Genomic DNA, 57,671 nt, shown 5'->3' with positions numbered 1-57,671 from the left:
AAAAGATAGAGGTTCATCAATTAACAATGAACAATTAGCAATAATCAATAATCAATAATCAATACACAATAACTAACACCAAACAACGAACAGAGAGACATGAAACGAAAACAGTATGAGACTATAATAGAAGCTCCCTGCGAAAGGGTTTGGGAAGTTCTGTGGAATGAGAAAAGCTACAGAGAATGGGCCTCTGCTTTTGCTGAAGGTTCCAAAGTTGAAAGCAACTGGGAAGAAGGTGGAAAAATCCTCTTTCTGAATGCTGAAAACGAAGGAATGATTGCCCGGATACAGGAGAAAAAGAAACCTGAAAAAATGGCTTTTACCCACCTGGGAATGGTGGACAAAACCGGGAATGAAGATTTTGACGGTCCACTGGTCAAGGCCTGGAGTGGGGCAGAAGAGATTTATATCCTGGAGGAGAGCGGGGAGAAGACCCGCCTTCGCGTAACAATGGACATGGATGAAGGGCATGAGGAGTATTTCGATAATGCATGGCCTAAAGCTTTTGAAAAGCTGAAGGACCTGGCATTTTCTCAAAAGCAGGAAAGCACTATCATCACTGTAAGTACAGCAGTGAATGCACCTGTAGAGAAGGTTTGGAAATACTGGACAGAACCCCAGCATATTACACAATGGAATTTTGCAAGTCCCGACTGGCATTCGCCTTCAGCCGAGAACGATCTAAAGGAGCAGGGAAAATTCTCCTATAGAATGGAAGCCAAAGATGGAACTCACGGTTTCGATTTTAAAGGAACATATGACAGAGTGGAACCTCAAAAGCAAATCTTTTATACCATGGATGACGGCAGAAAAGCGCAGGTGCATTTTAAGAAGCAAGGGAATGCCACATTGTTAGAAGAAACTTTTGAAATTGAGAGCTCCCATTCGGCTGAAATGCAAAAGGAGGGTTGGCAGGCAATCCTGAATAACTTTAAAGCTCATGTGGAAAAAAATTAGTAGTACTGGTTTTTCTTTGAAAGACTTGTACGAAAAAGGCTCATTTTTCACCTAAAAAATAAAATTCAAATTGTGAATATCTCTTGCGAGATTTCTTCCTGAAGGCCTGCTTAAAATGATATTTTTGGCAGTCTAAAAAATGAATTATGAGCGTTATTTGGTATGAATGTAAGGTGAAATACAGAAAAACACATGAAACAGGAGAGCAGAAGGTAACCACCGATACCTATTTGCTAGATGCGGTGTCATACACAGAAGCCGAATCTAGGATCACCGAAGAGATGAAAGCTTTCACCAATGAAGATTTCAGGATCATGAATATTAAGGTGGCTAATTTCTCAGAGGTTCATCCATTCGAAAATTCCGATCGCTGGTTCAAATCCAAAGTATCCCTGGTGGCACTGGATGAAGAAAGCGGGAAGGAAAGAAAAACGAATATTTATCTGCTGGTACAGGCCAATGATATTAAAGAGGCTTTTGAAAATACCACTACCGCAATGGCCGATACTATGGGAGATTACACCATTCCTGCCATTACCGAATCTCCAATTCTTGATGTTTTCCCGTATTTTACAGGCGAGGAGGAGCAACTGGAGAAATTTGGAGTGGTTGAGACTTTAAATACTTCGGAAGAAGAAAAAGTAGAGGAAGAAGTTTCAGAAGAGACAGAAACAGCCTGATTTCAGGATTGATTCTTTTCAAAAATGGCAAAAAACACTTCCGCTTTCGGAGGTGTTTTTTGTTTCCGAAGTGATCTGGTCGCCAGATTGACTTCAGAAAGTGCTGTTTTAAATGGATTTTTTCCATTCAAATGGATTTTTTCCTACAATTTTAAAATTAATTGCTACTTTTACTTTTTTGAAATTCATGAAAGAGCAGTTATTTGCAGTTATTGATGTAGAAACAACCGGAGGCGGAATTAATGGCAACCGCCTTACTGAAATTTGTGTCGTCCTGCTTCGCGGAGATAAGGTAATAGACAGGTTTACCAGCCTTATCAATCCCGAAAAAGACATTCCGCGGCACATTACAGGCTTAACCGGAATAGACAATTCAATGGTGGCCGGTGCACCAAAGTTTCATGAGGTAGCAAAAAAAATAGAAGAAATTACGCGCGATGCCATTTTTGTGGCTCACAATGTCAACTTTGATTACAACGTGATCAGGAATGAATTCAGGGAGCTGGGATTCGACTATTCACGCCGCAAATTATGTACGGTTCGCCTCTCCCGGAAGCTCATTCCGGGAATGTTTTCTTACAGCCTTGGCAGATTATGTGATTCCATAAATATTCCCATTTCTAACCGGCACCGTGCCGAAGGGGATACCGATGCCACAGTAATCTTATTTCAACGCCTGCTGTCGCTGGATGAGGATTTTAAGGTAATCAATTCTTTTTTGCACCCGCGTTCGCGGCAGGCCACATTGCCGCCCCACCTCGACGCCGAAGAAATTCACAGCCTGCCCGAAAGCCCTGGGATCTATTTGTTCAGGGACCGGCAGCAAAAGGTGATCTATGCCGGGAAAGCCATCGATATTAAGAAAAGGGTGATCTCGCATTTTTATGACCGCATGAGCAAGGAATATGAACTGGGGCAGGAGACTTACTCTATAGATTACGAGACTACCGGCAATGAACTCATGGCTTTACTTTTGGAAGCAGAATGCATAAGGAAATACTATCCAAAATTCAACCGGGCGCAAAAAAGGCCCGGGCCGGTATTTCAAATTGTAAGCTACACCAACCAGCGGGGCATTTTGCAGCTGGCACTGGAAAAGACAAGTAAACAGAGGGAATCTATAGGTACCTTTTACAGCAGGGCCCTGGCGCAGGAGAAACTCGAATATTTGTGCAGGGAATTTAAGCTGTGCCCAAAATATTGCAGCCTGCAGGCCAATGTTGAGCAATGTGGCCATTACGAGATAGAGCGCTGTGAAGGTATTTGCACCGGGCAGGAGGAGGTTGAAATTTACAATGATAAGGTAACGGCAGCTATTGCTTCGCTTACCGAAGAATCATCAACTTTTGTGATACGGGAAAAAGGAAGGCATTTTGACGAGGAGGCTTTTATCCTGGTAAGAGCCGGGAAATATCAGGGCTACGGATTTATAGATGCCGAAACTTCCATTAGCGGCCCCGATGATCTCGAACTTTTTTTAAAACGGCAGCCGGCGACCTATCACACCAATAAAATTTTAAGTAATTATCTTCGGAAGCAGGGAAAACCCAATGTGATCTTCTTTAAAACTTCTGAAGAAGCTTCAGAAGTAAAGAACATGGCACGCGTGAGGAAAAATTCAATGCTAATGGCCACTCATGGTACGCTTTCTCTGTTTGAATAACCGAAAAAAAGATCAGGTGCAAATTTGCCATTTTTGGCACTTTAGTAAAAGCAGGTACTTTTTGAAGAGATCATAAAAAACTAAAAGTTACCGAATTGCTTCAGTAACTTTTAGAATTTGGGAGGCTAAGTGTTAACCTCAGTGCTTAAGCGGCTTGTTTTTTAACCGGTAACTCGCGGGTGAGCCAGCCTCTCCTGTTGGCAGTAGCCATGGCGTAAGGAGTGATCCAAAACAACCCGAAAGTATAGAAAATACTGTATGAATACGCCCAAAAAGCTTCAGCAATATTGTATTTTTTAGCGTAAAAGAAAGCTGGCAGGCTTGAGAAAATCAAGATACTCAACAGCGTGGAGCTAATGAACAGTACAGGGTGCATTACCAACAATACGACCATGAGAAGGAAAAGCGGGTAGGCGGTTAACATGTGCATCCATTGATTGATGAGCAAAAGTCGGGTGCCCAGTCTTGAACCATTCCGGAAAGGTTTAAAAGCAAACCTTGTCATCATAAGGTTTTCACGCACATTACTTCTTTCCCACCTGGTGAACATTTTATGCAGGCTGCTGAATTTTTCAGGAATATTGGTGAGCACATAAGCATTACGCTGAAAAAGGACGTGGTATCCCTGTTTTAAGATCATGTTGGTCATGGCCCTGTCTTCACCAATATCTGTAGGCTGGCCCATGAATTTTTGGTTGATCCACTCGGGCAGGCAGTTCATTACTGCTTTGCTGCGATAGGCCGCAAGAGCCCCCGGGGTACATAAAACCGAACCCAGCACACTCTGTGCCGACCTGATGAACTCAAAACTGAACACAAAGCTCACATTCAGCATACGCGGAATAATGGCTTTTTTATTGTTGAGAACCCGTACATTTCCTGCTACTGCCCCGCAATCTTTGTTGGTGACAAAAGGCGATACCAGGTTGCGAAGCGTATCTTTCTCGACTATAGAATCACTGTCTACGGTAATAAATACCTCGCCGGTAGCCAGGTTGAATCCGCGGTAGAGGGCATGTCTTTTTCCCTGGTTATTTGGTTGTTGGTAAATATCAACCCTATCTCCCAGCAGCTCTTTAGCTTTCTGCATCCAGTGCCAGGTGTCGTCTTTACTTCCATCGTCAATGGCGATAAGCTGAAGTTTTTCTTCAGGATACTGGCTGTTGGTCAGGCTAACCAGGGTGTCATAAACCTGCCTTCCTTCATTATAAGCCGGAACAATTACCGTACAGGTGGGGAGTTCTTCATCGGTGACTGAGTTTACAGGTTTATACCGAAAAAATAAGCTGCTCACATAGGCCAGGAATCCAAGCCTGAAAAGCAATAGGAAACCAGATACGAAAACAATGATCATCCCGCCAATGGTGTTCATCCTTCCCAGATTCATTTCCTCAAACTGTGGCTGAAGGAGATATACCGAAAGGGCCCCACCCAGCAGCAGTAAAAAAGTACCAGCCAGCGTGAACAGGTGCCTTTTGGTGAAGGTAGCTTTGAGGTAATTGTCGGGTACCTGTTCTTTTTCAGGTTGTGCCCGGTTTTCTTCTTGTTTAGTATCCTTAACCACTTCAAGTTTTCTTACGGAAGTGGCTGGTGATAAATTTAGGTCTTTAGAAATCATATTATATGTTGTGCTTTATTTCTTTTTAAAATTCTCTTTTGACTTTTGAAAAGTGGGATTTTCACCCGGAAAAGAAAGTACCAATACATATACCAATCCTAAACAGGTGGGAATCAGGCGGCGTTAAAGTGGAAATTGTGGAATTTGTGGGGTGGCAGGGGAGAAAAGCTGTGGATTTGCTCCACAGTTATTCAGGAAAAAGGATAAAGCAGTGATGTCCATAAGAGAAACGGACTGCTGAATTCTTAAAATTAATGGTTGAAATCATCCTTTTTGGAGGAGGAACGAAAGAAAAAAACCCCGGCTCAAATGCCGGGGTTCTTTGTGTCAAACTTTTTAAGCTGAGTAGTGGTGTCATAGGTATCATTAAATGTCCTTTCCCCCCAGAACAACATTTAATAAACCGAAATCAATCAGCTTTTTTACACCATTTCCACGAACTCAGTAAATTATTTGATAAAGCTAATATATAGAAGATTAAGCATCCGTGAAATACCTACTTGTAGGTATTTTGGTAATTATTTACCGAGTAACATGTTAAATATCTGAATGTTAACATTTCGTGATGTCATTAGAAGTGAAAGGTGCCCATTAGCTGGAGGTATTACCCGTCTTCAGGATTAACTTCCAAAAATGGCATTTTTGAGGGGTGATTTTCTGAAGGTATTTGCGCATGATGAAATGTTAGCCTTAAGTTATCATGTAATATGGCCTTCAGATAAATTCTGCATTAAAAGTCACTGTTCAAAAAAGCTATTTTCAGATCACAACTTTCCAAGCGCTTCAAATTCAGTTAAATAAACTATGAAACTTTTTTTGTTTTTTAGTTTATTTTGGCCTTATCTTTGCTTCGCTTTACACGGTTAAAGAAATTAAAAACAAGAGTGAAATGAAGAAATTACTATTAGGCTTGCTGTTTACTACCGGCTTCGCCTTTGCTCAAGATCCTGTGGAACTGGATCTAAATGAGGCTGTTAGCTACGCCCTTGAGCATAAAGCTGAAGCTGAAAAAGCACGGTTAGATATAAAAAGTGCCGATGCAAAGATTGCCGAGGTAAGAGCCAGTGCATTGCCAAACATTTCGGCAAGTGCAAACACCACTTATAATCCCCTTTTACAGGAGAACGTTTTGCCGGGAGAGATCTTTGGAATGCCGGGCGAAGACATTGCGGTTGCTTTTGGAAAAGAATGGACCTCAAATGCCACTGCCCAGTTAACGCAAACCCTTTTTAACCAGCAGGTATTTACTGGTCTAAAAGCGGCAAAATCTACCAAAGAGTTTTATCAGCTTAATGCTCAACTCACAAATGAAGAGATCATAGAGCGGGTAGCAAATGCTTACTATCAGGTATACCAGGCACAGCAAATGCTGGAAAACTTACAAAGCAACCTGGAGCTTACAGAACAAACTGTAAAAATTGTTCAGGGGTTGTTTGAAAATGGCCTTGCCAAGAAAATTGATTATGACCGCAGCAAAGTAGCACTAAATAACCTGCTTGCCAGCAGGCAACAGGTTTTGAATTCGGTAGCCCTTAGTGAAAACGCTTTAAAATTCATGATAGGAATGCCCATTGGGCAGGAAATAAGCCTGCCGGAGCGAACTTTTGATCCTGTTATCTTGCCTCAAACTAACGTTCAGACCACCGAACGCACCGAAGTGCAGCTTTTAAATAAACAACTTGAACTGCTTAACTGGCAGAAAAAAGCCAGTATTGCTGAGTATTATCCTTCGCTTGCATTAGTGGCCAACTACGGATGGCTGGGACAGGGTGATGTTTTTCCTGTTGGAAATGGAGAAGATAAAGGTGTCTACTGGTCCGATCTTTCGGCTGTAGGGGTTAATCTTAGTATTCCCATCTTTAATGGGGGGGCAACCAGGTCAAGGGTAAAACAGAACCAGATTGAGATTGAGAAAGCCCGTGAAGACCTTGAAGACACCAAACTGGCCATGGAACTGGCCCATGCCAATGCATTGGCACAATTAGAGAATAACCTGCTTACCATTCAAACCCAGGAGGAGAACGTTGAGCTGGCCCGTGAGGTATTTGAAGATACGCAAAACAACTATGGGCTTGGTCTTGCCAGTCTTAATGACATGCTTGACGCCGAAAGAGATTTAGCTGAAGCAAAGAATAACCTAACCAATGCACGCCTTGACTACAAACTTGCCGAAGTGCAGTTATTGAGATCACAGGGACAACTTGATACACTTACCAATAATACCTTATAAAATGAAAAAGAAAACCATTATAACAATAATAGCACTTGCAGGAGTTGCTGTAGCTTTCTTTCTGATCCTTCAGAACAACAAAAGCAAAAACGAAGCAGAATTAGAGATTGTAGCACAAAAGAACACCGAGGTTTCAGTAAGAACCGCAACTGTTAAAAAGGAAAGCCTTAGCGGGCAATTCACTGTAAACGGTACTTTTGAGCCTGAAACCCGCGCGAATATTTCCGCAGAAATGGGCGGTCAAATTGTTGAGATCTACGTGGAAGAAGGAAGCGAAGTGAAGCAAGGACAGGTAGTAGCTAAACTTTCGGGAGATAAGATAAACGTGAACGTCAATAATGCCAAGGCAAATCTTGATAACGCCCAATCTACCCTTAGCCGGTATGAGGCGGCTTTTCAAACCGGGGGTGTAACTGCCGTTCAGCTTGACCAGGCACGCCTGCAGGTAGAAAATGCCAAAGCCCAATATAAATCGGCTCAACTCAGCTCGGGCGATACCAATGTGCGTTCAAAAGTGAGCGGAATTGTAAACAAGAAGATGGTAGAAGAAGGAATGGTTGTGGGCGCCGGTACTCCAATCATCGAGGTGGTAAATATCTCTTCGCTTGAACTTAGGGTAGAAGTTGATGAAGCTCTGGTGAGCCGTATCAAAATGGGTGACACGGTGAATGTAGTGCCTAGCGTAACCAAAGACACCATCAAAGGCAAAATTAGTTTTATAGCTCCTGCTTCAAACGGAGCCCTTAAATTTCCTGTAGAAATCACCGTTGACAATGAGAAGGGGCAAAGAAAAGCAGGCATGTATGCTACTGCGGTTTTTAACGAAGCAGGAAATGACAATGTACTTACTATTCCAAGAGAAGCCTTTGTGGGTAGTGTAAGCGATAACAAGGTTTTTGTGGTAGAGAACGGAACTGCAAAACTCAAGGAGATCCAGACAGGTCTCAACTACGGAGATAAAGTTCAGGTTACTGCCGGACTCAATGAAGGAGACGTAGTGGTGACCAGCGGACAAATCAACCTTACCGACAATACTGCGGTAAACATTATAAAATAAGAGAACATGAAATTAGCAGAAGTTTCTATTAAAAGGCCCAGCCTGGTGATTGTAATGCTTGCATTACTTATCATAGGAGGACTTTTTAGCTATAGTCAGCTCAATTATGAATTGATCCCAAAATTTGAAGTGAAGGTGGTGACCGTGATGACCGTCTACCCTGGGGCATCGCCGGCCGAGGTGGAGAACACGGTTTCACGAAAGATAGAAGACGCGGTGTCTTCCCTTGAGAACATCAAGAAGATCCAGACCAAATCTTTTGAAAGCTTGTCGGTAGTTACCATTCAGTTTAACAACGATGCCGATGTAGACTTTCTACTCAATGAAGCCCAGCGTAAAATTAACTCCATTAGGTCTGACCTGCCAGAGGATATAGACGAGCCATCGCTCTCCCAGTTCTCACTTTCAGACTTACCCGTGGTAAGCCTGGGGGTTACAGGTAACCTTTCAGAAAATGAGCTTTATGAGTTGATAGATCAAAAGATCGAACCCGCTTTTTCAAGACTTTCGGGGGTAGCACAGGTGAACGTTGTTGGGGGCCAGGAAAGAGAGATTAGGGTGAATATTGACCCGAACAAACTTGAAGGTTACGGTCTTACCGTACCACAGGTACAGCAAATCATTACAGCTTCAAACCTCGACTTTCCTACAGGAAACCTTACTACACGGGAGAATACCACGCTTATCAGGCTTTCAGGAAAAATCCAGTCGGTTGATGAGCTTAGAAACCTAGTGATTGCTTCACAAAATGGCCAGAACATTCGCTTAACAGATGTTGCTGAAGTTCAGGACACTCAAAAAGAAACAGAGAAAATTGCCAGGATTAACCGTCAAAGTACCATTTTACTGCAGGTTCAGAAGCAAACAGATGCCAACGCGGTAACTGTAAGTGAACTTGTTCAGGAAAAAATGGCCGAATTAGAGCAACAGTATGCAGATCAGGGCATAGAGCTTACCATGGCCAATGACACCTCTACCTTTACCCTTGCAGCGGCCAATTCGGTAATCAAAGACCTTTTGATAGCGGTAGGCCTTGTGGCATTTGTAATGCTTTTCTTCCTGCACAGTTACAGGAATGCACTTATCGTAATGGTTGCCATTCCCACTTCGCTTATCGCTACCTTTATTGGGATGTTCCTATTAGGGTACAGTTTGAACCTTATGAGTTTGCTTGCACTTTCTTTGGTGGTAGGTATCCTGGTAGATGATGCGATTGTGGTAATTGAGAACATTCACCGCCACATGGAGATGGGCAAGAACAAAGTACGTGCGGCTTATGATGGGGCCAAAGAGATAGGGTTTACAGTAACTGCAATCACCCTGGTAATTGTGGTGGTATTCCTTCCCATTGCGCTTAGTACTGGGCTTGTGGCCAACATTATTGCACAGTTTTGTGTAACGGTTATTATTGCCACCTTGCTGTCGTTACTGGTATCATTTACCGTAGTGCCGTGGCTTTTCTCCAGATATGGAAAACTGGAGCTCATTAGCGGCGATTCTTTCTTCGGAAAGATCATCCACCAGTTTGAGAAGGGGCTTACCTGGTTTACCGAAGAAGTCACCAAGATCCTTAACTGGTCACTGGATAACAAAGTCAAAACTTTTGTTATAGTGTTTGTACTGTTTGTGAGCTCTATTGCTTTAGTGGGAATGGGATATATCGGGTCAGATTTCTTCCCGAGGACCGATAGAGGTGAGTTCCTTGTTCAGCTTGAAATAAACAAGGATGCTTCTATAGAGGAGACCAATTTCATTACCCAAAAAGCAGAAAACTATCTTTCACAGTTGCCTGAAGTAGAGCGTATGATCACTACTGTTGGGCAGTCAAGCAGTGGAGGTATGGGTGGGGCCCAGGCCACTAACTACAAATCTGAGATCAACGTTACCCTGGTAGATAAATCTGAAAGAGATGAGAAAACAAACGTCTACGCGGCTAAACTGACCCGTGCTTTAGAGCAGGAGCTGGTTGGGGCCAAGGTAACTACCGTACCTGTAGGTATAGTTGGGGCTGAAGAGGCTCCATTGCAAATGACAGTTACCGGAAACTCTTTTGAAGATGCCATCACCTATGCTGAAGCTGCTGAAGAAATTCTTCGGAATATAGACGGGGCTACAGAAGTTGAACTAAGTGTTGAAGAAGGTAACCCTGAAATTTCAGTAAATGTAGACCGTGATAAAATGGCATCTCTCGGGCTTAACGTGGCTATGGTGGGACAAACCCTGCGTACTGCCTTCAGCGGAAATACCGATAATAAGTTCCGTACCGGAAGCACCGAGTATGACATTAACATCATTTTTGATGAAGCTTCAAGAAACAATATTGAAGATGTAAAAAATATTCAGTTTATAAATAACCAGGGGCAAAGGATCAACCTTTCCCAGTTTGCAGATATTACTTATGAATCTGGCCCTTCTTTGCTGGAGCGTTATGACCGTTCACCTTCTGTGACCGTTAAGGCCCAAACCGTGGGTAGAACTACAGGTGCCGTAGCCCAGGAATGGGAAGAGAAACTGGCCAGCATAGAACAGCCTAAAGGGGTAGACTGGACCTGGGGAGGAAACATGGAAAACCAGAGTGAAGGTTTTGGAACCCTGGGTATTGCACTTTTAGCCGCAATTATGCTGGTGTACATGATCATGGTGGTGTTGTATGATGACTTTGTGAAACCGTTTATCGTGTTGTTCTCCATTCCGCTTTCGTTTATCGGGGCTTTATGGGCACTTGCACTCACCAATAACAGTTTGAACATCTTTACCATTCTGGGGATCATCATGCTTATTGGACTGGTTGCCAAAAATGCCATTCTGTTAGTAGATTTTGCCAACCACAGGCTGGCGCACGGTGAGAAGATCCGCGATGCACTCATCCAGGCGAACCATGCCCGTTTACGGCCAATCCTAATGACAACCATTGCCATGGTGTTCGGGATGTTGCCAATTGCCCTGGCATCGGGTGCAGCGGCCGAAATGAGTAACGGTCTGGCCATCGTGATCATTGGAGGACTTTTATCTTCCCTGTTCCTTACGCTGGTAATTGTACCGGTGGTGTTCATGATCTTTGTAAGGTTAGAAGAGAAGTTTACCAGCAACGAGAATAAGAATTATGAAGAATTGATGGTAGCCGATTATGAGCACATCGATCCTAAACATGAACTGGAGTTCTAAAAATGGCAAAAACCGACCGCATTTTTTGCGGTCAGTTTTTGCTTTGTCCTTCGGCTTTTAATTTAGAATTTTAGAAGGAAAAACTCATAAATAATGAAAAGCAGGAAATAATGGAAAAGGATATTGAATTTTTAGAGAAGGTTTCAGAGCTTTTTCTTGAAAATGGTGCAAAATCTGTCACCATGGACGATATAGCCAGCGAACTTAAGATCTCCAAGAAGACACTGTATCAAATGTACAGGAACAAAGAAGCCCTTCTTGAAGAAGTACTGGTCTATAAACTGGAAATAGTGATCTCCAAAATGCGCAACCTGGATGAGACTGTTGAAAATGCCGTAGAAAGGATGTTTGCCAGAGATGAGGGTATGATTAAGGCATCAAGAACAAACAATTCCCTTATGTTGCGGCAGCTTATCAAGTATTACCCGCAGATCTTTAACAAGCACATGCTCTATTTTTCTGAAAAGCTTTCAGAAATCCTTATTCACAACATTGAAAGGGGCAGGAAGCAGGGGCTCTACAGAGAAGACTTTGATGCCGATTTATATTCAAAGCTCTTCTTCCAGTTAATTATGACTTATGACAATTCTCCCTTTTTAGATACTACCCATATCTCAAGGGAAAGGTATCACCAGGAAACTTTAAGCCTTTACATGAATGCCATTACAACTGAAAAAGGAAAAGAGGTACTGAAGAAAATGAAAGGCAGCTTCTGTTAAGTGGCAAAAAACCAGAGTATGCAAAAAAATATATTTAACCGGCTTCAAATTTGTTTTGCTGTCTTCTTCTTTTTGACATTTTACAATACTTCTCAGGCACAGCGGGTAACCAGGGAGCAGTTAAAAGATACGGTGTTACCTTCTTTTTCGGCTTATCGCGATAATTATTTTATTACGGGAATACCCCTGCAGAATGAGATTTCAAAGACCACGGCAGATGCAAAGTACCAGATAAGTTTTAAGCAGTTAATTACCCGGCACACGCTTCCGTTTCAAACCCAGTTGTTTTTGACCTATACACAAAAATCTTTCTGGAATATCTATGAATTCTCCAGTCCTTTTCAGGATGTGAATTTTAATCCGGGGATTGGGCTGGCTTCAGGTATTTATAACAGGAACGATGAGTTGACGGGAATTGCCGAATTAAAACTGGAACACGAATCTAACGGCCGGGAAGGTGAAGCTTCAAGAAGTTGGAATAGTGTCATCCTGGCTTACAACGCCCGTGTCAATAATAAAACCATTTTGAGCCTTAGGGGGTGGCTCCCTTTTAGCTACAGTGATAACCGTGACCTCATTGATTATATAGGATATGGGGAACTCAATTTATCTTATGATTTGGCTCCAAAATGGAACCTGGAAATTTCTGCCCGTAAAGGTGCCCAATGGGACTGGAAAGGGAATTTGCGATCGAGGGTCTTCTACAGGATCTCCAAAAGCACCAACCAGCACATCATGTTAGAGTGGTATGTAGGTAATGCCGAAAGTTTGATTGATTACCAGGAATATGAAAATATGATTAGAGTTGGATATGCCATAAAATCACCCGACTTAAACCTGCTTAGAGGCAAGAAGACCAAACCTATTTCTGAGTAATACTGAAGCCGGACGATATAATAACTTTTTAGCGCTTTTTTCTTCAGAAAGAAGCAGCATCAACCCCGAATATAAATAATATGAATTCATTCCCTAAACTGATCCAATACCAGGAAGTTTTTTCAACCTGGGCTGGATCTAAAGTTAAAATAAACGAAGATTTTGAAACTTACTGTGACTGTGATTTTGATTTTATTGAAATCCTTCTTCTTTTTGAAAGCAGGTTTTCATTAAATCTTTTGGAAAGCACGGTTGTACGTCACGACTTTCAAACAGTCAGCAGTTTTTTGGTATGGCTATCACGGCAGCCGGGGGCTGCCGGATCATACATTCCTTTTCAAACATATGAGCCTGAAATATGGCATGTCTCCAAAATTTTGGAGTAGGAGGATATGAAAAATTCACCTCATGCTCATTAATAGAAGATTATTATAGCGAGAAATAGTAATAAGCCCGGGAAATGATCCCGGGCTTTCTATATTAGTAGTATTTTTAAAAACATTTAAGACGAGTTGAGGGTAAATTGTTACTAAGATAAAAAAGCCTAGAAATTTGTTTTTGAAAGCAATTATGGCAACCTGTGGGAAATACAAACATCATTAGAGTGAACAGATATTGCTTATCTGGCAACAGGTGCAGGCTTTATAGATTTACATTTTAAAACTCTTTTAAGTTAGGCTAATGAAGCAATTTTTTTTAATCCTGATTCTCTTTCTTAGTGTAACGGCTTCTTCACAGGAAGTAACTGATCGTTACGGCGCGCTAATTCGTTCGGATGTTAATGAAGCCAATGTTTATCTAATCTTTACAGGACATGAGCATTTTGAAGGCTTTGAACATGTACTGGGGGTACTTAAAAAGCAGGAAATACAGGCTTCCTTTTTTCTCACCGGGGATTTTATAAGACAGCACCGTGATCTGGTAAAAGAGATTGCCGCAGCAGGCCATTTTGTGGGGGCGCATTCCAACAGGCATCTTCTGTATAACGATTGGACAAAGAGGGACAGTTTACTTTATCCACCTGCTGCTGTAAAAAAAGACATCATCGATAACCTGAAAGAGCTCGAAAAAATTGACATTTATCCTGAATTTTTTATGCCACCTTACGAGTGGTACAACCAGGAAGTGGTGAAAATAGCTGCGGAAGCAGGCCAGCGCACTATAAATTTCAGCCCCGGAATACGAACCAATGCCGATTATACAAGTCCCAATATGGCCAACTATATCTCCAGCGAAGAAATTTTGAAGAACCTGTACCATTACGAACAGGAACATGGCTTAAACGGATTTCATATCCTCATTCACCCCGGAACCAGTCCGCTTAGAAAAGATAAACTCTTCCTAAGCCTCGATTCAATTATCAGTGAATTAAAAGAAAGAGGCTATCATTTCTTCAGGTTTATGTAAAGCTGCAAATGAGGTTTAAAAAGCATTATCCTTTTGTATCCCAACCGAAAAGCAGTTCTTGGTGACTTCTTTTTTCCTTAAATAACACATTTTTTTCTACTGGGTAGAGTAACAGTATCCTTCCGAAGAAACAGCTGGAAAAAATGTAGTTCCAAAATGCCATTTTTGAAAGGAAAATCCCTCTGTACTTTCTAAAATCAGATTTTGATAGACTGAATGGTGTACACACTTCCAACCTTCATTTTTTAGGGTATATTTTATGAATCTGCTCCCTTTCTTTTAACAGTCTTTTTATCAAATTGTAGATAGCTTATTTTAATTTCAGAATTAAACCTAATCAATTTAATTTATGGAAGATAGTAAGAAAGAGGCTTCAAAGAAAATTGAAGACTTAAAGAAGAACACCTCTAATCTGAAGGGGAAAACAATGACCACCAATCAGGGGTTAAAGGTAAATGACACCAACAATTCTTTAAAAGCAGGAGCACGTGGTGCATCATTATTAGAAGACTTTATTCTAAGGGAGAAAATTACCCATTTTGATCATGAGCGCATTCCCGAGAGAATTGTGCATGCCCGCGGAAGTGGCGCCCACGGTTATTTTGAGCTTTATGAGAGTCAGGAAAAATACACCAAAGCAGGCATATTTACTGACACTTCGAGAAAAACCCCTGTATTTGTAAGGTTTTCTACGGTGGCCGGTTCTAAAGGATCGGCCGATCTGGCCCGTGACGTAAGGGGTTTTGCTACTAAGTTTTACACCGATGAAGGGGTCTTTGACCTGGTAGGGAACAACATGCCCATCTTTTTTATTCAGGATGCCATGAAGTTTCCCGATTTAATCCATTCGGTAAAACCTGAACCTGACAGGGAAATTCCGCAGGCAGCTTCGGCGCATGACACTTTTTATGATTTCGTTTCCCATACTCCCGAAACCCTGCACAATCAAATCTGGTTGATGAGCGACAGGGCGATCCCGAGAAGTTTCAGGATGATGGAAGGTTTTGGGATTCACACCTTCAGGTTAATAAATGCTGAAGGAAAATCCCATTTTGTGAAGTTTCACTGGAAGCCACTACTCGGAGTTAAATCGGTGACCTGGGATGAAGCGGTGAAAATTCACGGTGCCGATTCAGATTTTCACAGGAGAGACCTTTGGGATGCCATAGAAGCTGGCCAGTACCCCGAGTGGGAATTAGGCTTTCAAATAGTTCCCGAAGAAGACGAACATAAATTTGATTTTGACCTTTTAGATCCTACAAAACTGATTCCGGAGGAAATGGTGCCGGTACAGCGCATTGGGAAAATGACACTTAACCGCAATCCAGATAACTTCTTTGCAGAAACTGAACAGGTGGCATTCCACCCGGGGCATGTAGTGCAGGGAATTGATTTTACAAACGATCCGTTGCTGCAGGGAAGGTTATTTTCTTACACCGATACCCAACTTTCAAGGCTGGGCAGCCCAAATTTTAATGAGATACCAATCAATCGTCCTGTCAACGAAATTCATAACAATCAGCGGGATGCCCACATGCGTATGACGGTGAATAAGGGTAAGACAGCTTATTTCCCCAATTCAATTGGCGGCGGTTGCCCTCACCTGGCAAAAATAGCCGAAGGTGGGTTTAGCCATTATGAGGAGCGAATTGATGCCAAAAAAGTAAGGGAACGCAGTGAGAGCTTTAATGACCATTTTTCGCAGCCTGCGTTGTTTTACCGCAGTTTAACCCAGCATGAGCAGGAGCATGTGGTACAGGCTTATTCTTTTGAACTGGGTAAATGTACATATGACCATATTAAGGAGCGAATGCTGTACATCCTGGCCCAAATTGATGAAACCCTGGCATCAAAGGTGGCCTCAAATCTGGGAATGGAGATTCCTTCGGAAATTGACCGGCCGCTAAACCAGGCTATTGGAGCCGATGCAGATGTTGAAAAACAACAGCCGGGGCCTAAGAAGGACTATCTCGATAAATCTGAAGCTTTGAGTCAGGAGTTTCTGCCTTCCGAAGGAATCGCTACGCGAAAAATAGCCGTTTTGGCAGGCGATGGCTTTAGTGAAAGCGATTACAACAAGATGAAGAAACCATTGGAAGAAGCTGGAGCCATGGTGCAGATTGTGGGCACCCACGGAGGCAGCATTACATGTGACAAGGGGGATTTCCATAAAGTTGCTCATGCGCTAATGACTACAGAAAGCGTGGTGTTTGATGCGCTTTACATTCCAGGGGGCAAAAAGAATATTGATGCCCTTATGAAACAGGCAAAAGCCAAAAAGTTCATCAATGAAACCTTGAAGCACTGCAAGGCCATCGCTTTAGATTCTGAAGCTGAAGAGCTGTTTGATGCGACTTATGGTAAAGATTTCAAAGATGATGAAGCGGTGATTATAAATGGAAAACCGCAGGAATTCATCGATGCCATTAGCAAGCATCGTAACTGGAAAAGGGAAAAAGCAGCCATGGAAATTCCTGCTTAAAGTCCTAAACATTTAAATGAAAAAGAGGCTGTCTTTTCAGACAGCCTCTTTTTAGTCGGGGTGGCAGGGTTAATTTGCCTCTCCCGTAATACCAGTAAATTCAGTACTTCTTCCTTTTTTCCTTCCTTCAGGTAACCGATTAGGTGACCTTTAGAATGATATGATTTATTAGTCTAATGTACTAAAAAAATAATTTTCTTTCCTTCAGATACGTTGAAAAGTTTGTTTTTATGTCATAACCGTAAAAAAATTACGGTTTACCGTTGTGATAAAAACATTTCCATTTATAATTTAGAGAACCTGAAAAATGCTTTTTCTTCAAAATTAATAGTTTAAGCCACAATACTCATTAGACAAAGTTCAACAAAAGCAGAATGAATAAATTTTTTATCAAAACTTTGAAAAAACAAAAAAAAAAAAAACATATACTTGCTAAAGAAGAAGATTGCATTTTTTCCAGGAAATAGAAACCCATACCCTACGCTGGTCTCTTATTCTAAACTGTACATTATTATATCAACAAAATAATCCCCTGGATGGGAGTCAATAGTTTATGCTCAATTATTAACCTTTAAATACAATGCCTATGTAGCATCTTATTAACCAACCAGAGGACCATACTGCAAAGATAGTGTGCCTCGTAGAGATAACAGAATTCATAAAACTTTTTAATTTCAAAAAAATGAAAAAATTATTATCTATTGCATTACTTACTTTTCTTTTTACCTCAAATGTGGAGGCACAGGAGACCTTAAAAAGAGCTGATGAAGCTGCTTGTACTCAAGAAGCTTGGGATTTTGGCACTCACATGGCTATTATGTATGGCGGAACGGAGTATTTCTGGACTAACTGGTATTACGAAAACAATTGCATTTAGCAAAATTTAATAATAAGAGGGTAGAAATGCCCTCTTTAAAACTACACTAATGAGAATTCCTTTAGTTATCATTTTAATGCTTTTATCCTGTATTCCATTAGCACGAGCACAAAAATTCACAGGTGAAATCTCTTACACAAAACAACTTATTCTACCCGAAAACGCCCTGAAAGAATTAAAACAAAAAAATCCCCAACAATATGAAAATTTTTTAAATAACATATCAAAAGCTAAAGATGCTACCGGGCAGATTAAATTTATGCTCATTTTTACAGAAGAGAAATCAAACTATTATGCCGAAAACTCCTTAGGAAAGGGAGATGGAATTGTTGAAAGTATCATAGAGAATACCGGCTTATACTACAATTACGCTTCTACTCCCTATAGATATCAGGAAGTAGAATTTCAGGGCAAAAAATTCCTTATCAAAAGGGAACCTCTTAACTGGAAACTCACAGGAGAAACGAAAACACTATCGGGATATTCCTGCCGAAAGGCAACGGCTACACAAGAATTCACTTCCATTCGGACTAAAAAAACAATAATTCATAATATAGAAGCCTGGTTTACAAATGAAATTCCTTTTCCTTATGGCCCGGAAGGATTTGGAGGTCTGCCAGGCTTAATTTTGGAAATGAAGTTTGCGCAGAATTATTACTACGCCACCAAAATTAAATTATCTCAAAAAAATACCAAAATTGCTACTCCTAATCTTAAAAATGTCATAAGCTTTCAGGAATACCAGGCAATCATGGAAGGCTTGGATAAAAGGTTTAGAGAATTTCAAGGCATTGATTGAATTTAAGCACCTGCCAATCCACAAGATTTTTTAGCCCGAAATTTCGAACTTTACTTTTCAATGTTGAAAAAAATTAGCCTACGCTCCTCAATATTCCTGTTCGTTCTTGTGTTGAGTACGAGCCTGTGGTCACAGCAAATTGAACTAAGAGGCGTAATAAATGACAGCCTCCAGCAGCCGTTGCCTTTTACCAACATCATCGCAACTCCTTTTGCCGATGAAGGCTCCATCACCTTTGCTATTTCCGATGAGCTGGGTCGATATAAGCTGGACCTGGTTCGGGATATTACGTATAAACTAGAAATCACGCATCTCGGATTTTCAAAAGGCATGGATACGATCACTATTTTAAAAAATACCACCCGTAACTTTACGCTCCATGAAAGTATGGAAAGTCTGGAAGAAGTGATCATTGAACAGCAGATGGCGGTAATCGTTAAAGAGGATACTATTACTTACAGAGTTGAGCAGTTCAATACTGGAGAGGAAAGAAAGCTACGTGAAGTACTTAAAAACTTGCCGGGAGTGGAAGTAGATCGCGAAGGAAATGTGAGTGTAAACGGGAAAAAAGTGACCAAATTAATGGTTGAGGGTAAAACCTTTTTTACAGGAGACACAAAATTGGGGGTAAATAACATCCCTGCCGATGCTGTTGCTGAAGTTCAAGCTCTGGACAACTACAGCGAAGTTGCCTTTTTAAAAGGATTGGAGGACAGCGACAAAATGGCGCTCAACATCAAACTGAAGGAGGGAAAAAAGAAATTTATTTTTGGCGATATTGAAGCAGGAGCCGGAATTGAGGACCGCTATTTATTCCATCCCACCTTATTCTATTACAGCCCGAAAACTGCTATTAATGTAATTGGCGATTTCAACAACATAGGAGAAAAGGCCTTTACGATGAGCGATTACATTAATTTTGAAGGAGGTTACGCGAGCCTAATGGACGGCTCCAATTCGTTCTCAAATATCTACAACAGCGACTTCGCACAATTTTTGAGTCAGAGGGATTTCATTTATAACCGCAATGAATTTGGTGCGGGTAGCCTTTCGCAGGAGATCTCTCCCAGTCTTCAGCTGGATGCCTACAGCATTGTTTCCGGCGGAAAAGTGGAGACGAGGACCACCAACGAAATCACCTATCACACTGATGCCGGACTTGACGAGTTCAGGGAAAGTACCACCAGTAATCAGGTGTTTTTCACCCTGAGCAAATTAAAACTGCGTTACCAGCCGAACGCGGAAACCGATGTATCTTATGATGCGCTCTTTAAAACTTCTTCCGGAGACGCCGCGCAGCACATCCTTTCCCAGACGCCCAAAAATGTTCATCGCACACAAATCATCCAGGAACCCAAAAGTCACGAGTTGAACCAATATCTCAACTACAACAGGCAATTTTCATATAAACACACCTCCACTTTAACGGCGAATTACCAATACCACGAGAGCGAAAATGTGAATGACTGGTTATTCGACCGCCCGGTTTTTTCAGGAATAATTCCGTTTAAAAATGACGGGGATGTTTACAATTTGTTGCAGAACACCTCCTACCAAAGCCACAATGCAAGAGTGGACCTGAAGCATTACTGGGTCCTGAACAACCTGAACCACCTCTACCCCATAGCCGGTGTGAATTACCTGGATCAGCAATACGGTACTTTAGATTACCAGGAGCTGGATAATGGCAGCATCAATCATTTCAAGGAGAGCGGATTCAATAATGGCCTTGATTTCCGGCTCCTGGATACCTATGCCGGACTCGAATTTAAAATGAAGCGTGGTGACTTGATCCTAAAGCCGGCGCTTACCTATCACCTGTTCGACTGGCAGGTACGACAATTTGAGGAGGAGATCGTCAACAAAAGCAAAGGTGCGCTGCTGCCGGCACTTATGGCGAAATATGAGATCAATTCATCAGAAAATTTGACGTTTAAGTACAACCTCAGATCAAATTTTACTGATGCCACCCGATATGCAAATCGATTACGGCTCATAAACTTTAACCAACTTTTCCGTGGAAATGAAGAGCTGGAAAATGAGCTTGCTCACTCCCTCTCTCTCCGCTACTATAAATTCAATATGTACCGCGGACTTTTTGTCAACGGAAATCTGAATTACACCCGCAGGTTGAATTCAATAAGAAATACCAGTATAATAGAAGGCATTGACCAGATTAATACCCTTATCTTCACCGATATGCCAGAAAACTCCTATTCTGGAAACGCTTCTATTGCCAAACAAATCAAGAAACTGAAATTCACCCTGAGCGGCAACGCTATCCTCGCAGATTATTCCCGGATCATCAACAATGAAATCATTGACTACAATACCCGGAATTACAGCTATGCGGTAAAAGGGGAGACAAGATTTAGAAAGCTGCCCAATTTGGAGCTGGGTTACAGTCAGGATTTTAACAACTTTAAATCAGATAATTTCAGCAATCATTTTACTCAGATCAGCCCTTATGCAAATCTGGATTACGACTTCCTAAATGATTTTATTTTAAAGGCAGATTATTCCTATAACTACTATGAAAATGAAGGTAACAACCAGGTGAATAGGTTTCAGATAGGCAATGCCTCCTTGTTCTATAACAAAGAAGACAATCCCTGGAGTTTTGAAATAGATGTGAAGAATATCTTTAATGTACATTACAGGAACTCCAACACCTTTAATGAATTTTTAATTACTGACCAGCGGATTTATATTCAGCCAAGGACATTTTTATTTAAGGCTGCTTATAAAATATGATTCTCTTTTGCAGATATTAAAGATTATGGGGGAGAAAGCAAGACGGCAACACGCGGAGCGATGTTGCAAGGCTCTTCCCCCTTTGTTTTCGGTAGTTCATTAAAATGTACAAACAGATCTTAATGCCAATTTTCGTCAAATGTTCTGTGAACCCTTTAAAAGGGCCTATTTTTTAGTAAAAAAGATTTGCAGGGATTCATTTTTGCCTCACAACATAGTATTAGTTCGGTAGATTTGAGCTTGCAGCGCTTCGCTCGCTTTTTCTTTTTCAACAGCAAATAATTTCTTTTTTTTTAGCCCGAAGGGTTTTTAAGAAAGTTTGGACTGCAGAAGGTCCATGTCCTCTCCTATCTTCTGATCAATCACACGTGCATAAATTTGTGTTGTAGATAATTTGGAGTGGCCCAGGAGCTTGGAAACGGTTTCTATAGGTACGCCATTAGAAAGTGTAATGGTGGTTGCAAAAGTGTGCCTGGCTACGTGGAAACTTAATTTTTTCGGGATCTTGCATTGACTGGCAATTTCTTTTAAATAATTATTCGTTTTCTGATTGCTGTAAACCGGAAGAAGAAACTCTGATACCGGATCCTGATATTTCTGTAAAATTTCCCGGGCTTTTTCTAGTAAGGGAATTTTCATTGGAGTTTGGCTCTTTTCTCGTCTGCAGTAGATCCAGTCTTTTCCATTAACTCCCTGGATCAGATTATCAATAGTGAGATTTTTTACGTCTATGTAGGATAAGCCGGTATAGCAGGCAAAAAGAAAAATACTTTTTGTTGTCTCCAGGGTATCGCGTGTGAATCGTGTCTCCTCAATAAATTTTAGTTCTCTTTGATTAAGATAAGCACGATCAAATTTTTCAAACTTCATTTTGTAATCCCGGAAAGGATCCTTTTCAAGCCACCCTAGTTTGATAGAAAGATTGGTCAGCTTTTTAAATCGTTCCAGGTGCTTCATTATTCCATTGTTGCTTAGCTGTTTTCGACCGTTTTTATCCTTTTGCCTCCGAAGGAATTTATCGAAACCTGTAACAAATTGATAAGAGATGTTTTTCAGATAGATATCGGTAGTCTTATGCTCTTTCAACAGATATTCAATTAGATACTTTTCAGTGGCTCCGTAATTTTTTAAGGTTCCATGTTTAAGAATATCACCCATGGTTGTTTTATGGTGTTCAATGACATCTTTAAGGGACTTGTAGGTAGCATCAGAACCAAGAAACCTCGATTTGATCGCCTGGGCTGTAATAACCTTATCTTCTTTTATCAGATCTTCATAACACTGGAGTAATTTGGAATACTTAGCATCTAAATAGTTGTTTAAGACTGTAGCTTCAGAACTTCTTCCTTTTACCCGGTGAGCTCGTTCATCCCAGGCTTCAATATTGCATTCCCTGGCCAAACTAATTTCAGCTCTTTTACCATTTACGGTTACCCGAGCATAGATAGGTAACCGATTATTTTTACTCTTGGCCTTATTCAGCCAAAAAAGAATACGAAAAGTGGGTTTTGATTTCATGAACTGCATTTTAGGTAACCGATTTTACATTTTTAAAAAATCAAATCGCTCTAAAGCCCCTAAACTACAGGAAGGTAAGAAAAAATAAGTAACCGATTAGGTAACCGAATAGGCCTCATTTTGGCCAATATCAAACAAAAAAAAATGATCTTCAGTTTTATTAAAGTACTGAAAATCATTTAATTAGGTATTATTTAATGTTGTTTGACACAACAAAAGTCGGGGTGGCAGGATTCGAACCTGCGGCCTCCTGCTCCCAAAGCAGGCGCGATAACCGGGCTACGCTACACCCCGAATTAACAGCTAAAGCTGTTATTCAAAATTCAATATTTAAAATTCCAAGTATCCTCCAAAACAGGCGCGATAACCGGGCGGAGTTCATCCTGAGCAAATTTACCAAAGAAATTTGACGACGGACTACATTCCGAATATCAGCTGACGCTGATAAATTTCATTAAACTAAAAATCAAGTTTCAATTTAAAAACCTTGAATCTTGAACTTTAAATTTTGAATCTCTTAGCGGAGAGTGTGAGATTCGAACTCACGCGACAATTGCTCGTCGACAGTTTAGCAAACTGCTCCATTAACCACTCTGGCAACTCTCCTTTGTAAATGAACTTGCAAATATTTTGCGGTTGCAAATGTATGTTTTCAGATACTTTTGTGCAAACCTTTTTTAGCTTTTTTGCTCCCTGAAATCGGTAAAATTTATAATTGATTTTCTGTCAGTAGGTTGTGAACCATAAAAATCTTCTTCTTCATGATATTTTAAATCATTCCCTCAATCTTTTCAGCTGTTGAAAGGTTTCACAGTTAAAATATTTTAAAAAGGGTTCTTGAGCGGAATTTAATATCCTATTTTTAAACAGAACTAAGCAAATTGATCATATTTTGCTGAAATTAATTCGCTTTTATGTCTATTCTCCCCGATAATCTCGAGCGTTACCAGAAGTTTCTGGGCTTTATGCTGAAGTACTGGAACAGCGATCTCTTAAATGAAACCGCCTCAAATGCAATGGAAGAAGAAACGGCACGCACTTTCAAAGACTACGAACAATCTCCCGAAGAACTGGTTGAAGATCTTAAGCAAATGGGACCAACGTATGTCAAACTGGGCCAGTTGCTGTCTACCCGACCTGACCTTTTGCCCGACAGGTATCTGGAGGCTCTTGCTTCCCTGCAGGATGATCTTTCCACCATTTCTTTTGAAGAGGTAAGGGAGATCGTAGAAGGGGAGTTGGGAAATAAAATATCCAAAGCTTTCAATTTTTTCGAGGAAGAACCGCTTGCCAGTGCCTCCATAGGGCAGGTACACCGTGCCGAACTCAGGTCGGGCAAAACAGTTGCTGTGAAAGTGCAAAGGCCGGGAATCAGGCAGAAGTTCATGGAAGACCTCAATACGCTTGAAGAAATGTCGGCCCTGGCTGTAAAACATACCGAAGTCGGTAAAAAGTACGGCTTCAGTGATGTTCTGGGAGAGCTAAGGCGCATCATGCTTCATGAGCTCGATTATTTAAGGGAAGCCAACAATCTGGTCACCCTTGGCATAAACCTTAAAGAGTACCGTAGGTTAATAGTGCCTCAGCCTATTCCCGATTACACCACCTCTCGTGTGCTCACCATGGAGTACGTGAAAGGGAAGAAGGTCACCAGCATTTCTCCCCTTAAAAAAACGGAAAATGATTATACGGCCCTGGTCGATGATTTTATTGAAGCTTACCTAAAGCAAATAGTCTCCGATGGCTTTGTGCATGCAGATCCTCACCCGGGCAATGTTCATCTCCTGGAAAATGACAAAATCGCCCTCATAGACCTCGGGATGGTCGCCCAGTTCTCCAAAAAGATGAAAGATTACCTGCTTCGGTTGCTGCTGGGCCTTAGCAAGAATGACGGGGAAGAGATTGCTGATATTCTGCTTAACATGAGCCAAATCACCGAACAGGCTACCGAGAAAGAATTCAGGCGGCAAATAAGCATCATGGTGCAGGAAAGTAGCAACAGCACCGCACAGGATATGCAAACCGGGAAATTGTTGATCCAGATGAACCGCAGTGCCGCCATGAACGGTATCCACCTTCCGGTAGAGGTGAATATCCTCGGAAAAATCTTGCTAAATATGGATCAGATTATCGCATTTCTGGCCCCCGAGTACGACCTGAGGGAAGCAGTGAGGCGGTACATGAACAAGCTGCTTCAGAATAAAATGCTGAATGAACTAAAGCCTGAAGAGGTCTTCTCACTTTTGCTCGATTCCAAAAAACTGGTAGAAAACCTGCCCGACAGGTTTGATAAAATCACAGAAAACCTGGCCAAAAATGAATTCCGGCTCAAAATAGATGCGATTGATGAAAAACGCCTGACCGATGGCTTCCAAAAAGTGGCAAACAGGATCACCCTCGGCCTCATCATAGCCTCCATGATTGTGGGGGCAGCAATGCTAATGCAGGTTCCGTCGTCTTTTATGATTTTTGGGTATCCGGGTTTTGCCATCCTGTTCTTCCTGCTGGCAGCAGTGGTGGGCATATATCTGAGCTATACCATTCTCTTTAAAGATGAGTGATAGAAGATGATAATTGCTTTATGACTTAACTTCAGCTGTTGTACGATTTTTACTGAAGCTGTTTCCGCAGTATTTAATGCTGAAATAAAGATAAAACCGGAGGTTTTTGCCCCGAACTTTTCGTTTTGAGATATTTTACGGCAGGAGCCGAAGGAAAATCACTTCTTAAAAATGGGATTTTTGGAGGCTTGTTCGGCCCTTCAGGCTCTTTCCGGGAAGCTTGTTTTCAATGCAGAAAAACTCGTTTCTTTTGCTATTTTTGCCCACCTTGTAAAATTAAGCCCCAAAGTTTATTAAATTTATAACAAACTCATTTTTTGACCCATCCGCCTTTATACCAGTCCAGATTTGATGCGCTTCAGTGTTGTGTGCTCATTCCTACCTACAATAATCACAAGACCCTGCAACGGGTGATAGATGATGTGCACACCTACACCAGGAATATCATCGTGATCAATGACGGCTCTACCGATGGTACCGCTAAAATCCTAAAAAATTTCCCATTCCTCAAAGTGGTTCATATTCCGGTGAACAAAGGCAAGGGCAATGCGCTTAAAGAAGGCTTTAAGGAAGCTGCCCGCCTGGGGTACGAGTATGCTGTTTCAATGGATTCCGATGGGCAGCATTTTCCCGATGATCTCCAGGTTTTTCTCAATGCCCTTGAAAAACGCCTTCCTGAAGATCCTGAGCTGCTGGTCATTGGTGCCCGTAAGATGGACGATCCTTCTGTTCCCGATAAAAGCAGTATTGGCAACAGGTTTTCCAGTTTTTGGTATTGGGTAGAAACAGGGGTGAAGTTGCAGGATACCCAGTGCGGTTACAGGCTTTACCCGTTGAAGCAGGTAAATTCACTGAACCTTTTCACTTCCCGTTTTGAACTTGAAATTGAGGTTATTGTGAAAGCTGCATGGACAGGCGTCAGGGTGATCAACCTTCCCGTAAAAGTGCTCTATGACCCCAATGAGCGCGTGACCCATTTTAGGCCATGGCAGGACGTGGCACGAATAACCCTGCTGAATATTGGTTTCGTATTCATGAAGCTTTTTTATATTGCCCCGCGCAACTTTCTGCGGAAGTTAAAATCTGGTAAATCAAAGGAATCCAAAAAGACAGTTTCTAACAAGCTGCCGCTGGAATAACCGAATGTTCAGCTTTTTTGACACAGCAGCACCACTTTTTCTTCGTTTTGCAGGGTGGTGAAAAACAGGTAGGATTCCCCGCCTTCTTTGATTTTTAAAATTTTCCGAAGCTCTGCCACACTTTCAGGGAAATTACGGGTGGTGATGTTCGCTTTTTTAAGCTGAAGGTCCTTTTTCAGCTGTTTTTTCCTGAAAGGCAATATTTGCAGGACCTTGAACCTCCTTCCGGGGAAATTTACAGGGGCATCACTGGTGTAAAGCTGGCTATTGGGATGAAGTTTTTCCAGGCCAAGTTCATTCCCAAGCCTCCCAAAAAGGCCACTTTTCATGATTGCCGCGTTGGGTTCAAAAAGGAAGTTTTTCGGTTCGCTGTAATTTTCAGGGGGATTACCCCCAAAAATGCCGTTAAAGACCTGTTTTTCCTTCTTCTGAAAATTTACAGTTTTGATCTCAATTCCTTCCGAAGCATTTTTATTTAGAACCCAGAGCAGCTCTTTTACATCATTATCTACCGCGACCACGTGTATTTCCCGAACATTTTCCAGTTCGTTGAGCCCTGCCTGCAAATCGAGCAGGGGAGAGGTCTTGATGAGGATATTTTCGGCTTTTTCCTGCAAAATATCGAGGTTTTCGGGCACGTTGGGCAAACAATCGGATAGAAAAAAAACTCTTCCGCCGGCCTCATCCCTTCGGGAAGGATCAATGTAGACCCAGTCGAATCTTTCCGATGTATTTTTTAGAAAATTCAGCGCGTCACAGGCTTCAGAAATGACATTTTTGGCACCTAAGACTTCAAAATTATGTTCCGCAATTTCCTGAAGTTCAGGATTAAGTTCCAAATGCTGCACTTTTTCAATTTTTTCTGAAAAATAGTAGCTGTCTATCCCAAACCCGCCGGTAAGATCGGCCAGACTCGCTCCTGCCACCAGCGAAGCTTTATATTTGGCGGTAACTTCAGAAGAGGTCTGCTCTAAATTGAGGTTTGGCGGGTAAATGATGCCTCGTGTACCAAACCACAGCGGTAATTTTTTTTCTGCTTTTTTCTTGCCCGACAGCTGCACTAAAAGTTCCTGCGTGGAAATGCCTTCAAAAGGGCTGCCCCGAAATGCCATTTTTGACACTTCAGTCTTGTATTGTTCTTCGAGAAACTCCTGAACTTCGCTATTTAAAAGCGCCCGATTCAATTAGAGATCCCGCGTTAATCGTTTTACGATCTTGTATTCGCTTAGAGATTCTTTGGCAATTACCTTGATCGCGGTGTAAAATGGAACCGCGACCACCATTCCAAGAATCCCGGAAGTAAGTCCTGCAATGAGGATCACCAGGAAGATCTCGAGCGGATGGGAACGCACGCTGGCTCCAAAGATTAGCGGCTGATTGATGAAATTATCGATCAGCTGGCAAACCAGGTAACCCGCCATTACGTACATGAGCTGTGGCAGAATGATGGTTTGGAAATCGGCCCCCAGGTTGCTTGAAATCACGAATAGTGAAACTAAGATTCCGGCAATGATGGGCCCCAGGTAGGGAACGATATTCAGAAATGCACATATAAATGCAATCGCAATGGGGTTGTTGATCTCGAACAGGGACAGCAGAATGCTGTACAAAATGAACAGCACTGTGATTTGCATGGTAAGCCCAACGAAATAGCGTGATAGCAAAACTTTGATCTTGTTGAAAACCCTCTGAAACTTGTCTTCGTGCCCCCGGTTTGCAAATACCAGGATGCTGTTGAGCATGAGACGGCTGTCCTTCAGAAAAAAGAAGGAGATAAAAATGATGGAAAATACAGCAATGATGCCGGCTCCCAAAATTCCGAAGAAACTATTGAGGTAGCGCGGAATGGTGGTGAGGTCAAAGTTCCTGACAAATTCGGTTTGTTTGATTCCTTCAATAATATTGATCTCGTCAACCCCCAGATAGTTGTTGATCTGGTTGTTAAGCTCATTGAGGTCACGGGTAAAGGCATCCATGTCTATTTGCCCCAGGTTCTTGCTCTGTTCTACCACGATTGGAATAAAAATGGTGATCAAACCAATAAAACTCGACAGCACCAGCAGTAAAACGATCACCACGGCGACCTTGTTGGGCAGTTTGAGATGGTTTTTAAGGAACAGCACAACAGGGCGTCCCACCAGCGAGATCACGCCTGCAATGGCAATGTACACCAGCACCGATTGTATGAGGTACAGGAAATAAAGAAGAAAAGCCACTCCCAGGATAATGGCAATGGCACGAAGTATACCGTAGGAAAGCTCTTTTTCGTTCACGTGGTAAATATATTATTTCTCAAGGAACTGGCTGCAGCCTTTTTGTGATTTCAAAAAGCGCAATGGCCGCGGCATGGGTGACATTCATGCTGCTGTTCTCGCCAAACATGTTAATATGCAGCAGGTTATCGGCCAATTCGAGGAGTTCCTTTTTTATTCCGAGGCGTTCATTTCCCAGCACCAGGGCAATTTTATCTTCGGCCCTAAAATGGCATTTTTCAATAGGGATGCTTTCTGAAGCCACTTCTATAGCCACGATTTTATAGCCTGCTGCCTTTAACTCCCTGCAGGCTGCTTCGGAATTTTCGCGTTCTTCAAAAGTGACGTTTTTGATAGTGGCTCTTGCCGTTCTTTTTAACCGGTTGCTTTGCAGGTCTGCTGAAGATTCACAAATTAGCATTTTTTCAATCCCAAAGGCATCGCCCAGCCTGAAAAAACTCCCAATGTTCGCCGGACTCGTTATGGCGTCTAAAACCAGCACAATCGGGAATTGTTTTTTCTGAAAAGGGGTGGTGTGGTGGGTGGCCTGCATTAATTTGAAAAAGCAAATTTAACAATATTGGCGCCCATTTGAAGTGCTTTAAGCCGTACTTCTTGCGCATCGTTGTGCACCTGTTGATCTTCCCAGCCATCGCCCAGGTCACTTTCAAAGGTAAAAATGCACAGGAGCCGGTCGTTTTCAAAAATTCCGAAGGCCTGTGGGCGCAATCCGTCGTGTTCGTGAATCTTGGGCAAACCGTTGGGGAAGTTAAAAGCAGAAGAAAATATGGGGTGTGAAGCCGGGAGTTCTTCCAGTTCTTTGTCGGGAAATACCTTTTTGAGCTCCCGGCGAATAAATTCGTTCATGCCGTAGTTGTCGTCAATATGCAGAAAACCACCACCTAAAAGGTAATCCCGAAGGTTTTGGGCATCTTCCGGAGTAAAATACACATTGCCATGCCCGGTCATGTGTACAAACGGATACTGAAAAATATCTGTACTGCCGGGTTCTACGGGCTGTGGCGAAAGATCAATGGAAGTATTGATATGCTGGTTACAAAATTCAATGAGATTGGGAAGCGCTGTGGGATTGCCGTACCAGTCGCCCCCGCCGCCATATTTTAACACTGCCACCTGTTGCGCCTGCAGCACATGGGCGGTGGTAAAAATCAGGAAAAATACCAGCAGTTTCTTCATGTTTCTAAAATAGCAAAAAAGAGCTTTATTCTTCTTCGTTGATCAAAGCCGCGGTATGGCAGGCAACCACTGCGGCAGTTTCGGTCCTCAGCCTGCTGTTGCCAAGGCTTACAGGCTGCCACCCGGCTTTTAAGGCGAGAGATATCTCTTCTTCTGAAAAATCTCCTTCGGGCCCTATAAGAACTGTGGCCGAAATGCCCTTTTTGAGACATTTAGATAGTAACTTCCTGGGTTGGGAGTCTTCGCAATGCGCTATGAACTTCGCGCCTGAATGTGCTTTCTCCAAAAACTCTTTAAGCCCCACAGGTTCGTGCAACACGGGAAACCTGGTGTGTAATGACTGTTTTAAGGCGCTCTGCATCACCCTTTGAAAACGTTCATGCTTTACCACCTTTCGCTCGCTGTGGTCGCAAATGACCGGGGTGATCTCCTGAATACCAATTTCTGTTGCTTTTTCCAGGAACCACTCGTACCTGTCGTTCATCTTGGTAGGGGCAACGGCCAGGTGCAAATGATAAGAAGGCGGGGCTTCTTTCTCGCTTTTTAAGATCCTGGCAGAGCAGTTATTGGGTTCGGCGAGGCTTACTTCGGTTTCAAAGATCCAGCCTTTCCCGTTGGTGAGGTGCAGCCGGTCACCCTCGCGCTTGCGCAGCACCTTTACAATATGTTTGCTTTCTTCCCTGGAAAAATGTACTTCTTTATCGTTTTCAGATACTTCAGGATGAAAAAATAGCTGCATGGTTTACATTTTAATTCTTGCCTTGGCAGTTACGCCCATGTTTGCAAAGTCTTCAGAAATAAATTTATAATGCCCCGCAATGGCGATCATCGCTGCGTTATCTGTGGTGTATTCAAACTTCGGAATATAGGTCTTCCAGCCGTATTTTGCCTGGGCCTCGTGCAGGGTTTTTCTTATACCGCTGTTGGCCGATACGCCGCCGGCAATGGCAATTTCCTTGATCCCGGTTTGTTTTACCGCTTTTTTGAGCTTGTCCATCAGGATCCCGATGATGGTATGCTGAATGGACGCACAAATATCTTCCAGGTTTTCTTCAATGAACTTCGGATTTTCTTTCAGCTGTTTCTGAATAAAATACAGAATGGATGTTTTTAATCCGCTGAAGCTGAAGTTTAACCCATCAACTTTAGGTTTGGGAAAGGGGAAAGCCTTTGGGTTACCCGCTTGTGCCTTTTTGTCTACCAGTGGCCCGCCGGGATAGGGCAGGCCCAGGATCTTAGCACTTTTATCAAAAGCCTCTCCCACGGCATCGTCTAAAGTTTCGCCAATTACTTCCATTTTAAAGTAATCGCTCACTTTTACGATTTGCGTATGGCCACCGCTAATGGTCAGCGCGAGAAATGGGAAATTTGGCTTCTGGTAATTTTCCTCATCAATAAAGTGGGCAAGGATGTGCGCCTGCATGTGGTTTACGTCAAGAAGCGGAATGCCCAGCCCCAGCGACAGCGATTTTGCAAAAGAAGTGCCCACCAGGAGGGAGCCCATCAAGCCGGGACCACGGGTAAAGGCAACAGCCGAAAGTTCTTCTTTGCTCACCCCGGCGCGCGAAAGCGCTTCATGAATTACCGGTACAATATTTTGCTGGTGGGCCCGTGAAGCAAGTTCGGGCACCACGCCTCCGTATTTTTGATGAACTTCCTGGGTTGCCACAACATTCGAAAGTATTTTTCCGTTGTGCAATACGGCCGAAGCCGTGTCGTCACAGGAAGATTCAATGCCGAGTATGTAAATATTTTGTGTTGTCATCCTTAGCTTTTAGGCCCGAAAATTGTTAATATTGCTCGCAAAGTTATAACTAAAATATCTATCAGAAAATTCTGGAAAATACTGGGTAAAACGCTGCTCGCGTTGCTGCTGCTTTTCATCATTTTGTTGATCGTATTTTCTATTCCCTCGGTACAGACTTTTGTTGCCCGAAAGCTAACAGATTCTTTGAGGGAATCAAAGAATGTTGATATTAGTGTTGGCCGGATTGGGCTTACCTACAGCGGGAAACTAAAATTGCAGGATGTGCTTATTCTGGACCATCACCAGGACACGCTTATTTATGCTGAAAAAATAAGAACTGCGGCAACCAGCCTTAAGAGTATTTACAACAACAATCCTGTTTTTGGAGCTACCATGGCCACGGGACTTAGCATGGACATGAAGGTGTATGAAGGGGAAGAGCGCGATAACCTGAATGTTTTCCTGAAAAAGCTTAAAAGCCAGAAAAAGAAGGAAAGCTCTTCCTTTGTGCTGGCAGTTAACCGGCTGGAAGTTGTTGACGGCGGATTTAGTTATATAAACGAGAACCTCAATTACCCGGAAGTGGTCAAACTGGATGAGCTTAATATTTTGGCAAGTGATCTCCTGGTAGAAAATTCAGATGTATATGTAGATATTGAAAGGCTTTCGGGATTCGAAAACAGGGGCTTCCGTATTAATGACCTTAGCACAGATTTCAGTTATACTTCCGAAGAAATGGCTTTGGAGGCACTAAAGATAGAAACCCCATACTCGCAGGTAGATTCCGATATTCGTTTTGATATCACCAATGGTTTTGCCGGTTTCATAAACAAGGTGCCGGTAAATGCGGTTTTCAGGCCATCTACGGTGTCTACAAACGATTTGCAGCCCTTCTATGATAAATTCGGAAGTGATGAAGAGATACATTTCTCTACCGTACTTGAAGGAACTTTAAACGATTTTAAGCTTTCAGATCTTGAAATGACGGGGCTGGACAGGACCAGGCTCGAAGGGGATCTGGAAATCAGGAATCCATTGTCGGCAAAAGAGAACGAGTTTTCTCTGGATGGGGCCCTTACCAACCTTTCAACGAATTACTACGATCTAATTCACCTTTTACCCGGGTTGCTGCAGGGAAAACTGCCTGAAGAACTCAGGGAGCTTGGCAACGTGCAGCTGGAGGGGGAGATCTTTGTTTCTGAAAATTCCCTGATCACCCAAGCCACCTTGTTTTCCCAACTGGGTACGGCACTTGTAGACCTTGAAATGAACGGCTTTAAGGAGCCGGGCTTAACTGCTTATGAAGGTCAGCTCATCGCAAAAAGCTTTGACGTGGGGCGACTGGCCAACGTCAAAGACCTGGGAACGACCTCTTTTAATGTCACTTTTGACGGGCGGGGTTTTACTACCAAAACACTTAACACACAGGTACAGGGAAGTATTTCCCGCCTGGTCTTTAAAAATTACGCCTACAATGACCTCAAGTTGCGGGGTACTTTAAAAGCTCCGCTGTTCAACGGGAACCTGATCTCACGAGACCCGAACCTTCAAATGGAATTCAACGGACTCGCAGATTTTTCGGCTGCGACAAATATCTATGATTTTGAGGCTTCTGTTGCCCATGCCAATCTTTCGGCCATGAATTTGGTGCAGCGGGACAGTATTTCGGTCTTTCAGGGAGATGTGATCATGAACATGGAGGGCACCAACCTCAATAATTTTGAAGGGGAAATTTATCTTCTGAATACTTCCTACCAAAATGAGAACGATACCTACATGTTCAGGGATCTTAATATCACTTCCAGTTTTAACGGGCCCGTGCGGACAATTGAGATCCATTCGCCCGATGTTATAAACGGAACCATAGAAGGGGTTTTTGATGTGACTGAAGTACCGGCGATGGTAGAGAACGCCGTGGGGAGCCTTTATACCAATTACCGCCCCAATAAGATCACCACAAATCAATACCTCAATTTCGATTTTGATATCTACAACAAGATCGTGGAGGTGTTTTATCCCGAAATTACGCTGGCACCCAACACTTTCATCCGCGGAAGTGTGGAATCTGATGAATCTGATTTCCGCCTGGCTTTTCGCTCTCCAAAAATTGAAGCCTTTAATAATCTTTTTGACCAGGTAAATGTGCAGGTTGACAACTCAAACCCGCTTTTTAATACTTTCATTGAGATTGACAGCGTGGCCACCGGTTTTTACAACATCAAAGATTTTAACCTCATTAACGTTACCCTGAACGACACACTTTATATGCGTTCAGAATTTAAAGGCGGGCCCAGGAGCAATGACCAGTTCAATATAAACCTGTACCACACCATTAATGAGAACAATAATTCGGTGGTTGGGCTGCAACGTTCTGATGTTAAATTCAAGGAAAGTGTATGGCACCTCAATGAAGAGGGGAACAGCTCTAACCGGGTGATTTTTTCCGAAGGTTTAAAAAATATCAGGATCGATTCCCTGGTGCTTAGCCATGAAAATGAGGAAATAAGGCTCTCGGGGCAAATGCGCGATTCTACATACAAGGATTTTCAACTCGAATTTGACCAGGTTGACCTTTATAAAATTACCCCGGAAATAAATAATCTCGAAATGGGAGGAATTGTTAATGGTTCTTTAAGCGTGCTGCAGCAGGATGGCGCTTACTACCCAAACACTTCCCTTACCATTGAAGACCTTACCATTAACAATCAAATGCTGGGCGTGCTCAATCTTGATGTGATGGGGAACAGAGACCTGAGCTTCTATAACGTCAACTCCACCCTGCGCAATGAGGGGCTGGAATCTTTATCGGCGATTGGGGAGATAGTCGTGGAGGGAGATTATCCCGAGATCGACCTGGAGGTAGATCTAAAGAACTTCGATTTATCGGCTTTTAGTCCGCTGGGGAAGGATGTGATCAGCAATATTAGGGGTTTGGTATCGGGGGATGCCGATGTAACCGGAAATTACAAAAACCCCGATATTGAGGGCAGGTTGTTTCTGAACAATGCAGGCTTATCCATACCTTACCTGGAGGTAGATTATGCTTTTGAGGAAGGTGCCGTGGTCAACCTGAGCGAGCAGCAATTCAATTTTGATGAAATAAACATTACTGATACCCGCTACAATACTACCGGCGTGCTAGACGGTAGCATTTCTCATCAGAATTTTAGCAGCTGGGTGCTGGGGCTTAATATTTCTACAGACCGGCTTCTGGTGCTCGATACCGAATACGATGAGGAAGCGCTTTATTACGGAACCGGATTTATTGGCGGAAATGCATCTATTTACGGCCCAACTTCAGAACTTGTCATTGATGTGATAGGCGCAACCCGGCGGGGAACAGTGTTCAAGATCCCAATTAGCGATTCAGAAAGCATTGGCGACAATTCTTTTATTCATTTTTTAAGCCCCGAAGAAAAAGCGGCACGCCTGGCAGGAGAGGAGCTGGAGTTTGAGGAAGTGAAAGGGCTGGAGCTCAATTTTGATCTCGATGTTACCAATGATGCGCTTGTAGAACTTGATATAGACGGAAGCATTTTGCGCGGGAGAGGTGCCGGAACCCTCTTGATCGAGATCAATACCCTCGGAAAATTCAATATGTGGGGTGACTTTATTGCGAATACGGGAGAATATATCTTTAATTACGGTGCACTTCAGAAAAGGTTCCAGGTGCGGCCGGGGGGAAGTATCAACTGGAATGGGAACCCCGCCCTGGCCGACCTCAATATTAGTGCGGTTTATGAAGCCCATGCCAATCCAGCCATTGTTCTTGATAACCCGGGGATTAGCCGAAGGATTCCCGTAGATGTGGTGATCAACCTTGAAGGGGAACTTTTGCAGCCAGATATCTCTTTTGACCTCGAATACCCGAATGTGGCTTCGGCAGTGCGTTCTGAGCTGGAATACAAGATTGAGACCAGTACAAATACCGAAATCCAGGCGTTTTCCTTAATTACACTGGGGCAGTTTTATACTGAAAATGTTTTGGCCGGAAGCCCCGGAAGCCTCTGGGCAGGAAACCTTTTTGAAAGTGCTTCGGGTTTCTTCAATAATCTGCTTTCAGATGAATCGGGCACTTTTCAGGTGGGGCTTAACTATGAACAGGGGGTGCGTACCCCTGAACAATCGATGGCCGACAGGTTTGGGGTAACCCTTTCTACCCAAATTAGTGAAAGGGTGCTTATCAACGGGCAGGTTGGGGTGCCGGTAGGCGGTGTTACAGAGACGGTAATTGTTGGGAACCTGGAAATAGAATTCCTGCTGAATGAAGAAGGCAACCTGCGGGCAAAGATCTTTAACCGCGAGAACAACATCCAGTACCTGGGAGAAGAACTGGGCTTTACGCAGGGCGTGGGGCTGTCTTACCAGGTAGATTTTGATACTTTTAAAGAATTGCTTCGGAAAATCGTAGATACGCAATTATCAACTTCGGGACTAAAAGAAGAAGAGGTGGAAGGACCGGTAGAAGAAAAGAAAAGTCTGGCGCCAGATTATATCAAATTCCCGGGAGCCGATGAATTCTAACTAAATACAGAGGCGTCAAAAATGCCATTTTTAGAGTGCCCCCAAAAAGTTAGACACTTTATTGGGGGCATTTTTATGAGTAGAAAAATCAAACACGATTACAACTTTAAAAAGGCGGTAGTCAAAGAAGTGGTAAATGAAGGTTTATCAGCCTATGCTGTTAGCTTCAAGTACAACCTGGGTGAATCAATGGTTCGAAGATGGGTTTCCTTTTACAGAGCTCATGGGTCAAAAGGACTGAAGCCAATTAGAAACAAATATTCTCCAAAATTTAAGGTAAAGGTGATACAAAAGATGAAAGAGAATTCTTTATCTTTTCAGCAGACTTGTGTGCTCTTTAAGATTCCTTCTTCGGAAACTTTAGTGAAATGGGTAAAGGTTTATAATGAGAAAGGGCGGGAAGGTTTATCAATAGAAAATAGAGGAAGAATTAAATCTATGCCTAGAAAGCCCAAAAAACCTATGACCAGAGAGGAGCAACTTTTGGATGAGTTAGCTGATCTTAAAGCAGAAAATGCTTATCTAAAAAAGCTTCATGCCTTAGTTCAATCAGAAAAAGAGAAAGAAGAAAAACGCAAATCATCCAGGAATTAAGGCAAGAGCATGCGCTAGAAAAACTACTAAAGCATGCCGGGATGGCACGTAGTACCTTTTACTATCACTTAAAGGCCAGTAAACAGGATAAGTATGAGGTTCTTCGTAAAGAAATCAGATCTATATATGATCTACACAAGGGACGCTATGGGTACAGGAGAATCCAGTTAACTCTGAAGAACAAAGGCTATGTAGTGAATCACAAGACTGTGTTTAAGCTCATGCAGGAGCTAGGGATCAGCAGTTTGATAAGGGTCAAGAAATATACTTCCTACAGAGGAAACCAAGGGAAAATAGCGGCTAACTTGTTAAAGCAAAATTTTAAAGCCGATAGACCTAACCTAAAATGGGCAACTGATGTTACAGAGTTCAAAGTCAAAGACAAAAAGCTTTATTTATCACCTATTATAGATCTCTTCAATGGAGAAGTCCTAAGCTTTACCATCTCTGAGAGACCTAATTTTAAACAGGTAATGGATATGATTAATAAGTGTAGCAAACAGGAAAAACAGGGGCTTATTCTTCATTCTGACCAAGGATGGCAGTATCAAATGAAGCAATATCAAAAGACCCTACAGAAAAAGAACATCACCCAAAGCATGTCGAGAAAAGGAAACTGTTTAGACAATGCCGTGGCAGAAAACTTCTTTGGAACTCTAAAATCTGAGCTGTATTACCTAAATCAATATAACACTGTAGATCAACTAAAGCAGGATATAAAAGATTATATAAAATACTACAATTATGACAGAATAAGACTAAACCTAAATGGAATGAGCCCGATACAATATCGAGCTCACGTAGAAAATTTAATCTAATTTGAAATAGACACGATAAAATCTGACAGTTAAGGATTATATTTAAAGAGTTGAAACAAAAAACATTAACCCTTAAAACTGTCAGAATGAATACAGAAGCAAAGGTAATTAAATCTAAAGTAGGTTTATTACAGTTAGCAGAACAATTAGGAAACGTGTCCCAGGCTTGTAAACTCTTTGGTTATAGCAGGGATAGTTTTTACCGCTTTAAAGAACTTTATGACCAGGGAGGTGAGTTAGCACTACGAGAGCTCAATAGAAGAAGGCCAAATCTTAAGAATAGGATTGAAGAAGAAACAGAAAAAGCAGCAATCCAGATTGCTTTTGATTATCCTGCTTTTGGACAACTTCGCGCTTCCAATGAACTCAAAAAGAAAGGAATTTTTATCTCACCAGCAGGTGTTCGATGTGTATGGTTACGCAATGATCTGGAGACTTTTAAAAAAAGGCTGAAGTACTTAGAAGCCAGAATGGCCCAGGATGGACTGGTGTTGACTGATGCTCAACTAAATGCCTTGGAGAAAGCGAAAGAAGAAAAGAAAGCCCATGGAGAAATAGAAACCCACCACCCCGGCTATCTTGGAGCTCAGGATACCTATTATGTAGGAACCATCAAAGGAGTTGGAAGAATCTATCAGCAAACATTCATTGACACGTATTGCAAAGTAGCCCATGCTAAACTTTATGATCGTAAAAATGCTCTTGTAGCTGCTGATATGCTAAATGATCGGGTGTTACCCTTCTACGAAGAGCAAGACCTGCGACTTTTAAGAATATTAAGCGATAGAGGCACAGAATTCTGTGGCCATAGAGAGCACCACGAATATCAACTTTACCTGGCTATCGAGGATATAGATCATACAAAGACCAAGGCTAAAAGCCCGCAAACCAACGGAATCTGTGAACGCTTCCACAGGACGATTCAGGATGAGTTTTACGCCATTACCTTTAGGAAAAAGATCTACACCTCCATAGAGGAGATACAAGCTGATCTGGATGATTGGTTAAACTACTATAACAATGAAAGAACCCACTCCGGAAAACATTGTTTTGGAAAAACTCCGATGCAAACTTTGCTCGACAGCAAACATTTGGCTGATGAAAAAATGCTGGATTTACAATCGGAAAAACTCGTACCTTTATTAAAGGCAGGTAAAGCGGAAACAGGCTCTGGTGGAGACCAACCTGTCAGGAATAACTTGCCTGACGACTGGAATGGTCAAGGGGCTCCAAACGAGCCCCTAAATCAGGTTTATTCCAAAAGTCAAAATGCCTAAAAAAACTCTTAACTGTCAGACGAGATCGGAGCTATTACATCTAATTATAAACCGTCCAACTTTTGGGGGCTAGTCCATTTTTGACGCCTCTGTATTTAGTGTGATATTCTGATGCTATTTTGTGGCGATCATACTTATTTCCACATTCACGAACTTCGGAAGGTTTGCAACTTCGACAGTTTCACGGGCCGGTGCTGTTTCTTCATCAAAATATTTAGAGTATACCGCGTTGATACGGCCAAAATTGTTCATGTCACTAATAAAAATCGAGCTCTTTACAACATTCTCAAAATCCATTTCGGCTGCAGAGAGAATGGCTTTGAGGTTTCGCATAACCTGCTCGGTTTCTTCTTCTATAGTCTCCTGTTGTAATTCGCCGCTTACAGGGTTAAGGGCTATCTGGCCCGAAATGTACAGCGTGTTTCCGCTTAAAACGGCCTGGTTGTAAGCTCCAATTGGTGCGGGAGCATCTTTGGTTTTGATTATTTTTTTCATAAGTTAAAGATAAGGAATTATAATCTTCTGTCTCTTTCCCTTCTCTTTTCGTACTTGATATCCCTCAACAGGGAAGATTTGATCCCAATAAAAAAGTTCCATTGTTTGTAGACCCCAAAAGGCGTCCAGCTAAAGGTCATTCTCCAGCTTTCCAGGTCGCGGCCAAACCTGAGTTGTGTATGCGTGAATCCGGTATTCACAAAATCATAACCCGAGGAGGCACCCACCGTCCATTTTGGGGAGAGTTCAACGTCTCCCGAGAACATAAGCGAATGGGAAGAGATATCATTCTGCCGGGCACTGTTGCTGTAGTTGAGGGTATAAGCCAGTCTCAGATCCCATGGTATGTCAAAGTTGTACCAGCTGTTCTCACTTTCTTCTTCCTCTTCTTCTTCAGCCATATCGGCTTCATGTTCATCGTAAAAAGAACCATCAATGTCCATATCCTTTCCAAAAAGGTCATCTGGACGCCCGCCATTTCTGAAAGTTTGATTTTCAAGCCGGTTCACATTTTCTTTTCCGCCAGAAAAATCGCGGCTTGAGAATGAGTACCCGAAGCTCATATTGGCATTGGTAAGCCTGAAAAGGCTTCCGCCGTTTTGAATGTTCAGCTTATCAATTCTGCGGTTCTCATTGTTGAGTGCATAGACGTCGAGGTTAGCCCCAAAGTTGATGTCCAGTTTGTTTTGTATCACCGGCACACTTCCACGGACGCTAATTGGGGAGAGCTTCAGGGAATCTCCAGCCAGGTTGTAAGAGGTGCTTATGTTCAGGTTGTTGAGCAGCTTTACTTTTCTCGGTTCGGCATCGGCAGAATCTTTTACTTTAGCTTCAAATGTGTTGCTTAAAGAGAAGCCGATGGAGCTTGAAAACAGCTTTCCGGGAGGCCCGTATAAAGAGCCCTGGAACCTGGAATATTCTACCACGCGCTCTTCGCGGCCTTCAGATTCCGGGATGATGTATTCATCGTAGTAATGTTCGAACCCGGGATTGATGTTATAGCTTATCGAGGGGCGCATTACGTGGCGAATAGCCTGGTATTTCCCCTTTCCGCTGAAATTCTTGGTTCCGTAGATCGTGGTACCTATACTAGTGTTGAAGTTGTAGGTGCGAAACGAGTCAAAGCCCCGCACGGTATCAACAATTTCTCTTCGGGCTTCTTCATCATATGATCTTTCATAAGTCCTGAAGACCCATGATTCGGTATAATTGGTTCCGGCACTAACACTTAAATAGTTGAATAATTTAAAGTTTGTGGTAAGCGGGATGGAGTGTTGCGCTCCTAAAATGGCATCTTCGAACATCTCTGGCTTGAAGAAAAGGGAATCGGTGGTTTGAAACCTGTTTTCTCCCCTGAAATTATACTGAAAATTTATGTTCTCAATAATGCCTTTTTTGGCACCTACCTTTGGCTCGAAAGGGTAGACCCTGGCCATGCTTGCCTGCACTGTAGGCAGGGTCATGTTTATTTTTTCTGTATTGGTGTTCTGGTTGTGGGTAGCGGCAATACTCAGGTTGATTTGTGGCTGAATATTAAAGGTCTTTGAGTAAGATACCGAAGAACTCAGGGTGTTGGTCAACCTGTTACCTGTGTTCATTTGATTGGTGGAAGCCTGGTAATAATCGCTACTACCAAGGTTCACGGAAGCCGAAAACCTTGAGGAAGGATTAGCCTTTGAATCCTGTGAGTGGTTCCACCGAAGGTTGTAAATGGTAGATTCAGAAAAATCGGGAAAGCCTCTTTCGCTGTTTATCAGCTTCTCATATCTAAAACTGAGGTTCCCTCTAAACCTGTACCGCAGGGCATAAGAAGATTCCATTCGCAGGCCGTAACTGCCGTTGGTGTAGTAATCCCCCAAAACCGTTAGGTCTACATAATCGCTAATGGCAAAATAGTAGCCCCCGTTTTGCAGGTAAAATCCGCGGTTGTTGTCGTCCCCAAATGAAGGGATGATAAATCCGGAAGTCTGTTCGTCGGTCATTGGAAAGTACCCAAAGGGCAGGCCCAGCGGAGTGGGAACATCGGCAATATACATATTCACGAGGCCCGAAACGATCTTTTTATCGGGCACTAACTTGATCCTCCTGGCATAGAAATAATAATCGGGGTTTTCTTCATTGGGAGAGGTGGTGAATTTCACATTTTTCATGTAGTACACCGAATCGTTCTCCCTTTTGGTGATCTCTCCCAGCACTTTAAATTCCCCCTGTTCTGTACGGGAGTTGAAGACAAGGGCTTTTTCAGATTCAAAATTGAACCTGATGGAGTCTGGGTGCACCACGTTCTGTGCCTGTGTAAACACAGGTTTTTGGGTGTAAACTCCTGCCGTGTCGGTTATTCCGTAGGCATAGACCTCATTGCGTTCATTGTCGAGCACGATCCTTCCGGCGGTAATATTGATGTCGCCATAGGTTACCTGGGCATTGTTATAGAGGTATATCCTGTTTTCCCTGGGGTTTAAGCGCATGTAATCCTGGGCAGTATAGGTCACCCTGTCTGCCAGGATTTCCCTTTGGGGTTTTACCGTATCCTGGGTGGTGAGCGTGATAACGGGAACAGGTGCCTCGATCTTAACTGAATCGATTATAGGGCGCACAGGTTCACGTTCAGCGGGAATGCGGATACCTTCATTGGTTTTGATTTCCTGCGCTGCAGATTTCGAGGCTAAAGAAAGCGTAAAAATACAGCAGGAAAGTATGTAAAGTATCTTTGTTCGCAAGGCTACTTATGCTATTTTTGTAAGGTGTGGCTCGTTTTTTGAAGTTTCAAAATTACATATATTTTTTAAGGTACCTTTTGAGAACCCGAAAAATAATAAGCACCCCAATGAACCGTTATTTTCATATGAAAACGAATTTCTTTATCCTTTTAATATTTTTTACTGTAATTAATCCCGTTTTAGCTGCTTCGGAAGAAGTAGATCCTCCGCGGGATAAGTTTGTTGTTGTGGTAGATGCAGGTCATGGCGGCCATGACCCGGGCAACTCGTGGAATGGATTTAAGGAAAAGGGAATTGCCCTGAACATAGCCCTTAAAGTAGGTGCTGAACTGGAAAAAGTTCCCGACATCAAAGTCATCTACACCCGCAAGTCGGATGTTTTTGTGACACTTGCCGGAAGGGCCGAGATTGCCAATAAAGCCGAAGCCGACCTTTTTATTTCCATTCACATGAATGGTCACAAGTCTCAGGCGCAGGGAACAGAAACCTTTGTACTGGGGCTTCACCGCAACCAGGATAACCTGGAGGTTGCCATGAGGGAGAACCAGGTAATTTTTCTGGAAGAAGATTACGAAATGACCTATGACGGGTTTAACCCCAATTCCCCCGAGTCTTATATTGGCCTTACCTTAATGCAGGAAGAGTATCTTGACCAAAGTATTTTATTGGCCGATCTTGTGCAGAAGAACTTCACCAATATCAATAAAAGAGTGAACAGAGGGGTGAAGCAGGCAGGATTCTTGGTATTACGGGAAACCTACATGCCCAGTGTTCTTATAGAAGCGGGCTTTTTGAGTAACAAAAGCGAGGGGACTTACCTTAACAGTGCGGCAGGGCAGGCCGCCATTGCTGAATCTATAGTGCGTGCCGTAAAAGATTACAAGAACTCCATGAATCTTGAGATGCTCGATAATTTTGAAGCCAATCCTCCTGTAGAACTTGCCGCAGAGCCCGAAAACAAGCCATTAGATGTATATGATGGTATAACCTTTAAAGTACAACTTGCAGCTACCGGTAAAAAGCTGGATCCCAGTTCAAAGAATTTTAAAGGGTTGAGCCAGGTTTCCAGGAATAAGGAAGGCAAGCTCTTTAAATATTATTACGGGGCTACCTCCAGTTATACACAAATTCAGGACCTGCATGAGAAAGCAAAACGCACGGGATATCCAGACAGTTATATAGTTGCCTTTAGGGGAGAGGAGAAGATCAGCGTTAATGACGCGTTAAAAACAAAAATGAAATAGACCTTCTTTCCTATATAAATTTTATATTTGTCTCTCATCAAATAGGACAATCTTTGTGAAATATACTAAAGAGGTAAAAACCGCTCTTTTGGCTATTGTAGCCATTCTTTTATTCATTTTTGGGTATAGTTTTTTAAAAGGCAAAAACTGGTTTGATTCCAGCAGGACGTTTTACGCAGTTTACAACGACGTAGAAGGGCTTTCCCCTTCATCACCTGTGACCATTAACGGCCTCAAGGTGGGAAACGTGACCAATATCGGCTTTTTGGATACTTCGGGTAAACTTGTGGTTACTTTCCTTGTCGATAATTCCTTTCCTTTTTCTGAAAATAGTGTTGCTGAAATATATGGTGGCGGACTCATAGGCGGAAAGTCCCTGGCTATTATTCCGAAGTATGAAGAAGGAGAAATAGCTCAATCTGGAGACACCCTGCCCAGTGCGATAGAAGAAGGCCTGCTTGAACTGGTGAATGAAAGGCTTACACCACTTCAGGAGAAGATAGAGAAAGTGATAGTGAGTACAGATTCCCTGGTAAATTCCTTTAATGAAGTGATGAATCCCACCACCCGGGAGAACCTTAAGAACAGTATTGCCAACCTTAATGCTACAGTCGCTTCCCTTAATAATTCTGCCAACTCTGTAGAAGGTTTATTGAAAACCAATTCTCCAAAGCTCGATCGCACCTTTTCAAATCTTGATCACATGTCGACAAACCTGAGCAATTTTTCAGATACGCTCGTGACCTTTGACCTGAAACAGGTGACCGATGATCTTGAGGCTGCGGTGAATAATTTTCAGAGCGTGACCAATAAGCTGAACTCGGGCGAAGGTACTGCCGGAAAACTTATCAACGACCCTGCAGTCTTTAATAATCTTGAAAGAGCGACCAACCAGTTAGACGAATTGATACAAGACGTGAAATTGAATCCTAAACGTTACGTACATTTTTCTATCTTTGGTAAAAACCCCGGTCCTTATTCGCCGCCGGAAGATTCATTAAAATAACCAACCATGCAGATCCTTGCACAAGTCGCCTTTATCCTTGCTCTTGCAATTGGGATAGGTATTTTTATTCGCAATATCCGGAGGATGATCCGGAATATCAACCTGGGTCGCGAGATCGACAGAACCGATAATTCTTCTAAAAGATGGAAGAAAATGGTCAAAATTGCCCTGGGCCAGTACAAAATGGTGCGCCGCCCGGTTTCGGGTATCATTCACGTGATCGTATACCTGGGCTTTATCATTATTAACATTGAAGTCCTTGAAATTATCATTGACGGGATCTTTGGCACACATCGCGTATTTTCTGTGGCCGGGGCTCCCTACAGTTTTTTGATAGGTGCTTTTGAAATTCTTGCTTTCCTGGTCCTTGTGGGGGTGATTATCTTCTGGATAAGAAGGAATGTTCTCAATATCTACAGGTTCAAAGCCAGGGAACTTACCGAATGGCCTAAGAATGACGCCAATTACATCCTCTACTTTGAGATGGTGCTCATGTCTCTGTTTTTAATCATGAATGCGGCCGACTATCAATTGCAGTTAAACCTCGCGCCTCATTACGCCATGGCAAGTGGCGAAATTGCCGGGGCTTTTCCTGTAAGCAGTTTTTTACTGCCACTGCTTGACGGCTTTAGTGACTCTACCCTTATCATTATTGAAAGAACAGCCTGGTGGTTGCACATTCTGGGGATTCTCTTCTTCCTTAACTACCTGTATTATTCCAAGCACCTGCACATCTTACTGGCATTTCCAAATGTCTATTTTTCCAAGCTTAAACCGAAAGCTGAATTTGACAATATAGATGCGGTGACTAAAGAAGTGCAGCTGATGATGGACCCCAATGCCGATCCTTTTGCAGCTCCGGCTGAAGCTGAAGGTGCCGAAGAAGAAGGGGAGCCTGAAAAATTTGGAGCTTCAGATGTTTTTGACCTCAACAGGGTGCAGTTGTTAAACGCATACACCTGTACCGAATGTGGCCGCTGTACAGATCAATGCCCTGCAAATAACACCGGAAAACTGCTTTCTCCCAGAAAGATCATGATGGATACCCGCGACAGGCTTGAGGCTGTTGGTGAAAACATCAATAAGAACGGGAAATTTGTAGATGACGGGAAGCAACTTCTTGACGATCATATTACAAGAGAGGAGCTATGGGCCTGTACTACCTGCCAGATGTGTATAGAAGCCTGCCCCGTGGGGATTGATCCGCTTTCTATCATTGTCGAAATGAGAAGGTACCTCATGATGGAGCAGAGCGCAGGCCCGGCAGACCTGAACAATGCCATGGGGAATATTGAAAACAACGGCGCGCCCTGGCCTTACAACCAGATGGATCGTTTAAACTGGGCAACAGAAAATTAAGTAGAAAAATGGCCTTTTTGGGGCTGTAACATAAAATACAATGGCAGAAAATATTAAAGTGCCAACAATGGCAGAGTTTATGGCCGAAGGAAAGCAACCGGAAGTCCTTTTTTGGGTAGGTTGTTCCGGAAGCTTTGACGACCGAGCAAAAAAAATAACCAAAGCTTTTGTAAGGCTTCTGAATAAAGCTAAGGTAGATTTCGCTGTTTTGGGAACCGAAGAGAGCTGCACCGGAGATCCTGCCAAACGTGCCGGAAATGAATTTCTTTATCAGATGCAGGCTGCCGGAAATATTGAAGTTTTGAACGGGTATGAGATCAAGAAGATCGTAACCACCTGTCCGCACTGCTTCAATATTATCAAGAATGAATACCCGGGCCTTGGAGGTAATTATGAAGTGATGCACCACACCACTTTTTTAAAGTCTTTGCTGGAAGAAGGCAGGTTAACAGTTGAAGGCGGGAAATTTAAAGGAAAAAGGATCACTTTTCACGACCCTTGTTACCTTGGCCGTGGAAATGGCATTTATGAAGCCCCGCGCGACCTGTTAAGAAAGCTTGAAGTGGAGCTGGTAGAGATGAAGCGGTGTAAAAAAGATGCCATGTGTTGTGGCGCAGGCGGTGCCCAGATGTTCAAGGAACCCGAACCCGGTAAGGAAGACGTAAATGTTGCCCGTACCGAGCAGGCTATAGACGTAAAACCCGAAGTTATTGCCGCAGGTTGCCCTTTCTGCAACACGATGATGACCGATGGGGTAAAAGCCAAGAACAGGGAAGACAATATCGCTGTCATGGATATTGCTGAAATGATCGCTACTGCCGAAGATTTGTAGTAACAGAAAAATTCCAAAAAGAGGTGCCAAAAATGTCATTTTTAGAGTGCCCCCAAAAAGTTAGACACTTTATTGGGGGCATTTTTATGAGTAGAAAAATCAAACACGATTACAACTTTAAAAAGGCGGTAGTCAAAGAAGTGGTAAATGAAGGTTTATCAGCCTATGCTGTTAGCTTGAAGTACAACCTGGGTGAATCAATGGTTCGAAGATGGGTTTCCTTTTACAGAGCTCATGGGTCAAAAGGACTGAAGCCAATTAGAAACAAATATTCTCCAAAATTTAAGGTAAAGGTGATACAAAAGATGAAAGAGAATTCTTTATCTTTTCAGCAGACTTGTGTGCTCTTTAAGATTCCTTCTTCGGAAACTTTAGTGAAATGGGTAAAGGTTTATAATGAGAAAGGGCGGGAAGGTTTATCAATAGAAAATAGAGGAAGAATTAAATCTATGCCTAGAAAGCCCAAAAAACCTATGACCAGAGAGGAGCAACTCTTGGATGAGTTAGCTGATCTTAAAGCAGAAAATGCTTACCTAAAAAAGCTTCATGCCTTAGTTCAATCAGAAAAAGAGAAAGAAGAAAAACGCAAATCATCCAGGAATTAAGGCAAGAGCATGCATTAGAAAAGCTACTAAAGCATGCAGGGATGGCACGAAGCACTTTCTATTATCATTTAAAAGCCGGTAAGAATGATAAATACGAAACATTACGTGAGGAGATTAAATCTGTTTATGACTTCCACAAAGGTCGTTACGGGTATAGGAGAATCAACTTGGATCTCAGGAGGAAAGGCTATGTAATTAATCATAAGACTGTCTTTAGGCTTATGCAGGAGCTCGGGATAAGTAGCCTGATAAGGGTCAAAAAATACTCATCCTATAGAGGCTCCGAGGGGAAAATAGCGGCTAATTTACTAAAGCAAAATTTTAAAGCTGATAGGCCTAATTTGAAGTGGGCAACTGACGTCACAGAGTTTAAAGTCAAGGACAAAAAGCTCTATTTATCGCCTGTTATAGATCTCTTTAATGGAGAAGTGCTGAGTTTTACAATCTCCGAAAAACCTAATTTTAAACAGGTAATGGATATGATTAATAAGTGCAGCAAACAGAAGAAACCAGGGCTTATCCTTCATTCTGATCAAGGTTGGCAGTATCAAATGAAGCAATACCAAAATACCCTAAAGGAAAAGAACATCACACAAAGTATGTCCAGAAAAGGAAACTGCTTAGACAACGCTATAGCAGAAAACTTCTTTGGAACATTAAAATCTGAGCTGTATTATCTAAACCAATACACCTCTGTCGAGCAATTAAAACGCGATATAACAGAATACATACAATATTATAATTATGACAGGATAAGACTCAACCTAAAAGGAATGAGCCCGATACAATATCGAGCTCATATAGAAAAATCAAATTAAATTTTAAACCGTCCAACTTTTGGGGGCTAGTCCATTTTTGGCACCTCTTTTTTGGATCAGTCTTTTTCTAATTTTAGGTGTACGTCTTCCGGCCGAAGGTTTTTCACCAAAATTATGATATCATCTTCAGTTAAGCCTTCTTCAATGTAATCTCCCTGCTTCCCCTGTAGATAAGCGTATTTTTCGAGGTTTGTGAAGTATTTAGGGGTTAAAACCTGCTTTCCTTTATCGCCGTAGCCCTTTAAATATGCGATCACCACATCATCATCTGCAACCTCAATATGTTTTTGGCTGTTGTATTGTTTCAGGATGAAAAGAGCTTTTGACAAGCCTTTTAAAAGCATTTCAAAATATGTTTTTCCTCCCGCTTCATAGATGGGTTCTATGTAATATGTACTTATTGGAGCAGTAATGGTAAAGGCATAAGATTCTACATGATTGGTAAGCTCATCCCAAATGGCACCAATTTCCACGTGAATGTGTTTTTCTTCTCGCAACCAGGCGGTCAAATCGTGCAGGTGATGAGCTTCGGCAGAAAAGCCCAGTGCCCTGGCGGCCTCAAAAAGTTCTTTTTGCTTCGTTTCCATAGAACAAAATTAGGAGAGCTCAGGCTTTGAAATTATGATTTAAATCAGCGAATTGAGCCAGGTTTTTCAGAAACAATAATTCTTTTAAATCTGGGAGGAATACTACAACTTTAACCTTCTCGAATTGGTTTCCAGCGTTCAAATCTCTTATTTTTGTAACTCTAAAATTTCCACATAATGTTTGTCCCATTTGATACTTTACCTGAGAGTTCCCGCGTTTGGATTTATCAGGCAAATCGCTCTTTTACAGAAGAAGAGCAAGCTGAAATTAAACAAAAACTTGAACAATTCATAGAGCAGTGGACAGCCCATGGCGCAAACCTTAAAGCTTCATTTGAAATGCGTTACAGGCGGTTCATCATCCTGGCGCTCGATCAGAAACTGAACGCTGCTACCGGATGTTCCATAGATGAGTCGGTGCGGTTTATTCAGCAGCTGGAGCAGGAGTACAAGGTCGATCTGCTCGATAAGATGAATGTTTCCTATAAGCAGGGAGAGTTTGTGGCTTATAAAACGCTTACCGACTTCCGAAAAATGGCAAAAGATAAAGCCGTTTCTCCAAAAACCATTGTCTTTAACAATCTTGTAAATAACAAAGCCGAATATCTTTCAGACTGGGAAGTGCCTGCATCTGAAAGCTGGCACAAGCGCTTTCTTAATTAATGAATTTTAGTATCCGCAAATTTTCAGGGCTTTTTCTGGCCCTTGGCTTTATTTGCCAAATTTCCTATTCCCAAAGTCGGCCTTTAATTGCTGAAGATGTAGAGCAGCAGCGGCAATGGGTAGACAGCATTTATAACGCCATGTCGTTACAGGAAAAAGTGGGGCAGCTTTTTATGATTGATGTGTTCTCTTCAGACCCTGAATCAAGAATTGAAAAAGCGAGAGAACTGGTGGCGCAGCAGCATGTTGGAGGAGTCATTTTCTCAAAAGGCGGCCCTAAAAGGCAGGTAAAGCTTCAGAATGAACTTCAGGAAATTTCCAGAATCCCCCTGCTTATTGGTATGGATGCCGAATGGGGGTTGGCAATGCGGCTTGATTCTACTTATGCCTTTCCGTGGAATATGACCCTGGGAGGATTAAGAGATGAGAGTTTAATAACCGAAGTGGGCGCGAGTATAGCAAAACACTCCAAAAGAATGGGGGTGCACATGAACTTTGCGCCGGTTGTGGATATTAATACCAACCCCAAAAACCCTATTATTGGCAACAGGTCTTTTGGTGAGGATAAAAATAATGTTGCCAGTAAATCTATTGCTTTCATAAAAGGTATGCAAAGGGAAGGGGTGCTTGGAAGCGCCAAACACTTTCCGGGGCATGGCGATACCGAAAGGGATTCTCATAAAACCCTGCCTACTATAGATTTCTCTAAAGACAGGATCTTTAGGGAGGAACTGTTTCCTTACCGAAAATTGATTTCTGAAGGCCTTGGAAGTATCATGGTGGCCCATCTTAACGTTCCCAGTCTTGAAGAACGCAGCGACTTTCCGTCAAGTTTGTCGCATGAAATTGTTACGGGAATTCTCAAAGAAGAATTGGGTTTTAACGGACTTATCATTACTGACGCGCTCAACATGAAGGGGGTGGCCAATTTTGATGAGCCGGGAGAAATAGAACTGGCGGCCTTTTTAGCGGGTAATGATATTTTACTTTTTTCAGAAGATGTGCCCAAAGCTTCAGAAATGATCATAGAGGCTTTTAATAAAGGATTAATTACTGAAGAGCGCCTGAAGCATTCGGTAAGAAAGATACTTTTTGCCAAATACAAGGCTGGCCTGCACAACTATGAGGCTGTAGACCCTACATACATCATTGATGACCTTAACAGCATCCGCAATGAGGTGCTGGCGCATAAGTTGTATGAAAATGCAATGACGGTGATCAAGAATGACCGGTCGCTCATCCCAATTCGTGACCTGGAGACCAGCAAGATTGCCTATGTTCATTTTGGAGAAGACCCCGGAAATGCCTTTTTTGAGCAGTTAAACCGCTATGCGCAGGTAGATTCGGTTTCCGCAGAAAAACTGAATGAACTGCTTGACAGGCTTGAATCTTATAACCAGGTGATTATTGGTTACCACCAGTCTTCGGCATCACCCTGGAGCGGATTCAAAATGAATGACAAACAGCAAACTTGGTTGTATGAGATTGCGAGGAAGAACAGGGTGATCCTTAATGTTTTTACGAGTCCGTATGCTTTGCTGGATTTGCGAACCACCGGGAATTTTGAAGCCATTCAGGTGGCATATCAAAACACTCAACTTGCGCAGCAAAAGGCAGCGCAGGTGATTTTTGGAGCTTTGGAGGCTAAAGGAAAGCTGCCGGTAAGTGCCGGGAATAATTTTCCTGTTGGTACCGGCTACAAAACAGGCAGCCTTAACCGGCTGTCTTATGGGGTGCCAGAGCAGGTGGGAATGAATTCATATAAGTTAAGAAAGATTGACCAGCTTGTAGATAAGGCAATAGATGAAAAAATGACCCCCGGCCTGCAGGTGCTCGTAGCGCGAAAAGGTAAGGTCATTTACGAAAGGAATGCTGGCTATCACACCTATGATAATGAAATTCCTGTAAAAGCTTCAGATGTTTACGATCTTGCTTCGCTTACAAAAATACTGGCCAGCCTTCCGCTTTTAATGGAGCTGGTAGACCAGGATGAGATTGACCTCGATACGACTTTAGGGGAGATGCTGCCTTATTTCCGCGGCAGCAATAAAGAGGATATTACGATTTTGCAAATGTTGTCGCATTATGCCCGGCTCCAAAGCTGGATCCCGTTTCACCGAATGACCATAGATGAGAAGACTAAGCGGCCCGATGTGAAATTTATACGCAGTAAACAGGATAGAGGCTTCGGAATTCAAATTGCCGAAGAAATGTATGTAAGAAATGACATAAGGGATTCGGTGCTTAAAGTCATCAGGGATAGTCCGCTAGAGCGAAAAAGGGCATATAAGTACAGTGACCTTCCGTTTTATTTACTGAAGTTTTACCTCGAAGATATTTACGGCACTTCCCTCGAATATCTTACCCAAGACCATTTTTACCGATCTCTGGGAGCGCATAATACTACCTATTTACCTCTTCAGAAGTTTTCAAAAGACCGTATTGTTCCCACCGAAGATGACAATTTTTGGAGAAAACAGCTTTTGCAGGGCTATGTGCACGATGAAGGTGCGGCGCTGTTGGGAGGAATTGGAGGCCAGGCAGGCTTGTATTCTAATGCCAATGATGTGGCCAAGATCATGCAAATGTACCTGAATGGCGGCAGGTATGGTGGGAAAATATATTTTGACCAGGAAACTGTAGATAAGTTTAATACCTGCTACTACTGTGAGGATGACGTGCGTAGAGGGGTGGGCTTTGACAAACCACAGCTGGACAATTATGGCCCTACCTGCGGTTGTGTTTCAATGACCAGCTTTGGGCACAGCGGATTTACCGGAACTTTTACCTGGGCAGACCCCGATGAAGAAATAGTTTACGTATTTTTAGCGAATAGAATTCATCCCTCAGTTCAGAACAACAAATTGACCAGGGAGAGCATTAGATCAAATATCCAGGAACTCATTTACGAAGCCATAGATCGTTAATACATGAAAATAGCCATTGTTTGTTACCCCACTTTTGGGGGAAGTGGTGTGGTAGCTACCGAATTGGGGATGGCGCTGTCTCGCAGGGGGCACGAAATCCACTTTATTACCTATAAGCAGCCGGTAAGGCTTGAACAGCTTTCGCACAACATACATTTTCATGAGGTCAATGTGCCCGAGTATCCTCTTTTTCATTACCAGCCTTATGAACTTGCCTTAAGCAGCAAGCTGGTAGATATGGTAAAACTTCATAAAATTGAAGTGCTGCATGTGCATTATGCCATTCCCCATGCTTATGCCGGTTATATGGCCAAAAAGATGCTTGAAGAAGAAGGGATTTACCTGCCAATGGTCACCACCCTGCATGGAACCGATATTACCCTGGTGGGTAACCACCCGTTCTACAAACCTGCAGTTACCTTTAGCATTAACAGTAGTGACGTGGTGACATCGGTATCTCAAAGTCTAAAAGCCGACACGCTGCGGCTATTCAATGTGAAACGGGAGATCAATGTGGTCCCTAATTTTATTGATACCACAAAATACACCCAGTCTATTAGCAACTGTCAGAGAAATATGCTTGCCCAAAGTGATGAGAGGATCATTACTCATGTGAGTAATCTTCGGAAAGTGAAGCGGATAAGGGATGTCATTATGATCTTCTACGAAATTCAGAAGAACCTAAAATCGAAGCTTATAATGGTAGGGCAGGGGCCCGAAAGAGAAATGGCCGAAGAGCTGGTACACGATTTGGGGCTGGAAGAAAAAGTGCTGTTTTTGGGAGAATCTCACGAAATTGACCAGGTGTTTAGTTATTCCGATCTCTTTCTCTTGCCTTCAGAAAAAGAGAGCTTTGGTCTTGCTGCCCTTGAAGCTATGGTCAACGGTGTTCCGGTAATTTCTACCAATACGGGTGGCCTTCCTGAGGTTAACAGGCAGGGCTTTTCAGGATATTTAAGCGATGTGGGAGAGGTTTCAGAAATGGCTGCGAACGCCCTTCATATTTTAAAAGACGATGAGACCCTGAGAAAATTCAAGGAAAATGCCCGGAAGCAGGCTTTCATTTTTGATGTGTATTCGGTGGTTCCGTTATATGAAGATCTATATAGAAAAGCTCTGGAAATTACTCCAAAAGAAAAGGCTTCCAAAAATTAATTTTGAAAGCCTTTTTTTGCGAATATGCTGAAATTGTTTAGAACTGGTATCTAATCCCCAGTGCTATATCAAATCCAAGATCATCATTGTAATCACTAAATCCAATTTCAGGCCTAAAGTCAAGGGATAGCAGGAGAGGAAAATCGAAGTCGTATTCAATACCCACATCCCCGGCAACTAGAACAAAAAAGTCACTGTCATCACCTGTATCCACAGAGCCTAATCCGCCCCCGGCACCGGCGTACCAGTTGAATCCGCCTTCTAGGTTCCACACCCATTGGTAAAGTCCGGTCAATCTGAAAGCGTCCATGTCATTTCTGCTTCTCCAGCCCAAATCCAGTTCCAGCCTGTTGTTTTCTGTCAAACCGTGTTGATAAGAAATTTCTGTACCAAAACCATCATTATCTCCTAAACGTAGACCCAGAGCGTGGTCTGCAATACTTTGTGCTTGTGAGAAAAGGCTAAAACCAAAAATACATAAACCCAGTAAAACGATTTTTTTCATATCTTTTTATTTAATTTGTTCCTACAAAATTAGACTATCTTATAAACCAACTACTCCTAAGTTCCGCTAATTAAATGTTAATGTTAATAAAGACCTGTTAATCAGTTGGCAAAAATGTCACTTTCCCCTATGGATAAAAAACTTCAGAGGCTTCAAAAAGACTTGAAGGGCAAACTCTACCATGATGCGCTTTGGCGCAGGATTTTTGCAACAGATGCTTCGGTTTACCGCACTATCCCTTTGGCGGTAGCTTACCCTAAAAATGTAGAGGATATTAAAAAGCTAATATCCTTTGCCAGTGATAACAATACGTCTCTCATTCCGCGTACGGCCGGTACTTCTCTGGCCGGGCAGTGTGTAGGGGAAGGAATTGTGGTAGATGTTTCCAAATGTTTTACCTCTATCCTCGAACTCGATACAGAAAGTAGAACAGTTAAGGTGCAGCCGGGGGTGATTCGCGACGATCTTAACAGGTACCTCAAACCTCACAATCTTTTCTTTGGCCCCAACACTTCTACTTCCAATCGCTGTATGATAGGCGGGATGGTAGGAAATAATTCCAGTGGCACCACTTCTATCAAATACGGCACCACGCGAGATAAGCTGTTGGAAATGAAAGTACTGCTCAGCGATGGCTCAGAGGCTGTTTTTTCTGAAATTTCTTCGGAAGAATTCCAAAAAAAAATGGAACTAAATTCCATGGAAGGGGAGATTTACCGAAAGCTTTACGACGAATTAAAATCTGAAGCCGTTCAGGAACAAATAAAAGGCGGATTTCCAAAACCTGAAATCCACCGCCGCAATACCGGTTATGCAGTTGACGAATTGCTTACAGCCAGAGTTTTCGGTGGAAGTGAGGATAAGATCAATATGTGTAAACTGTTGTGCGGAAGTGAAGGTACGCTTGCTTTTACCACCGAGATCACTCTACAGCTTGACGTCCTGCCGCCTTCACAGGCAGTGATGATCGCCGCACATTTTGATTCGCTAGAGAAATGTTTGCAGGCGGTGGTGCCGGCCATGCAGCACTCGCTCTTTACCTGCGAGATGATGGACAAGGTGATCCTGGATTGTACCCGAAACAGCATCAAATACAGGGAAAACCGCTTTTTTATAGAAGGTGATCCGGCTGCTATTTTGATGCTTGAAATACGGTCAGCTTCCGAAGAAGAATTGACAAACCGCACTGCAGAACTCTTAAAAACCCTAACCGATTCAGGCTTAGCTTATGCAATGCCCGTGCTTCGGAATGAAACTATAGAGCTTGCGCTGGAATTGAGAAAAGCCGGCCTCGGATTGCTTGGTAATATTGTGGGCGACCGCAAAGCCGTGGCCTGTATTGAAGATACCGCCGTGGCCGTTGAAGATCTGGCAGAATACATTTCAGAATTTTCGGAGTTAATGCTCAATTACGGGCAGGATGCGGTGTATTATGCCCATGCCGGGGCCGGGGAACTGCACCTGCGGCCTATCCTCAACCTCAAAAAAGAGGATGATGTGCGGCTCTTCAGAAAAATTACTGAAGATGTGGCCGCCCTGGTGAAAAAGTACGGTGGCTCAATGAGTGGGGAACACGGAGACGGAAGGGTTCGTGCCGAATTTATTCAGTTTATGATAGGAGAGGAGAACTATGCCCTCTTAAAAAGGGTAAAAAACATCTTCGACCCAAAGAACATTTTCAATCCGGGGAAAATTATTGATGCCCCTCCCATGGATGAGAGCCTGCGCTATGAACCGGGCCGAAAAGAGCCGGAAATTGAAACTATAATGGACTTTTCCGATTCTCAGGGGATCTTGCGAGGTGCCGAAAATTGTAACGGAAGCGGCGATTGCCGCAAACCAGCCGAAGCCGGTGGTACCATGTGCCCCAGTTACCGCGCTACCCGTAATGAAAAGGATACTACCCGCGCCCGCGCCAATGCTTTGAGGGAATTTTTGACAAATTCTGATAAGCCCAACCGCTTTGATCATAAAGAACTCAAAGAAGTGCTCGACCTTTGCATAAGCTGTAAAGGCTGTAAAAGTGAGTGCCCTTCAAACGTTGATATGGCTGCTTACAAGGCCGAATTTCAGTACCAGTACAACAGCACCAACGGCAGTTCGCTGCGTTCAAAAGCCTTTGCATTTAATGCCGCCCTCAACAAAAAAACCTGGCGATTTTCCCCTTTTTCGAACCTTGTGTTTTCAAATGCTCTTACGGGCGGTATTATTAAAAAATCAATGGGTATCGCGCCACAGCGCCGTTTGCCTGCGCTTTCCCGCCAAACGCTTACATCCTACTACAAAAAGAATGAACGCAAACTTAGTACGCCCATAAAAAAAGTGTATCTCTTCAACGATGAGTTTACCAATTATCTCGATTCTGAAGTGGGAATGGCGGCAATAAAACTCCTTGAAGGGCTTAACTATGAGGTGAAAATCGTAGAACATCCTGAAAGTGGCCGCGGATTTATCTCAAAAGGATTTTTAAAGGAGGCTAAAGAAGTAGCCAACAAAAATATTTCAGTATTTAAAGACCTTATTTCTGAAGACAGTCCGTTACTTGGGCTGGAACCTTCAGCAATTCTGAGTTTCAGGGACGAATATTTGAGGCTGGCCGATGATAAGGAAGCTGCCCTCAGGCTATCCAAAAATGCCTTTTTACTCGAAGAATTTTTTAAGAAAGAGGTACTGGCCGGAAATATCACTGCCAATTCCTTTTCTTCGGAAAAGAAGCGTATCAAATTGCATGGCCATTGCCACCAGAAGGCTTTGGCAGGCGTTGAAAACACCTTTGTGATGCTCAACCTTCCGAAGAATTTTGAGGTTACCGTAATTCCTTCAGGATGTTGCGGTATGGCGGGTTCTTTTGGGTACGAAAAAGAGCATTATGAGGTAAGTATGCAAATTGGGGAACAAACGCTTTTCCCTGCAGTGCGAAAAGCTTCCGCAGAGACAGTTATTGCTGCTCCGGGAACCAGCTGCCGACATCAAATTTACGACGGAACCGGAAAAAAAGCCATCCATCCCGTTGTGATCATGGCCGAAGCGCTTAAATAAACATTTTTAAATCTTGGCTTAAAAATTTACATTTGCTCAAAATCACCTTCAATGGCCGGAAATTCCTTTGGAAATCTATTTAAAATTGTCACTTTTGGGGAATCACATGGCCAGGCAATTGGCGGCGTGATTGACGGTTGCCCCGCCGGGCTCGAGATCAATGTGGAACAGGTTCAGCAGGAACTGGCAAGGCGCAGGCCCGGCCAGTCTGCTATTGTGACCCAGCGCAAAGAACCCGATACCGTTAAATTCCTTTCGGGTATTTTCGAAGGTAAATCAACGGGCACGCCCATTGGTTTTATCATTGAAAATGCAAACCAGAAGTCGAAAGATTATTCGCACATAAAAGACGTTTACCGGCCTTCGCATGCCGATTACACCTATGATCAAAAATACGGGAACAGGGACTACAGGGGCGGCGGCAGGTCGTCTGCCCGGGAAACTGCCTGTAGGGTAGCTGCAGGAGCCATCGCCAAGCAATTGCTGAAAGATGTAAAATTTACTGCTTATACCGCTTCGGTTGGGGATATAAGGCTTCAGAAGAAATTCGGGGAGCTTGACCTTTCAGAAATAGAAAAGAATCCGGTGCGCTGTCCCGATCCTGAAACTGCCAAGGAAATGGAAACCTTCATTAAGCAGATCAGGGCGCAGGGAGATACTGTGGGTGGCGTTGTGGAATGTGTGATCTCAAATGTTCCCGTAGGGCTGGGAGAACCTGTTTTTGACAAGCTCCACGCCGCTTTGGGCGCAGCCATGCTTTCCATAAACGCCGTAAAAGGATTTGAGTACGGAAGCGGGTTTG

44 protein-coding genes, 2 tRNA genes and 1 pseudogene (2 of these 47 running past the window's edge) are annotated in these 57,671 nt (G+C 42.7%); 33 read left to right on the top strand and 14 right to left on the bottom strand.

Annotation, left to right across the window (positions count from 1 at the left end):
• From JRG66_RS15100 to JRG66_RS15080, 4 genes are all read left to right on the top strand, one after another.
• Positions 1-38: the final stretch of a VOC family protein gene (locus tag JRG66_RS15100; RefSeq protein WP_265163588.1), read on the top strand. Its footprint begins 883 nt before the window's first position; 38 of the gene's 921 nt are visible here — the last part of the coding sequence; its start codon lies off the left edge, out of view; its stop codon occupies positions 36-38.
• A 61-nt stretch (positions 39-99) separates the two neighbouring features.
• Positions 100-960, top strand: a complete 861-nt coding sequence (locus JRG66_RS15615) for an SRPBCC domain-containing protein (protein ID WP_307726298.1) — start codon at positions 100-102, stop codon at positions 958-960.
• 146 nt (positions 961-1,106) lie between these two features.
• The gene (locus tag JRG66_RS15085; protein WP_265163587.1) at positions 1,107-1,640 is read left to right on the top strand and encodes a DUF4494 domain-containing protein; all 534 of its coding nucleotides are present in this window, start codon (positions 1,107-1,109) and stop codon (positions 1,638-1,640) included.
• Between the two features lie 187 nt (positions 1,641-1,827).
• Positions 1,828-3,303: an exonuclease domain-containing protein gene (locus JRG66_RS15080; RefSeq protein ID WP_265163586.1), complete on the top strand. Its 1,476-nt coding sequence runs from the start codon at positions 1,828-1,830 to the stop codon at positions 3,301-3,303.
• A gap of 145 nt (positions 3,304-3,448) precedes the next feature.
• Here JRG66_RS15080 and JRG66_RS15075 read toward each other — a convergent pair whose 3' ends face one another.
• Positions 3,449-4,921, bottom strand: a complete 1,473-nt coding sequence (locus tag JRG66_RS15075; protein WP_265163585.1) for a glycosyltransferase family 2 protein — start codon at positions 4,919-4,921, stop codon at positions 3,449-3,451.
• A gap of 38 nt (positions 4,922-4,959) precedes the next feature.
• Between JRG66_RS15075 and JRG66_RS15070 the strand changes: the two genes are divergently transcribed.
• From JRG66_RS15070 to JRG66_RS15015, 12 genes are all read left to right on the top strand, one after another.
• Complete coding sequence (locus JRG66_RS15070; RefSeq protein ID WP_265163584.1) at positions 4,960-5,136, top strand: hypothetical protein; 177 nt, start codon at positions 4,960-4,962, stop codon at positions 5,134-5,136.
• A gap of 674 nt (positions 5,137-5,810) precedes the next feature.
• A complete protein-coding gene (locus tag JRG66_RS15065) occupies positions 5,811-7,151 on the top strand; it encodes a TolC family protein (RefSeq protein ID WP_265163583.1) in 1,341 nt (446 codons plus the stop codon).
• A 1-nt stretch (position 7,152) separates the two neighbouring features.
• Positions 7,153-8,208: an efflux RND transporter periplasmic adaptor subunit gene (locus tag JRG66_RS15060; protein WP_265163582.1), complete on the top strand. Its 1,056-nt coding sequence runs from the start codon at positions 7,153-7,155 to the stop codon at positions 8,206-8,208.
• A gap of 6 nt (positions 8,209-8,214) precedes the next feature.
• Positions 8,215-11,373, top strand: coding sequence for an efflux RND transporter permease subunit (locus tag JRG66_RS15055; protein ID WP_265163581.1), 3,159 nt, complete (start codon positions 8,215-8,217; stop codon positions 11,371-11,373).
• A 110-nt stretch (positions 11,374-11,483) separates the two neighbouring features.
• Positions 11,484-12,092: a TetR/AcrR family transcriptional regulator gene (locus tag JRG66_RS15050; protein ID WP_265163580.1), complete on the top strand. Its 609-nt coding sequence runs from the start codon at positions 11,484-11,486 to the stop codon at positions 12,090-12,092.
• A gap of 18 nt (positions 12,093-12,110) precedes the next feature.
• Entirely contained in the window at positions 12,111-12,968 is an 858-nt protein-coding gene (locus JRG66_RS15045) for a phospholipase A (RefSeq protein WP_265163579.1), read from the top strand.
• A gap of 80 nt (positions 12,969-13,048) precedes the next feature.
• A complete protein-coding gene (locus tag JRG66_RS15040) occupies positions 13,049-13,354 on the top strand; it encodes a hypothetical protein (protein ID WP_265163578.1) in 306 nt (101 codons plus the stop codon).
• 295 nt (positions 13,355-13,649) lie between these two features.
• The gene (locus tag JRG66_RS15035; RefSeq protein ID WP_265163577.1) at positions 13,650-14,375 is read left to right on the top strand and encodes a polysaccharide deacetylase family protein; all 726 of its coding nucleotides are present in this window, start codon (positions 13,650-13,652) and stop codon (positions 14,373-14,375) included.
• A 349-nt stretch (positions 14,376-14,724) separates the two neighbouring features.
• A complete protein-coding gene (locus JRG66_RS15030) occupies positions 14,725-16,857 on the top strand; it encodes a catalase (protein WP_265163576.1) in 2,133 nt (710 codons plus the stop codon).
• 682 nt (positions 16,858-17,539) lie between these two features.
• Positions 17,540-17,734: a hypothetical protein gene (locus JRG66_RS15025; protein ID WP_265163575.1), complete on the top strand. Its 195-nt coding sequence runs from the start codon at positions 17,540-17,542 to the stop codon at positions 17,732-17,734.
• Between the two features lie 49 nt (positions 17,735-17,783).
• Positions 17,784-18,533 (top strand): GLPGLI family protein, encoded by a 750-nt coding sequence (locus JRG66_RS15020; RefSeq protein WP_265163574.1) that lies wholly within the window; start codon positions 17,784-17,786, stop codon positions 18,531-18,533.
• A 60-nt stretch (positions 18,534-18,593) separates the two neighbouring features.
• Positions 18,594-21,287 carry a TonB-dependent receptor gene (locus JRG66_RS15015; RefSeq protein WP_265163573.1) on the top strand — a complete coding sequence of 898 codons (2,694 nt, stop codon included), beginning with the start codon at positions 18,594-18,596 and terminating at the stop codon, positions 21,285-21,287.
• A 309-nt stretch (positions 21,288-21,596) separates the two neighbouring features.
• Here JRG66_RS15015 and JRG66_RS15010 read toward each other — a convergent pair whose 3' ends face one another.
• The 3 genes from JRG66_RS15010 to JRG66_RS15000 form a co-directional block, all read right to left on the bottom strand.
• Positions 21,597-22,805, bottom strand: coding sequence for a site-specific integrase (locus JRG66_RS15010; protein WP_265163572.1), 1,209 nt, complete (start codon positions 22,803-22,805; stop codon positions 21,597-21,599).
• Between the two features lie 219 nt (positions 22,806-23,024).
• Positions 23,025-23,099: transfer RNA gene (locus JRG66_RS15005), tRNA-Pro, on the bottom strand.
• A 227-nt stretch (positions 23,100-23,326) separates the two neighbouring features.
• Positions 23,327-23,411: transfer RNA gene (locus tag JRG66_RS15000), tRNA-Ser, on the bottom strand.
• A 308-nt stretch (positions 23,412-23,719) separates the two neighbouring features.
• Here JRG66_RS15000 and JRG66_RS14995 point away from each other — a divergent pair.
• Together JRG66_RS14995 and JRG66_RS14990 are read left to right on the top strand one after the other, a co-directional pair.
• Positions 23,720-25,366, top strand: a complete 1,647-nt coding sequence (locus tag JRG66_RS14995; protein WP_265163571.1) for an ABC1 kinase family protein — start codon at positions 23,720-23,722, stop codon at positions 25,364-25,366.
• Between the two features lie 317 nt (positions 25,367-25,683).
• On the top strand, positions 25,684-26,505 hold the full coding sequence (locus JRG66_RS14990) for a glycosyltransferase family 2 protein (RefSeq protein WP_265163570.1): 822 nt from the start codon (positions 25,684-25,686) through the stop codon (positions 26,503-26,505).
• An 8-nt stretch (positions 26,506-26,513) separates the two neighbouring features.
• Here the strand turns inward: JRG66_RS14990 and JRG66_RS14985 are convergent, their stop codons facing one another.
• The 6 genes from JRG66_RS14985 to tsaD all read right to left on the bottom strand — a co-directional run bounded on the left by JRG66_RS14985 (position 26,514) and on the right by tsaD (position 31,719).
• Positions 26,514-27,617: a THUMP-like domain-containing protein gene (locus tag JRG66_RS14985; RefSeq protein WP_265163569.1), complete on the bottom strand. Its 1,104-nt coding sequence runs from the start codon at positions 27,615-27,617 to the stop codon at positions 26,514-26,516.
• A 72-nt stretch (positions 27,618-27,689) separates the two neighbouring features.
• Positions 27,690-28,778, bottom strand: coding sequence for an AI-2E family transporter (locus tag JRG66_RS14980; protein WP_265163568.1), 1,089 nt, complete (start codon positions 28,776-28,778; stop codon positions 27,690-27,692).
• A 19-nt stretch (positions 28,779-28,797) separates the two neighbouring features.
• Positions 28,798-29,310, bottom strand: a complete 513-nt coding sequence (locus JRG66_RS14975; protein ID WP_265163567.1) for a TrmH family RNA methyltransferase — start codon at positions 29,308-29,310, stop codon at positions 28,798-28,800.
• Positions 29,310-29,954 (bottom strand): DUF4159 domain-containing protein, encoded by a 645-nt coding sequence (locus JRG66_RS14970; RefSeq protein ID WP_265163566.1) that lies wholly within the window; start codon positions 29,952-29,954, stop codon positions 29,310-29,312. The genes JRG66_RS14975 and JRG66_RS14970 overlap by 1 nt, the downstream gene beginning before the upstream one ends.
• A 25-nt stretch (positions 29,955-29,979) precedes the next feature.
• Positions 29,980-30,693, bottom strand: a complete 714-nt coding sequence (locus JRG66_RS14965) for a 16S rRNA (uracil(1498)-N(3))-methyltransferase (protein WP_265163565.1) — start codon at positions 30,691-30,693, stop codon at positions 29,980-29,982.
• A gap of 3 nt (positions 30,694-30,696) precedes the next feature.
• Positions 30,697-31,719, bottom strand: a complete 1,023-nt coding sequence (gene tsaD, locus JRG66_RS14960) for a tRNA (adenosine(37)-N6)-threonylcarbamoyltransferase complex transferase subunit TsaD (protein ID WP_265163564.1) — start codon at positions 31,717-31,719, stop codon at positions 30,697-30,699.
• 102 nt (positions 31,720-31,821) lie between these two features.
• Here tsaD and JRG66_RS14955 point away from each other — a divergent pair, with 102 nt between their 5' ends.
• The 4 genes and pseudogenes from JRG66_RS14955 to JRG66_RS14940 form a co-directional block, all read left to right on the top strand.
• Positions 31,822-36,225, top strand: a complete 4,404-nt coding sequence (locus JRG66_RS14955) for a translocation/assembly module TamB domain-containing protein (RefSeq protein ID WP_265163563.1) — start codon at positions 31,822-31,824, stop codon at positions 36,223-36,225.
• A gap of 21 nt (positions 36,226-36,246) precedes the next feature.
• A complete protein-coding gene (locus tag JRG66_RS14950) occupies positions 36,247-36,819 on the top strand; it encodes a helix-turn-helix domain-containing protein (protein ID WP_265163562.1) in 573 nt (190 codons plus the stop codon).
• Positions 36,774-37,637 (top strand): IS3 family transposase, encoded by an 864-nt coding sequence (locus tag JRG66_RS14945; protein ID WP_307726324.1) that lies wholly within the window; start codon positions 36,774-36,776, stop codon positions 37,635-37,637. Before JRG66_RS14950 ends, JRG66_RS14945 begins: the two co-directional genes overlap by 46 nt.
• An 86-nt stretch (positions 37,638-37,723) precedes the next feature.
• Positions 37,724-38,749 (top strand): annotated as a pseudogene (locus JRG66_RS14940) (IS481 family transposase); the annotation flags it as partial.
• 279 nt (positions 38,750-39,028) lie between these two features.
• Here JRG66_RS14940 and JRG66_RS14935 read toward each other — a convergent pair.
• Positions 39,029-39,409 carry a Rid family detoxifying hydrolase gene (locus tag JRG66_RS14935; RefSeq protein ID WP_265163561.1) on the bottom strand — a complete coding sequence of 127 codons (381 nt, stop codon included), beginning with the start codon at positions 39,407-39,409 and terminating at the stop codon, positions 39,029-39,031.
• A gap of 17 nt (positions 39,410-39,426) precedes the next feature.
• A complete protein-coding gene (locus tag JRG66_RS14930) occupies positions 39,427-42,129 on the bottom strand; it encodes a putative LPS assembly protein LptD (RefSeq protein WP_265163560.1) in 2,703 nt (900 codons plus the stop codon).
• Positions 42,130-42,254: 125 nt separating this feature from the next.
• Between JRG66_RS14930 and JRG66_RS14925 the strand changes: the two genes are divergently transcribed.
• Genes JRG66_RS14925 through JRG66_RS15730 form a run of 6 tightly spaced genes read left to right on the top strand, consistent with a single transcriptional unit; the run spans position 42,255 to position 47,993 of the window.
• Positions 42,255-43,373 (top strand): N-acetylmuramoyl-L-alanine amidase family protein, encoded by a 1,119-nt coding sequence (locus JRG66_RS14925; RefSeq protein ID WP_265163559.1) that lies wholly within the window; start codon positions 42,255-42,257, stop codon positions 43,371-43,373.
• Positions 43,374-43,428: 55 nt separating this feature from the next.
• The gene (locus JRG66_RS14920) at positions 43,429-44,379 is read left to right on the top strand and encodes an MlaD family protein (protein WP_265163558.1); all 951 of its coding nucleotides are present in this window, start codon (positions 43,429-43,431) and stop codon (positions 44,377-44,379) included.
• Positions 44,380-44,385: 6 nt separating this feature from the next.
• A complete protein-coding gene (locus JRG66_RS14915) occupies positions 44,386-45,738 on the top strand; it encodes a 4Fe-4S dicluster domain-containing protein (RefSeq protein ID WP_265163557.1) in 1,353 nt (450 codons plus the stop codon).
• 40 nt (positions 45,739-45,778) lie between these two features.
• The gene (locus JRG66_RS14910; protein WP_265163556.1) at positions 45,779-46,570 is read left to right on the top strand and encodes a (Fe-S)-binding protein; all 792 of its coding nucleotides are present in this window, start codon (positions 45,779-45,781) and stop codon (positions 46,568-46,570) included.
• 32 nt (positions 46,571-46,602) lie between these two features.
• The gene (locus JRG66_RS15735; protein WP_265163555.1) at positions 46,603-47,175 is read left to right on the top strand and encodes a helix-turn-helix domain-containing protein; all 573 of its coding nucleotides are present in this window, start codon (positions 46,603-46,605) and stop codon (positions 47,173-47,175) included.
• Positions 47,130-47,993 (top strand): IS3 family transposase, encoded by an 864-nt coding sequence (locus JRG66_RS15730; RefSeq protein ID WP_307726326.1) that lies wholly within the window; start codon positions 47,130-47,132, stop codon positions 47,991-47,993. Before JRG66_RS15735 ends, JRG66_RS15730 begins: the two co-directional genes overlap by 46 nt.
• Positions 47,994-48,049: 56 nt before the next feature.
• Here JRG66_RS15730 and JRG66_RS14895 read toward each other — a convergent pair whose 3' ends face one another.
• Positions 48,050-48,580 carry a hypothetical protein gene (locus JRG66_RS14895; protein WP_265163554.1) on the bottom strand — a complete coding sequence of 177 codons (531 nt, stop codon included), beginning with the start codon at positions 48,578-48,580 and terminating at the stop codon, positions 48,050-48,052.
• Between the two features lie 177 nt (positions 48,581-48,757).
• Here JRG66_RS14895 and JRG66_RS14890 point away from each other — a divergent pair, with 177 nt between their 5' ends.
• Genes JRG66_RS14890 through bshA form a run of 3 tightly spaced genes read left to right on the top strand, consistent with a single transcriptional unit; the run spans position 48,758 to position 53,325 of the window.
• On the top strand, positions 48,758-49,243 hold the full coding sequence (locus tag JRG66_RS14890; RefSeq protein WP_265163553.1) for an ABC transporter ATPase: 486 nt from the start codon (positions 48,758-48,760) through the stop codon (positions 49,241-49,243).
• A complete protein-coding gene (locus JRG66_RS14885) occupies positions 49,243-52,170 on the top strand; it encodes a serine hydrolase domain-containing protein (RefSeq protein WP_265163552.1) in 2,928 nt (975 codons plus the stop codon). Before JRG66_RS14890 ends, JRG66_RS14885 begins: the two co-directional genes overlap by 1 nt.
• Before the next feature lie 3 nt (positions 52,171-52,173).
• A complete protein-coding gene (gene bshA / locus JRG66_RS14880; RefSeq protein WP_265163551.1) occupies positions 52,174-53,325 on the top strand; it encodes an N-acetyl-alpha-D-glucosaminyl L-malate synthase BshA in 1,152 nt (383 codons plus the stop codon).
• Between the two features lie 37 nt (positions 53,326-53,362).
• Here bshA and JRG66_RS14875 read toward each other — a convergent pair whose 3' ends face one another.
• Entirely contained in the window at positions 53,363-53,830 is a 468-nt protein-coding gene (locus JRG66_RS14875; protein ID WP_265163550.1) for a hypothetical protein, read from the bottom strand.
• Between the two features lie 129 nt (positions 53,831-53,959).
• Between JRG66_RS14875 and JRG66_RS14870 the strand changes: the two genes are divergently transcribed.
• Both JRG66_RS14870 and aroC read left to right on the top strand, forming a co-directional pair.
• A complete protein-coding gene (locus JRG66_RS14870; protein ID WP_265163549.1) occupies positions 53,960-56,869 on the top strand; it encodes an FAD-binding and (Fe-S)-binding domain-containing protein in 2,910 nt (969 codons plus the stop codon).
• 51 nt (positions 56,870-56,920) lie between these two features.
• Positions 56,921-57,671: the 5' portion of a chorismate synthase gene (gene aroC / locus JRG66_RS14865; RefSeq protein ID WP_265163548.1), read on the top strand. It continues 314 nt past the right edge of the window; the window shows 751 of its 1,065 coding nt (coding positions 1-751); it begins with the start codon at positions 56,921-56,923; the stop codon falls past the right edge of the window.

The sequence above is a fragment of the Salinimicrobium tongyeongense genome, assembly GCF_026109735.1.
In the GTDB taxonomy this organism is placed as follows: domain Bacteria; phylum Bacteroidota; class Bacteroidia; order Flavobacteriales; family Flavobacteriaceae; genus Salinimicrobium; species Salinimicrobium tongyeongense.
Note: the sequence above shows the minus strand (reverse complement) of the source record. Positions and strands in the feature narration are given on the sequence as shown.

Coding starts and splice junctions, on each gene's coding strand:
- JRG66_RS14995 (WP_265163571.1), top strand. CDS start 23,720: ATGTCTATTCTCCCCGATAATCTCGAGCGTTACCAGAAGTTTCTGGGC.
- JRG66_RS15025 (WP_265163575.1), top strand. CDS start 17,540: ATGAAAAAATTATTATCTATTGCATTACTTACTTTTCTTTTTACCTCA.
- JRG66_RS14965 (WP_265163565.1), bottom strand. CDS start 30,693: ATGCAGCTATTTTTTCATCCTGAAGTATCTGAAAACGATAAAGAAGTA.
- JRG66_RS15020 (WP_265163574.1), top strand. CDS start 17,784: ATGAGAATTCCTTTAGTTATCATTTTAATGCTTTTATCCTGTATTCCA.
- JRG66_RS14910 (WP_265163556.1), top strand. CDS start 45,779: ATGGCAGAAAATATTAAAGTGCCAACAATGGCAGAGTTTATGGCCGAA.
- JRG66_RS14935 (WP_265163561.1), bottom strand. CDS start 39,409: ATGAAAAAAATAATCAAAACCAAAGATGCTCCCGCACCAATTGGAGCT.
- bshA (WP_265163551.1), top strand. CDS start 52,174: ATGAAAATAGCCATTGTTTGTTACCCCACTTTTGGGGGAAGTGGTGTG.
- JRG66_RS15065 (WP_265163583.1), top strand. CDS start 5,811: ATGAAGAAATTACTATTAGGCTTGCTGTTTACTACCGGCTTCGCCTTT.
- tsaD (WP_265163564.1), bottom strand. CDS start 31,719: ATGACAACACAAAATATTTACATACTCGGCATTGAATCTTCCTGTGAC.
- JRG66_RS15080 (WP_265163586.1), top strand. CDS start 1,828: ATGAAAGAGCAGTTATTTGCAGTTATTGATGTAGAAACAACCGGAGGC.
- JRG66_RS15085 (WP_265163587.1), top strand. CDS start 1,107: ATGAGCGTTATTTGGTATGAATGTAAGGTGAAATACAGAAAAACACAT.
- JRG66_RS15040 (WP_265163578.1), top strand. CDS start 13,049: ATGAATTCATTCCCTAAACTGATCCAATACCAGGAAGTTTTTTCAACC.
- JRG66_RS15060 (WP_265163582.1), top strand. CDS start 7,153: ATGAAAAAGAAAACCATTATAACAATAATAGCACTTGCAGGAGTTGCT.
- JRG66_RS15615 (WP_307726298.1), top strand. CDS start 100: ATGAAACGAAAACAGTATGAGACTATAATAGAAGCTCCCTGCGAAAGG.
- JRG66_RS14885 (WP_265163552.1), top strand. CDS start 49,243: ATGAATTTTAGTATCCGCAAATTTTCAGGGCTTTTTCTGGCCCTTGGC.
- JRG66_RS15030 (WP_265163576.1), top strand. CDS start 14,725: ATGGAAGATAGTAAGAAAGAGGCTTCAAAGAAAATTGAAGACTTAAAG.
- JRG66_RS14875 (WP_265163550.1), bottom strand. CDS start 53,830: ATGAAAAAAATCGTTTTACTGGGTTTATGTATTTTTGGTTTTAGCCTT.
- JRG66_RS14890 (WP_265163553.1), top strand. CDS start 48,758: ATGTTTGTCCCATTTGATACTTTACCTGAGAGTTCCCGCGTTTGGATT.
- JRG66_RS14970 (WP_265163566.1), bottom strand. CDS start 29,954: ATGAAGAAACTGCTGGTATTTTTCCTGATTTTTACCACCGCCCATGTG.
- JRG66_RS15055 (WP_265163581.1), top strand. CDS start 8,215: ATGAAATTAGCAGAAGTTTCTATTAAAAGGCCCAGCCTGGTGATTGTA.
- JRG66_RS14925 (WP_265163559.1), top strand. CDS start 42,255: ATGAAAACGAATTTCTTTATCCTTTTAATATTTTTTACTGTAATTAAT.
- JRG66_RS14950 (WP_265163562.1), top strand. CDS start 36,247: ATGCCATTTTTAGAGTGCCCCCAAAAAGTTAGACACTTTATTGGGGGC.
- JRG66_RS14870 (WP_265163549.1), top strand. CDS start 53,960: ATGGATAAAAAACTTCAGAGGCTTCAAAAAGACTTGAAGGGCAAACTC.
- JRG66_RS14895 (WP_265163554.1), bottom strand. CDS start 48,580: ATGGAAACGAAGCAAAAAGAACTTTTTGAGGCCGCCAGGGCACTGGGC.
- JRG66_RS15050 (WP_265163580.1), top strand. CDS start 11,484: ATGGAAAAGGATATTGAATTTTTAGAGAAGGTTTCAGAGCTTTTTCTT.
- JRG66_RS15735 (WP_265163555.1), top strand. CDS start 46,603: ATGTCATTTTTAGAGTGCCCCCAAAAAGTTAGACACTTTATTGGGGGC.
- JRG66_RS15010 (WP_265163572.1), bottom strand. CDS start 22,805: ATGAAATCAAAACCCACTTTTCGTATTCTTTTTTGGCTGAATAAGGCC.
- JRG66_RS14915 (WP_265163557.1), top strand. CDS start 44,386: ATGCAGATCCTTGCACAAGTCGCCTTTATCCTTGCTCTTGCAATTGGG.
- JRG66_RS15075 (WP_265163585.1), bottom strand. CDS start 4,921: ATGATTTCTAAAGACCTAAATTTATCACCAGCCACTTCCGTAAGAAAA.
- JRG66_RS15045 (WP_265163579.1), top strand. CDS start 12,111: ATGCAAAAAAATATATTTAACCGGCTTCAAATTTGTTTTGCTGTCTTC.
- JRG66_RS14975 (WP_265163567.1), bottom strand. CDS start 29,310: ATGCAGGCCACCCACCACACCACCCCTTTTCAGAAAAAACAATTCCCG.
- JRG66_RS14985 (WP_265163569.1), bottom strand. CDS start 27,617: ATGGCATTTCGGGGCAGCCCTTTTGAAGGCATTTCCACGCAGGAACTT.
- JRG66_RS15035 (WP_265163577.1), top strand. CDS start 13,650: ATGAAGCAATTTTTTTTAATCCTGATTCTCTTTCTTAGTGTAACGGCT.
- JRG66_RS15015 (WP_265163573.1), top strand. CDS start 18,594: ATGTTGAAAAAAATTAGCCTACGCTCCTCAATATTCCTGTTCGTTCTT.